The following is a 41,645-nucleotide window of genomic DNA, read 5'->3' as shown; positions in this document are numbered from 1 at the left end:
GCTGATGATCTCGGCGATCTTCTTCGAGGAGGCTTCGATGGCGGACATGGTGGTGACCACCTGGCCGACCACTTCGCCGCCCTGGGAGGCGACGCCATGGGCACCGATGGCGAGCTGGTTGGCCTGGCGGGCGTGCTCGGCATTCTGGCGCACGGTGGAGGTCAGTTCCTCCATCGAGGCGGCGGTTTCTTCCAGGTTGGCGGCCTGCTGTTCGGTACGGCGCGACAGGTCGTTGTTGCCCGAGGCGATCTCGCCGGCGGCCAGGGTGATGCTGGAGGCGCTGGCCTGGATCTGGCCAACGATGCGGGTCAGCTGGGTGACGGTGGCATTGGCATCGTCACGCATCCGTGCGAACACGCCGTTGAACTGCCCGTCCATGCGCGCGGTGAGGTCCCCGGCAGCGATCGACTGCAGCAGCTGCGAGAGCTGGCCGAGATTGCTGTCGGCGACTTCCATCATGGTGTTCAGGTGATCGATCATCACCTTGAAATCATGCTGGAAGCGCTGTGCGTCGCCGCGCTGGCTGAAGTCGCCCGCGGCGGCTGCGGCCGCGAGCTGCTGGATCTGCGTATTGATCGCCAGCAGGCTGGACTTGGCCGCATCCATCGACTCATGCAGGATGGCGCGGCTGCCGGGCAGGCGGCGCGCGTCCGGTGCGAGATTGCCGACGGCATACTGGTTGAGTACGTCGATCGCATCGCGGATCGCGTCCAGGTGCTCGAAAATGACCGTATTGATGCCGCTGGCGAGCTGGCCGTAGACACCCGGGAAGTCTTCCGGGATGCGATGGCTGATATCCGGTCCGGCATGCATCTGCGCCATCAGCTGTGTCTGCTCGGAGAAACGGCGCAGCATTGCGGTCATTTCCGCGGTGGCGGACAGCATCTGGCCGGCCTCGTCGTTGCTGGTGGCCCGTGTGCTGACGCTCAAGTCACCGCGGGCGACGGCCTGGATGGCCTGCACGGCCTTGCCGAGCGGACCGGTTACGGCCCGCGAGATGACCGTGGCCAGGGCTGCGGCCAGCAACGACAGCAGTACGATGCAGCCGATGATGGCGATCATGCTGGCGCGATGGGTGGCGTTGGCATCGGCGATCCGCGCGTCCATCAGGCCGGCGATGTGGGCACCCAGTGCCTTCAGGGCGTCGAACAGTTCACGCCGTGCCGGGCGCGACTGCTCGTCGGAAATCTGCTGCGCCATGATGCCGTCGCCGGCGGCCACTGCGTCACGCATGGCCTTGTTGGCGGCGAAGTAGCGATCCACCTGCGCCGAGGCGGCGCGATACAGTTCGCGTTCCTTGTCCTGGGCCGGCAAGGCGGCATAGGCCGCCAGTTCATCGCGTACGGCTTTGGCGGTGGCGTCCATGCGCTTGTTGTAGTCGGCCACCTTGTCCGGTTGGTCCAGCATGGTCAGCTGGGCCAGCTCGTAGGTACGGAATTCACCAAGCTGCGAGCGGGCTTCGCCCAGATGCTGCACCGACGGAATATCGTTGCTGGCCATCGCCCCCAGCTGGTCGTTGGCCTGGCTCAGGCGCAACAGTGCGAACGCACCCAGCAGCAGGGTCATCAGGGTGGTGAGGGTGAACCCCACGGCCAGCTTGCGGGCGATGGGCAGATCGTGGAACCACTTCATGCAGGTGCTCCAGGTGGGCAGAGTGGCGGGCGTGCGTGCCGGCCGGGGAGTGCAGCGTGAATCGGAGCCGATGCGAGTCCGGTCACGACTGTCACTGCGAGATAGCGGCGCACGGCCGGCGGACTTTATGGATGGGCGTCACATCCGGATGCGTAGGGACGGCGGCGCGGACGCGTTGCAGGGGCCGTGTTCCGGCCTGCACGCGGGTGGTTTCCTGTGGCGCCGTGGGCCGACGGAGTTCACGAAATGGAGCGGGAGGCGCACACTCGCCTTGCTACCGGGCTGCACACAAACGAAAGCCGCCGCCCGTGTGGGGCGGCGGCCCTGGATCACCTGTGCTCGGACTCAGGCGGCCTGCGGCACGCGCAGCGAGCGCACCAGCCCACCGATGTCGACGATCAGTGCAACGCGGCCATCGCCGAGGATGGTGGCGCCGGACACGCCGCCGATACGCCGGTAGTTGTTCTCGATGTTCTTGACCACGACCTGCTGCTGACCGACCAGTTCGTCCACTTCCAGTGCGATCTTCTGCCCGTCGCCTTCCACCACCACCACCAGCGATTCGCTGCCGGGCATGCGGGCGCCGTACCCGTAGTACTCGCTGAGGGACAGGATCGGCAGGTACTCGCCACGCACGCGCAGCACGCGCCCTTCGCCGGCCATGCTGCGGATGTCCTCCGGCTGCGGCTGCAGGGCTTCCAGCACATAGGCCAGCGGCAGGATCAACGTCTCGCCCGCCACCGCCACGGTCATGCCGTCGAGGATGGCCAGGGTCAGCGGCAGCCGGATCAGGGTACGCGTTCCAGTGCCCAGGCTGCTTTCGATCTGTACTTCACCGCCCAGCGCCTGGATGTTGCGACGGACGACGTCCATGCCCACGCCGCGCCCGGAGAGATCGGTGACGGCGTCGGCGGTGGAGAAGCCCGGCTGGAAGATCAGGTCCCAGACCTGCGAGTCGGTGGGATTGTCGGGGACGCTCAGGCCGCGTTCGGCCGCCTTGGCGAGGATCCTGGCGCGATCCAGGCCGCGTCCGTCGTCGCTGACTTCGATGACGATGTGGCCTCCCTGGTGCGACGCCGCCAGGGTGATGGTGCCGGTCTCGTCCTTGCCTGCGCCCTTGCGCACGTCCGGCATTTCCAGCCCGTGGTCGATGGAGTTGCGGACCAGGTGGACGAGCGGATCGGCGATCTTCTCGATCAGGCCCTTGTCCAGTTCGGTGCCTTCACCGATGGTGCGCAGGCGGACCTGCTTGCCGAGGCGGGTGGAGAGGTCGCGGACCAGGCGCGGGAAGCGGCGGAACACGGCGTCGACCGGCAGCATGCGCACGCCGATGACGGCTTCCTGCAGGTCGCGGGTGTTGCGTTCGAGCTGATCCAGGCCGGCGAACAGGCTCTCGGCAAGCACCGGATCCAGCGCATGCGAGACCTGCTTGAGCATGGCCTGGGTGATGACCAGTTCACCGACCAGATTGATCAGCGCGTCCACCTTGTCGACACTGACGCGGATCGAGGTTTCCGCATCCTGGCTGGTGCCAGGGGTGCCACTGGCGGCAGGGGCGGCGGCAACGGGGGGTACTGCAGCAACGGGCGTGGAAGGGGCGTTGGCTGTTGTATCGGGGGCGCGGGTGGCCAGGCTTGGCGGCGCGGCCGGACGGATGTCCAGTTCGCAGTCGTCCAGCACCCACGCAAAGGTGTCTTCGATCTTGCTGCGCGGCACCTTGCCGACCAGGCCGAGGTCCCACGCAAGATGGGCTTCGAGAGGGTCAAGCTGGGCGAAGCCGGGCAGGCGTTCGAGCCGCGCAGCGACCTGCAGCGAGCCGAGATGTTCCAGTTCGCGGATGATGCGCAGCGGGTCATTGCCGCTCATGAACAGTGAGGGCGCGGGGGTGAAGCCGATCTGCCAGGCTTCGGGCGTATCGTCCACCGGTGCTGCGGCGGCAGCCGCGGCCGGGGCGCTGGCTGCCGGCTGGCCGGACAGCACTGCCTCCAGCCGCGCCTTCACCGCGGCGACGGCCGCCGGATCGGCCGCCTGGCCGTGCTCGGCCTCGCGCAGCAGGGCGCGCAGCACATCCACGGACGACAGCATCGCATCGACCGCGTGGCCTTCCAGCGCGCGCTTGCCGGCGCGCAGCTCGTCCAGCAGCGTTTCCAGTACGTGGGTGAGCGCGGCGATGGCATCGAAGCCGAACGTACCGGCACCGCCCTTGATGGAGTGGGCGGCGCGGAACACCGAGTTGATGATCTCCGCGTCCTGCTGCCCCGACTCCAGGGCCAGCAGGCCGGCCTCCATCGCGTCGAGGCCTTCGCGGCTCTCTTCGAAGAAGGTGGCGTGGAAGCGTTGCAGGTCCATGCTCATGCAGTGGTGATCCGGAAGCGAAGAAGGGGAACGGTGCGGGGCGATCAGCCCAGCACTTTCTGCACGGTGGCGACCAGCTGTTCCGGGTTGAACGGCTTGACCAGCCAGCCGGTGGCGCCGGCGGCCTTGCCTTCGGACTTCTTGTCGGCGGCGGACTCGGTGGTCAGCATCAGCAGCGGCGTGAACTTGTAGTCCGGCAGCTGGCGCAGCTCGCGGATCAGCGCGATGCCGTCCATGTTCGGCATGTTGACGTCGGTGACCACCGCGTTGAAGCGCTGTCCCTTCGCGCGGCCGAGCGCGACCGCGCCGTCTTCAGCTTCTTCGACGGCAAAACCGGCCGAGGTGAGGGCGAAGGACACCATCTGGCGCATCGACGCCGAATCGTCCACCACCAAGATACGTGCGCTCATGCAGCGTTCTCCACAGATTTCAGGTTGTCATGGGGTACGTCCAGGCCCAGGGCCTGGGTGACGCCCAGCAGGCGCGCGGCGTCACGGAAGGTTGCAGTGCAACCGTGGAAGCCGGTGTCCAGGCCCGCCTCGCGGCGTGCCTGCACGAATGCACACAGCACCTGCACGGCGGCGGTGTGGACGCGGCCGACCTGGCTTGCATCCAGGGTCAGCTCGCCAACCTGCGCTACCAGCGGGGCGAGGCGGTTCTTGAGCTCGGTGCTGGTCTCGATGCCGAGATCCTCACCCAGTTCGACAGTGCTCATCGTTGCTCCGGACAAACGGTTCCGTCATCCATATCGGCACCCGCCAGGGGTTCTTTAGGGGGGCGGTGAGGCCCTGCGTGCCCGTTCCGACAGGCCCGGGCCACGCGTGGACCCCGCCTCAGTTGAGCAGGCGGGTGGCGTCGAGCAGGATCATCGGCCGTTGGCTGACGCGGGCCACACCACGGAAGAGGTCGTTGGAGATCTGGCAGATGCGGGCGGTATCCGGTGGCTCGATCTGCGAATCAGTGAGATTGGCGACGTCTTCCACGGCCGAAACGCGCAGGCCGATGGTCTCGCCGTCTTCCTCCAGCACCACGATGCGGGTCTGTGCGTCGTCCTCGGCCGCCGCTGCGCCCAGGTGCAGCCCAAGGTCCATCACGGGCACCACCTGGCCGCGCAGGTTCATGATCCCCAGCATCGCCGGCGCAGTGCCGCGCAGCGGCAGCAGGGGCACCGGCAGTACCACTTCCTGCACTTTCAGCAGCTCCAGTGCATAGGCCTGGCTGCCACAGCGCATCCGCAGCCAGCGCGAGGTGCGCTCGTTCGCGCGGCGGTGCTGCGGATGCGGGCTGTTGGCGGGTCGATGGGCCTGCGCCTGCAGTTCCTGCCAGCTGGCAGGGCGGCTGGCGGCGGGTGCCTCGAGGGCGACACGCGGCGGTGCGGCCGCTACCGGCGGCGCAGCGGCGGGTGCCGGGGGCACGATCCTCGCGGGCGGCACCGGATCCACCCCTTCGCCGCTGGCGGCGGCCTCGAAGGCAGCCTGCAGCGCGGGGCTGTCGGTGTGGGCCAGCAACGGGCTTTCCGCGCCGTCGGTCTCGTAGATCACCTCATCGGGCAGATCGTCCCAGGTCGGCTGGCGTTCGGCAGATGCCGGTGCATAGGACTGGCTGGCGGCCTCGAAGGCGGCCGCCAGAGCGGCGTCATCCACGGGCACCACGTCGCTGCTGCCGGTTTCGTAGATGACCTCTGCCGGCAGGTCGTCCCAGGTCGGCTCGCGTTCGGCGATCGCCGCCGGAAGCGCCGTGTTGCCTGCATCGGGGCTGGCCGCCACCGGGGCGATCGCTTCGCCCAGCAGCTCGTCCAGATAGTCGTCCAGCACGCCGGTGGTGTTCATGCGGCTTGCTCCAGCGCGCGCGCATCCTCGCCAAGGATCCAGTTCAGCGCGCGACGGTAGGCCGCGAGCCCGCGGCCGGGATAGTCCTCGCCGACGCTCGGCAGGGTCAGGCCGGCCGCGTTGCTGACCCGCGTGTCGATCGGAATCGCATCCTCCCAGACGCGTGCGCCGTGACGGTCCTGCATGCTGCGCAGTGATTCGTTGCCGGTGCGGGTGCGGCGGTCGAACAGGGTGGGCAGGATCGAGATCGGCAGCGGGCGCCGGCGCGAGCGCTCGACCATCTCACCGGTGCGCACCATGCCGTCCAGCCCGTGCAGTGCCAGCGGCTCGGCCTGCGTCGGAATGATCAGGCGGTCCGCTGCCGCGAGCGCATTGATCATCAGCAGGCCGAGTGTGGGCGCGCAGTCCAGTAGGATGTAGTCGTGCTGGCCCTGGTGCCGTGCCAGCGCGTTCTGCAGCGCCAGGCCAAGGCCCGGCTGGTTGGCGCTGCGGCGCTCCAGCGTGGCCAGTGCCGGCTGTGCACAGACGTAGTCCAGGCCGCTGACGCTGCTGGTGTGGCAAAGGCTGGACAGCTCGGCCGGAGGTGCGCCGAACAGCTCAAGTACGCCGGTCGGTGGCGGGTCCACCGGCACGCCGAAGGCGCGGCTGAGCGAGGCGTGGGGATCAAGATCGATCAGCAGCACGCGATGGCCCTGCGTGGCCAGGTTGCGACCGAGGGCCAGGGTGGTCGTCGTCTTGCCGACTCCGCCCTTCTGGTTGGCGACTGCCCAGATGCGCATGGGTTTACTCCTTCATTGCCGGGGGAGCGGCGGCGCCGACACGGCTGCCAGCCGGCACCGGTGGCAACTGCACCGGTGCGATGGGGGACGGGGAGGGCACTGTGGCGGGTGTTGCCGCAGGCCCGGCGGACGGGTCGGCCGCGCCGTTGGCGGCGTTCAGGCGCTGGCCCAGCGGGTCGACCGAGTGCGAGGTGTCGGCCAGGATGATGACCATCACCCTCCGGTTGCGGTTGCGACCCTGCGCACTGTCGTTGTCCTCGCGCGGGCGGAACTGGCCGTAGCCGACCATGGCCAGACGCGAAGGCTGCAGGCCCTGGTCGGCGAACAGGTGGACCACGCTGGCGGCCCGCGCGGCCGACAGTTCCCAGTTGGAGGGGAAGGTGGCGGTGGCGATCGGCACGTTGTCGGTGTGGCCTTCCACCCGCACGCTGTTGGGTACGTCGCGCAGCACACCGGCCAGGCTGGACAGCGTCCCGCGCGCGTGCACGTCCAGCGCCGCCGAGCCGGTCGGGAACAGGATGTCGCTGTTGATCTCCACTTCGATCCACAGCTCGGTGCGGCGCACGCTGATCATGCCGCGCTCGATCAGCGGCGACAGCGCGGCGGTCAACCGGTCGGCGATGCTGCTGAGCTGGCGCTCGGCACGGGCGATCTGCTGCTGGTCGTGCACCGAGACCGGCATGCGCATCTGCGAGGCCATGGCCGGCAGCAGGGTAGGGTCGTGCGAGGGTGCCGGTGCGGACGGGCCGATCTTGGTGCCGGACTTGATCACCGAAGGACTGTCCCAGCCGCCCCCCTGCACCTGCTTGTTGCCGACCTGCACCGGATTGATGGTGCGCGGCGCGCCACCAAAGGCATCGGTGAGCGCATCGGCCATGATCCGGTACTTGCCTTCGTTGATCGAGGAGATCGCATACATCACCACGAAGAAGGCCAGCAGCAGCGTCATCAGATCGGCATAGGGGATCGCCCATGCTTCATGGTTGGCGTGCTCTTCGTGGTGTCTGCGGCGGGCCATGTCAGTGCAGGAAGCCGGACAGGTTGGTTTCGATGTTGCGCGGGTTCTCGCCCTGCGCGATCGAGATCAGGCCTTCGATGACCATCTCGCGGTCGCGGCTGTTGTGGGCGATCACTCCCTTCAGCTTGGCGGCGATCGGCAGGAACAGCAGGTTGGCCGACGCGATGCCGTAGATGGTGGCGGTGAAGGCGGCGGCGATGCCATGCCCCAGCTTGCTGGGGTCGGCCAGGTTCTTCATGACGGCGATCAGGCCCAGCACCGCACCGATGATGCCCAGCGTCGGCGCATAGATGCCCATGCCCTCGAAGACCTTGGCAGCGGCCTGGTCACGGTGTTCCTGGCTGCCCAGCTCGATCTCCAGCATGTGCCGGATCGATTCGGGCTCGACGCCGTCGACCAGCAGCTGCAGGCCTTTGCGCAGGAACGGATCCTGCTGCGCTTCCACCTGCGCTTCCAGGCCCAGCAGGCCCTGGCGGCGGGCGATGTTGCTCCACTCGACGATCTGCTGGATCAGCTCGCGACGATCGCTGTGCGGCGGGCGCACGACCCAGCGCACGATCCGGAAGGCATGCCTGAATACGGCGGGTGCGGTGTGCAGCAGGATCGCGGCGATGGTGCCGACGATGACGATCACGAACGCCGCAGGCGACCACAGGGACGCCAGTCCGGCGCCCTTGAGGATGCTGCCGCCGACCAGCGAGGCCAGGGCGAGAAAGAGTCCGATGAGGCTGAGTCTATCCATGGGTCCGGTATCGGCGTGTGTGAATGGGACTTGAGACACCGGTCGATCGCGTACAGACGGTAGTCACAGTTTCTGGTTCGCCAGGCATGGCCCGGCGAGCGTCATCGCAGGCCATCCACGTCGAGGATGAGGGCCATCCGGCCATCACCGATCAGCGTCGCACCGGCGTAGCCGCGCAGGCCGCGCAGGGCCTTCGGCAATGGCTTGATGACCACTTCCTCGCGCCCACGGACCTGGTCCACGACCAGGCCGAAGCGCGCCTCGCCGGCCTGCAGCACCACGATGGTGAGCAGCGCCGAGGCGGCCGGCGTCACATCCAGCCACTGGCGCAGATCGACCAGCGGCAGGGTGTGCGAGCGACGATCCAGCACCGCCCGGCCATCGAACCAGCCCAGCGAGGTGCGCGGTGCATGCAGCACTTCCATCACGCGCGCCAGCGGCAGCGCATAGACGTCCTCGCCGGCCTGCACCAGCAGGGTTGGCAGGATCGCCAGGGTCAGCGGCACGCGGATCAGGAAGCGGCTGCCCCGACCCAGTTCCGACTGGATCTGGATCTGCCCACTGAGCTCGCGGATGCGCGACTGCACCACATCCATGCCGACGCCGCGGCCGGAGATGTCGGTCACCTGCTGCTTGGTGGAGAAGCCGGGCAGGAACACCAGGTGCAGGCATTCCTCGCTGCTCAGCCGGGCCGCCGCCTCCGGGTCGATCAAGCCCTTTTCGCGTGCTTTCGCGCGCAGTTTTTCCGGATCGATGCCGGCGCCATCGTCCTGCACCTCGATGCTGACGTAGTCGCCTTCCTGCTGGGCCGACAGACGCACGTGGCCCATGCGTGGTTTGCCCTGTGCTTCGCGCAGATCGGGCATCTCCACACCATGGTCGATGGCGTTGCGGACCAGGTGCACCAGCGGGTCGGCCAGGGCCTCGACCAGGTTGCGGTCAAGCTCGGTTTCGGCGCCGACCAGCTCCAGGTCCACTTCCTTCTTCAGCGAGCGGGCAACATCGCGGGCGACCTTGGGGAAGCGCGAGAACACCTTGCCGACCGGTTGCATGCGCGTGCGCATCACTGCCGACTGCAGGCGCGCGGTGGCGATGTCCAGGGTCGACACGGCGCGGTCCAGTTCCTCGTCGCGCAGGCGCGCACGCAGGGTCTTGAGCCGGTTGCGCGACAGCACCAGTTCGCCGATCAGGTTGACGATCGCATCCAGCCGCTTGGTATCCACGCGCACGGTGTGCTCGGCCTCGGCCACCGGCTTGTTGGCCGCGGGCTTGGCAGCGGCGGCCGCGGGGCGCGGTGCGGGCAGTGCAGGCGCAGGCGCCGGCGGAGCAGCCACGGGTTTCGCGCCGGGGGCGGCGCCGCCGTGCAGCTGGTCCAGCAGGGCTTCGAACTCATCCTCGCTGATCAGGCCATCGTCGGCCTTGACCGGCGTCGCCACTGCGGTGGGGGCGTTGCTGCCGTGCAGCTGATCGAGCAGGGCCTCGAACTCGTCGTCGGTGATCAGGTCACCGGCAGCGGGCGCGGCTGCTGTGGGGGCGACAGCAGCCGGCGCAGCAGTGCCGTGCACGTCGAACTGGGCGATCAGGTCCGGCGGGGCATAGCCGGGTTCGTTGCCGGAAGACACGGCATCCAGCATCGATTGCAGGTAGTCCAGAGACTGCTGTGCGGCATCGAAGTGATGCGGCTGCAGCACCGCCTGGCCAGCGCGGGCGGCGCCCAGTGCCTCTTCGGCGGCATGGCACAGCTCGACCATGGCGGTGATGCCGAGGAAGCCGGCGCCGCCCTTGAGCGTGTGATAGCCACGGAACACGGCGTTGAGCTGGTCGGCGTCCTGCGGCGCCTGTTCCAGCGACACCAGCTGTTCGCCGAGGCGATCCAGGATTTCCTGTGCCTCGATGATGAAATCGGCGGTGATGTCGTCGGATACCGCGCTCATGCTTACAGTCCCAGGTCCGACAACAGGTCGTCGGCGTCGTTCTGAGAGACCGCGTGGCGGTCCAGTCCCTTCAGTGCCGGTCCGGCCAGCGCCGGATCGGTGCGATGCTGCTCCGGTGGCAGGCCCAGCGCGCCAAAGCCTTCGTGCACGCGGCGGACGATGCCGACCACGCGACGGATGATCTGTCCGGTCAGGTCCTGATAGCTCTGGGTCAGGGCAATCTCGGTCAGGTTGTGGCGGATGCGTTCCAGCTGCGCATCCTGCCCCGGCTGCAGGCCTTCGGCGCGCAGCTGTTCGGTGAGGCTGCGGCACTCTTCGGCCAGGTCCAGGGTGCGGTGCGTGGCCTGTTCGGTCATCGCCACCACATGGTCCAGGCGCGCGCAGGCGTCGTCCAGCTCGCCCGCCTCGCTGGGGACGGTCGGCAGTTCGCCCAGGGCCTGGCCCAGTTCGCGGGCCAGCCGTGACAGGCCGCTCATCATCGGCTGCGTGCGTGCGGCCACCAGGGCGTCGATGCGCTGGCGCCAGGCGCTCTCGTCGCCGGATTCGAGCGCGTCGAGGGCTTCCTGCAGGCGCAGGACGAGGGCGTTCTTGTCGACCGTGGCGTCCATCAGGCGCTGGCCGCCAGGCGTTCGAAGATCTTGCCCAGTTTCTCTTCCAGCGTCTGCGCGGTGAACGGCTTGATGATGTAGCCGTTCACGCCGCTCTGCGCCGCTTCGATGATCTGCTCGCGCTTGGCCTCGGCGGTGACCATCAGCACCGGCAGGGTCTTGAGCTTGGCATCGGCGCGGATCGCCTTGAGCAGTTCGATGCCGGTCATCACCGGCATGTTCCAGTCGGTGACCACGAAGTCGAACGGCTGGCTCTGCAGCATCGACAGTGCGGCATGCCCGTCCTCGGCTTCGGCGGTGTTGGTGAAGCCCAGATCGCCCAGCAGATTCTTGACGATGCGGCGCATGGTCGAGAAGTCGTCGACGATCAGGATGCGCATGTTCTTGTTCAAAGCGGAGTTCCTTTGTTGTTCAGTCGCCCGCGGTGGCCGTGGCCGCCGCGGGCATGTTCATTCTTCAAGCCCGGCATCCGCGGCCTCGAAGATCTTCAGCCGGCCGCGCAGGCGCAGCACGGCCTGGCCGTGGATCTGGCAGACGCGCGATTCGCTCACGCCGAGCACCGCGCCGATCTCCTTCAGGTTCAGCTCCTGCTCGTAGTACAGCGAGAGCACCAGCTGTTCGCGTTCGGGCAGATGGCCGATGGCCTTGCCCAGTTCGCGGCCGAATTCGCCACGTTCCAGGACCTGCTGCGGTGTGGGTCCGCCCTGGGCGACGGTGTCCAGTTCGCCCTGGTCTTCGATGCGCGATTCCAGGCTCAGCACCTGGCCGCGCGAGGCGTCCTCCATCAGCCGCAGGTACTCGGGCAGTGGCATGTCCATGGCCGCCGCCACCTCGGTGGCACTGGCTGCACGGCCCGTGGTCTGCTCCAGGCGGCGGATGGTGGCGGCCGCATCGCGGGCGCGCCGATGCACCGAGCGCGGTACCCAGTCGCCACGGCGGATCTCGTCGATCATCGAGCCGCGGATGCGGATCGAGGCATAGGTCTCGAACGAGGCACCCTGGTCGGCGTCGTAGCTGCGCGAGGCTTCGATCAGGCCCATCATGCCGGCCTGGATCAGGTCGTCCACTTCGACGCTGGCCGGCAGGCGTGCGGCCAGGTGATGGGCGATGCGCCGCACCAGGTCCGAGTGCTGGGCGATGACCTCGGTCGCCGCCGAGCGCTGGACTTCCCTGTACTGGGCCGCGCCTTTCATGCTGCCACCCCGCGTTGCTTGAGGATGCGCTCGAGGAAGAATTCAACGCCACCGCGTGGCTCGGTGGGGGCCTGCCAGCGGGCGGTGCGACGGGCGATCTCGGTGATCGCCAGCGCCGCCGGGCTGGATGGATAGGCCTTCACCACCGGCTGCTGGCGCTGCACCGACAGGCGCAGCCAGTCATCCTGCGGCACGCAGCCCAGGTAGTTCAGCGAGACATCGGCAAGGAACTTCTCGCAGACCCGGGTCAGCTTTTCATACAGCACGCGGCCCTCGTTGGGGTCGCGCACCATGTTGGCCACCACCTGGATGCGGTCCACGCCGCGCTCGCGCGACAGCACCTTGATCAGTGCGTAGGCGTCTGTGATCGAGGCCGGTTCGTCGCAGACCACGACAACCGTGTCCTGTGCGGCCTGGCAGAAGGTCAGCACGCCGTCGGTGATGCCGGCGGCGGTGTCCACCACCATGATGTCCAGCTCGCGTTCCAGTTCGGAGAACACGTTCACCAGGCCGATGTGCTCGGCCGGGGCCAGCTCGGCCATGTGCCGCCGACCGGACGCGGCCGGCACCACCAGCACGCCGTTCGGACCTTCGACGATCACGTCTTCCAGCGAGCAGCGGCCGGCGACCAGATCCGCCAGGGTGTGGGTGGGATTCAGGCCCAGGATCACGTCGATGTTGGCCAGGCCCAGGTCGGCGTCGAGCAGCAGCGTGCGCTTGCCCATGCCGGCCAGCGCCACGGCCAGGTTGGCCGAGACGTTGGTCTTGCCGACGCCGCCCTTGCCGCCGGTCACGGCGATGGTGCGCACAGGGCCGAGCGGCTCGCTGCGGGTGGCCGACAGCGGGAAGGTCTTGGTCAGCTTGGCGTACTCACGCGACGGCATGGTTCAACTCCGGGTTGCAGGGCATATCGGCCGCTCGGCGCAAATCTTCAAGGCGAAGTACAAGATTGGCCGCGCTGGCCCGGTGCAGGTCGTCCGGAACGTCCTGGCCATCGGTCACCCAGGTGATCGGCAGCGCGTGGTCTACCGCCACTGACAGGGCGTTGCCGAAGCGGCCGGTCTCATCCAGCTTGCTCAGCACCAGGCCCTGCAGGTTGGCCGCGCCGAAGCGGCGCACCACCTCGTCCATGTCGCCAAAGCTGGTATTGGCCGGCAGCACCAGCAGGGTGCGGACCTGGCGGGCGGCACGCAGCCACTGCAGCTGCGCGGCCAGGGCGCGGTCACGCGGGCCCAGGCCAGCGGTATCGATCAGCACCAGCTTGTAGTCCTTCAGCCGCTCCAGCAGCTGGTCCAGGTCGGTACCGCTGTTGGCTTCATGTACCGCGATGCCGAGCTGGCGGCCATAGCCGTACAGCTGCTCGCGGGCACCGATGCGCAGCGTGTCGGTGGTGACCAGGGCCACATCGCGCGGCGCGTGCTTCTCGGCGAAGCGCGAGGCGAGCTTGGCGATGGTGGTGGTCTTGCCGGCCCCGGTCGGACCGACCAGAGCGATCACGCCGCCTTCTTCCAGCGGATCGACCGGCGCGATCGGCAGCCTGCGCGAGATCAGGCCCAGCATCAGCCCGCGGCCCCGGTGGGCTTCGGTATCCAGCGGTATCTGCATGGCCACATCGCGGGCCAGCCCGGCATCGAATCCGTACTCGTCCATCAGGTCCAGGGCGGTCGCCCGCACCGGGCAGCCGCGCAGGCGCTCGTCGGTGAAGCGGTTCATCTCGCGCTCGATGACCTGGCGCATGCCGGCCACTTCGTGGCGCAGCTGGCGGATCTCGGCATCGTCCTGTGCAACCACCGTCAGTACCGGCGCCGGGGCAAGGAGCGGCGCCGGGGCCGGCGCGGTCTCCGCTTCAGCGGCAGCGGCAGGGGCTGGCGTGGTCTCGGCAACGTCCTGCGCGTACGGCGGCTCGGGGTGCACGGACTCGGCCTGCGCAGTGGCCGCAGTGGTGATCGGCAGCGGCGGCGGCAGCACTGCCGGCGCGGGGGATTCGTGATGCTCGTCCTGCGGCGGGTCGATCAGGAAACGGGCGCGGTTGGCGGGCGCCGGTGCGGGAGCCACGACGGCGCTCGCGAACGGCGCGAAGATCTGCTCCGGCAGTGCCGGATCGTTGACGGTGGCACGCGCCAGGGTGGCAGCGAAGCCGGAACTGCCGCGGGTGGGCACGATCTCGTCCGCACTGTCCAGGGTGCGGCCGGTGGCACCGACGGCCGCGCGGGCGAGGGCGGCCACGGCCGATGTGGTGGCGGTCACCGGCTGCTGGGCCGGTGTCGCGGAGCGGCGGCGGGTGACTGCGGCGATCACTGCATCCGCGGCGGTGCGCGGTTTCGGCGGCGGCGGAGCCACGTCGCGCCGCGAGGCTTCCAGCGCGCGTTGCACCGCGCTCTCGTCATAGTTGGCTGCGGCGACGATCTCGACGCCTTCCTCGATCCGGCGGTTGGACAGGATCACAGCATCGGGACCATGTTCCTTGCGCACCAGGTTCATGGCCGAGCGCATGTCGGCGGCGACGAATCGTTTGATTTTCATGCTGTGGTCACGGGACGGGGACGGCGGGGTGGTGGTGGGAGAACGCGGGTGGTCGGTGGTCTGCACGGAACGGGTTCCCCTTGGCATCTGTCTGTTGCGGTGGTTCGAAGGTGGTGTCTGTTTTCTGACGCATCGGTGGGCGGCGTCAGCTGATCGTTCCGACCAGCTTCAGGCGCTTGTCCTCCGGCACTTCGCTGTACGCCAGTACCGACAGCGACGGAACGCTGTGACGGACCAGGCGTGCCAACGCGGCACGTACCGGGCCGGGAACCAGCACGACCGCGGGCTCGTTGCGGGCTTCCTGCTTGCTGACACATTCGGCCAGACTCTGATGCAGTCGCTCGGCAAGCCCGGGTTCCAGCGCGGCGCCGTTGCCCTGCGTGGACTCCTGCAAGACGCGTTCCAATTGCGGGTTGAGGGTGAACACCGGCAGCTCCACCGACATTCCGGCGATCTCCTGCACGATGAAGCGGCCGAGCGCGGTGCGCACTGCGGCGGTGAGCGTGGCCGGGTCCTGGCTGGACGGCGCGTGCTCCACCAGTGCTTCGGCGATCTTGCGCAGCTGGCGGATCGGAATGCGTTCCACCAGCAGGTTCTGCAGCACCCGCACCACGGCCGACAACGGCAGCGCCTTGGGCGTCAGATCTTCGACGAGCTTGGGTGCGCTCTTGGCGAGGTTGGCCAGCAGGTGCTGCACCTCTTCGTGGCCCAGCAGCTCCGGCGCATGCTCGCGGATGAGGTGGGAAAGATGGGTGGCGACCACGGTGGCCGGGTCGACCACGGTGTAGCCCATGGTTTCGGCCTGGGCGCGCTGGTGCGGCTGGATCCAGGTAGCGTCCAGGCCGAAGGCGGGATCCTTGCCGGCGATGCCGTCCAGCGGGCCGAGCGCACTGCCGGGGTCCAGCGCCAGTTCGCGGTCGGGATGGATCTCGGCGGTTGCCACCGGCACGCCATGCACCAGCACGCGGTAGCCGTTGGCCGGCAGTTCCAGGTTGTCGCGGATGTGCACGGATGGAATCAGGAATCCCACGTCCTGGGTCAGCTTGCGCCGCACGCCCTTGATGCGTGCCATGAGTTCGCCGCCCTGATTGCTGTCCACCAGCGGAATCAGCCGGTAACCGACCTCCAGCCCCAGCGGGTCGACCGGGCGCAGTTCGTCCCAGCTCAGTTCCGCGGTGGGGGCCGGCGCCGCCGGTCGGCCCAGCGCACTGACCGCGCCGGGGTCGCTGCCGGCAGCGTCGCTCGGGGCCGGGGCCTGTCCCTTCCGGTACAGCTTCCAGGCGATGAAGCCGAGAATGGAGGCAAGCGTCAGGAAAGCGACGTTGGGCATGCCGGGCACCAGGCCGACCAGGCCGATGATGCCGGCCGTGATGGCCAGGGCACGGTACTGGCCGAACACCTGGCCGGTCATCGCCTGTGCCATGTCCTGCGAGCGCGAGGCACGGGTGACCAGCATCGCCACTGCGCTGGAAACCAGCAGGGCCGGCAGCTGCGCCACCAGACCGTCACCGATGGACAGCAGGGTGTAGGTCGCAGCGGCATCGCCGAACGGCATGCCATGCTGCAGCACGCCCACGGCGAGGCCACCGAGCATGTTGATGAACAGGATCAGGATGCCGGCAATCGCATCACCCCGGATGAACTTGCTGGCGCCGTCCATCGCGCCATAGAAGTCGGCTTCCTCGCGGACCTCCTCGCGGCGCAGCTTGGCTTCTTCGCGCGTCAGCAGGCCGGCGTTGAGATCGGCATCGATGGCCATCTGCTTGCCGGGCATGGCGTCGAGGATGAAGCGCGCGGTCACTTCCGAGACACGGCCGGCGCCCTTGGTGATGACCACGAAGTTGATGATGGTCAGGATGGCGAACACCACGATGCCGACCGCATAGTTGCCGCCGATCACGAATTCACCGAACGCGGCGATGACCTTGCCGGCCGCGTCGTGGCCGTTCTGGCCATTGAGCAGGATGACGCGGGTGGAGGCCACGTTCAGTGCCAGCCGCAGCATGGTGGTGACCAGCAGCACGATCGGGAAGATGGTGAAATCCAGCGGGCGCTTCACGTACACCACCGCCAGCAGCACCATCAGCGAGATGGCGATGTTGAAGGTGAACAGCGCATCGAGCACGGGCGCCGCCAGCGGCACCACCACCATCGCCAGCAGCGCCAGCACGATCAGCGGTGCGCCGAGGCCTTGGCGGATCATCTCCAGCAGCCGGCGGGTGTTGAATCCGGACGAGGCCTGCGCGCTCATGCCCGGCCTCCCTTGCCGAATTCATCCACCTCGATGTGCGGGGCGCCCGGCATCGGGCCGGTGCGCCAGGCGCGCAGCTGGTAGACGTAGGACAGGACCTGGGCCACGGCCGAATACAGTCTCACGGGGATTTCCTTTCCGAGTTGGCCTTCCCGATACAAGGCGCGTGCCAAAGGCGGGGCGGAGACGATGGCGACCTTGTTGCCATCGGCGACTTCACGGATGCGCAGGGCGGTCTCGTCCACGCCCAGCGCCACCACGGTGGGCGCGTTCATGGCGCCGCCCTCGTACTTCAGGGCCACGGCGTAGTGGGTCGGGTTGACCACCACCACGTCCGCGGTGGGCACCGCTTCCATCATCCGGCGGTTGGCCATCTGCTGCTGCAGCTGGCGGATGCGGCCCTTCACCTCCGGGCTGCCTTCGCTTTCCTTCATTTCCCGCCGCAGTTCCTCGCGGGTCATCTTCAGCTTGCGCATCCAGTTCCAGCGCTGGTACGGCGCGTCGATCGCCGCCAGCACCAGCATTGCCCCGGCGGTGGCCAGCAGCAGTCGCAGGGTGAAGCCCAGGCCATCGGTGATGGCGGTTTCCAGTGGGTGGTGGATCAACCCGCGCAGGGTGTCGAAGCCGCTCCACACCACCAGTCCGGCGGCGACGCCCACGAACGCCACGCGCAGCAGTGACTTGGTGAATTCAGCGATGGCTTCCGGCCCGTACAGACGTTTGAGGCCGGTCAGCGGGTTCAGCCGATTGATGTCGGGCATCATCGCTTTGGCCGACCAGCGCAATCCGCCCATCACCAGCGGGGCGACGAAGCTGGCCAGCAGGCAGACCAGCACCAGCGGGGTGATCACCAGCATGAACTGCAGCAGCAGGTCGCCAAAGTGGCCGAACAGTTCCTTCGGGTTCTGCCGCAGCCCCTGCTCCGGACTCAACGCCTGTTTCATCCATTGCGTGGCACCACGGCCGATCGAGCCGCCCATGGCCATCACCGCCAGCACGCCGCCACCGAACACCGCGGCGGTTCCCAGTTCGCGGGAACGCGGCAGGTTGCCCTGTTCCCGGGCCTCGCGCAGGCGTTTTTCGGTGGGTTGTTCGGTCTTTTCGCCGGCGGATTCGTTCTCGGACATCACGGGCACTGCGGCAGGGGATGCCGGGCTGCCTGCAAGAACTGTTCCGCGGCGCGTGGTTCACCGCCGGGGCAACGCCCGACGCTAGCCGGGCAGGGCCGGCCGCAGCGGGATGCTCAGCGTGCTGTCGCTGTGCCAGTCCACCTGCAGGGGCTCACCGGCATCGGCGGCTGACTCGTCGCTGACATCGCGTCCGGTGCCGTGGTTCACCTGGTGCATGGCGTCCTTGAGCACGTCCACCTTCACCAGCAGCCGGCTGCCCGCGCCCACACGGCGGGCGACCATGCGGGTGCGATCGAAGGGCAGGTCGGTCCATCGCCCCGGCACCAGCAGCTGCCGCGTGGTCGGGTCGCGTACGTGGCTGGCCCGGCCGACGTAGTAGGACAGCTGCATCCGGCGCCCATCGGGCAGCAGCTCGTACAGGGTGACCGTGAAGTCCATGTCGTGCTTGTTGATGCGGACCTTCAGATCGCCCGAGAAGCGTCCGATCAGGTCCATCGGTGCTGGGAAGGGCTCGGAGAGGAAGGTCAGTGCCGTGTCCGGCTCGTCCCCGGCGGCCACGATCGGGAACGGATAGTAGCCATGCCGGACCTCCGTGCGGTCAGCGAGGTCCACCGTCTGCCGCAGTGTTCCCGGCGTTGGCCGCTGTTCCTGCAGCGGGTGATGGTCGCCCTCAGCGGCTGCCGACAGGTAGTACGTGCGGTGGCCGCCCGCAGCGGCATCAAGGGTGGCTGCATGCCCCCAGGTGTTGCTGCCCATCAGCTGGAAGTTGACCTGGTCGGCCAGAAGCGCCGGGCGCGGGGCACCGCGAAGTACGTGGTCCAGCCACTGGAAGGTCAGCGCGGGCGTATCGAACTGCGCGACCGGGTCCACCGCGTAGCCGCGCAGCTGCATCGGCTTGCTGGCGGCCTGCGCACCGCCGTGGTCATACGGCCCGATCAGCAGGACATGATCGGCGTCCGGCCGGTAGCGCATGTGATCGGTGAAGTACTGCAACGCGGAAATCTGGCCGTCGTCGTAGTAGCCGGTAATGGTCAGCACCGGAATGCGGATGTCCCTGAAGTGTTCGGCGTACGGCACCATGGCCTGCCAGTAACCATCATAGGCCGGGTGGGCGAGCCAGCGCTGCAGCCAGGGATTGGGGGTGCCATCGATCTGGTCGATCTGCCGGTACGGCCGGCCGGAGGCATACCAGCGGCCGGGCAGCTGTGACCACCGGTCCTGCTGCCCATAGGTGTCGGTATCCAGCATCGGGCCATTGGCCACGTAGAAGGCCCAGCCGTAGTTGGCGCTGAGGAATACGTTGTTCTCCATCGGCAGGCCCTGGCCCGGAATGGCAGCCACGTAGGGCACGATGGTCTTCAGTGCCGGATGGTGATGGCGCGCTGCCGCCCATGCGGTGAATCCTTCATAGCTGCCGCCATACATGGCGACCCGACCGTCGCTCCAGGGCTGGCGGCTGACCCAGTCGATCGCGGCATTGGCGTCCACCCCGTCGTGTTCGTAGGGGGCGATGGTGCCGGTACCCTGACCTTTTCCGCGTGCGTCGACCACGATGCCGGCGTAGCCGTGGGCTGCGGCCAGCAGCATCTTCAGACGGTTCTTGGGCGGGTCGGTGTAGATGGTGAACAGCATGGCCGTCGGCAGCGGCGCGGACGCGCTGCGGGGCCGTGCCAGCTGTGCGGACAGCACCACCCCTTCGGCCACGGGGATACGCACTCCGCTGTCGATCACGAAGCGGCGTTGCTGTTCTGCGTCAAGCAGTGCAGGGGCGAGTGCCGCAGCCAGGGTCTGCGCGCGCAACACAGCCTGCAGGCGCACCAGCTCCAGCGCGGCTGACTGCGGCACGGTGGCGGCATCGGCCTGTGCCGCAAGCGCCTGCGTCAGCTGCGCCTGTACCGCAGCGGGAGGCAAGGCAAGCGCTGCATCGGCCTGCACGGCGGCAACATCATCCAGGCCAGCAAAGGCCGAATGGAAGGCGCGCGAATACGCTTCCGCATCCCGCGCGCCAGTGCTTGCCAGCAGCATCGGCATCCAGCGCTGGGCCGCCGCGCCATCGCCGGCAGCGGCCAGCGTCGCGCGCAGCTTCTCGATCATGGCGCGTGCCTCGGCGTAGCGACCCGTGGCCAGCAGCGCATGGCAGCGCTGTGCATCGGTCAGCGTTGCCGACTGCAACAGCTTCGTACCCAGCGCCTGCAGTGCCGTATCCACCTGTGCTGGCGGCGCATCGCGGGGCAGCGACCACCGCAGATCGCTGGCGGCCACGCCGGTGCAGGTGAGCGCCAGCAGCAGGCCAGCAAGAAGAGCGCGTAAGGTCACGGGGTGTTCCTTGCAATGGCGGGCGCGTGGCCATCATACGGTGGGTGGCCGCCCGCCGCGGAGAGTCCGACGTTACCCCGGCGGGGCCGGTGGGGGCGGGGTCTGCGCCAGCTCCACCCGTGGCCGCGGCAGGTCGTGCAGTTGCATGAAACGGCCCGCATCGACCGGGCGGCCGAGCAGGTAGCCCTGCAGGTAATCGCACCCCAGCCGCTCAAGGTAGGCACGCTGGGCAGCCGTTTCCACGCCCTCGGCAACAATGTCCATGTCCAGTGCATGGCCCAGCGCCACGATCGCCGATACGATCACCACGTCCTCCGCGCTGTGTTCGAGATCGCGCACGAAGGCGTGGTCGATCTTGATCTCGGTGGCCGGCAGGCGCTTGAGGTACAGCAGACTGGAATAGCCGGTGCCGAAATCGTCGATGGAGATGCCAACCCCCAGCACCGACAACGCCTGCAGCAGCCGCAAACTCGTGTCGGTGTCGCGCATCACGGTGCTTTCGGTGATCTCCAGCACCAGGTTGCGCGGCGTGATGCGATGCCGCTCGATCACGTCGCGCACATCGCGCAGCAGGTGCGGCGAGCTGAACTGGACCGGCGACAGGTTGACCGATATCGACCAGCCCTCGTGGCCGGCGTCGTGCCAGTGCCGCAGTTGCAGGCACGCCTGGTCCAGCGCCCAGCGGCCGATCTCGTTGATCGCGCCGCTGCGCTCGGCCAGGCGGATGAAGCGATCCGGTGGAATCAGGCCCTGTTCCGGATGACGCCAGCGGATCAGCGCCTCGGCGCCGGCGACCTTCTGGGTGGCCACGCGGATCTTCGGCTGGTAGTGCAGGAACAGCTGTTCGCTGCCGATCGCCCGGCGCAGGTCGGCCAGCAGGCGGAACTGCTGTTCGGCGCTGTCGTTCATCCAATCCGCGAACAGGACAAAGGAGTTTCGGCCGGATTCCTTGGCCTGGTACATCGCAGCGTCGGCGAAGGCCATCAGCTGGCGTTCGCTGGCGGCGTGGTCGGGGCAGATGGCGATGCCGATGCTGGCAGTCACCTGCAGTTCGTTGTCGGGCAGCAGCGGGCCGCTTCCCACCGCCTGCAGGATGCGCCGGGCCAGGGTCGGCAGGTCCTCGTCATGGTCGATGCGCACCACCAGCACGAACTCGTCGCCGCCCAGCCGCGCCAGCAGGTCGTTCGGCCGCAGCAGCTGGCGGGTGCGCTCGGCGACGGCCACCAGCAGGGCATCGCCGGCCTGGTGGCCATAGGCATCGTTGACCTGCTTGAAGCCATCCAGGTCCATGAACATCACCGCGAAGCGGCTGCCGCCCTGTTCGGCTTCGGCCAGTGACTGCACGATGCGCCGTTGCAGCAGCAGCCGGTTCGGAAGGCGGGTCAAGGGGTCGTGCAGCGCGGCCTGGGTCAATTCCTCCTGCGCATCCGTCAGCGAGGTGCTCAGCATCGCGTTGCGAAGGCGCAGCAGCTGCGCTTCCACCCGCTGGTCCAGCCAGGACACCACCAGCACCACCGCCAGGATCGCGACGGTCAGCACCACCACCAGCATCGCCAGCCAGGTGCTCTGCAGGCCATCGCCCACCGCAGCGCCGCAGATGCTGCCCTGTGGAAAGCGTGCGGCGGCCATGCCGGTGTAGTGCATGCCCACGATGGCCAGACCGAGCAGGCCGGCGGCGGCCAGCCGGTCACCGACCCGGGTGCGCTGCGCGCGCAGGCGGAAGGCGACGTAGAGGGCGGTCCAGGATGCAGCGACCGCAACCAGCAGCGACAGCAGCAGCCAGCCCGTGTGGTAGTCGATGCCGGGTTGCATGCGCATTGCGGCCATGCCGACGTAATGCATGCCGGCGATGCCGGTGCCCATCAGCAAGGCGCCCCCTGCCAGGCGGGGATGTGGCAGGGTGGGCAGCGAGACCAGCCAGAGCGCGAACACCGACGAGGCGATGGCCAGGGCGAGCGACAGCAGGGTGATCGGCAGGTCGTAGCCCAGCGGAATGGGCAGGTCGAAGGCCAGCATGCCAATGAAGTGCATCGACCAGATGCCCAGGCCCATCGCGAAGCCGCCACCGAGCCGCCACCACCAGGTCGCGCCCCTGCCGGGTGCCGTGACCGTGCGTCCGGCCATCGCCAATGCCGTGTAGGAAGCCATCACGGCCACCAACAGCGAGACTGCCACCAGCCATGCGTTGTACGTGCCTACCAGCATTCGTCAGTCTCCCGGACCTGCCTGTCGACGGAAACTACGGTGGGGCATGCATGTGGCAGGCAGCCAGAAGCGGCCGCCAGGTGCGGCATCCCCCCGGTTGCCGCGTATTCACTCTAACGCGCGTCCCCGGGGGGACGGCAAGCAGCAAAGCGTGATGGAAGCGTCAGTGTGTGACCGCGTCCGCAGCCTGGAACGCCGCATCGAACAGTCGTTGCACCGGGGGCCCCATTTCGCCGGCCAGCAGGACCAGCAGGAACAGGCCCAGCAGCAGCGACACCGGCAGGCCGAGCTGGATCGGATTGAGCGCAGGTGCCGCACGGGCGAGCACGCCGAACGCCAGGTTCACCGCCAGCATCGCCACCGTCAACGGAATGGCCAGTGTCAACGCACCGCGCAGTACGGTCAGCAGGAACGTCGGGGCGATGCTGAAGAACGCGTGCGGATCGGGCAGCGGCGCACCGATCGGCAGTGCCCGGTAGCTGTCCACGACCAGCGAGATCAGCGCGAGGTGGCCGTTCGCGGTGAAGAACAGCAGGCCGAACAACAGGTAGAACCACTGCCCGATCACGCCGGAGGTGCCGCCGCGCAGGGGGTCGCTCATCTGCGCGAACGCCAGGCCGGTGCCCTGTGCCACCAGTTCGCCGGCCATCGCGCCAGCTTCGAACACCAGCCGCAGCAGGAAGCCGATGGCCACGCCGATGGCCAGCTCACGGGCGATGGTCAGCACGGTGGCCGCATCGAAGCCGGTCCACTCCGGCACGGGCGGCAGCAGCGGGGCGAGCGCGATGGCGAGGGTACCGGCCAGTACCACGCGGATCCGCGCCGGCACCGCACGGGTGCCGACCATGGGCATGGCCATGGCTACCGCGCCGATGCGCAGCATCGTCCACAGCACGGTGCCGATCATGCCGAAGGCCTGCAGGCCGTCGGCAGCCATCTGGGTGGCGGCATCCATTGCGGTGCGCGTCCTAGCCGATCAGGTGCGGAATGCGCTGGAACAGCAGCGTGGTGTATTCGACCAGATGGCCAATCAGCAGGCTGCCCAGGGCGAACAGCACGGCGGTCAACGCTGCCGCCTTGGCGACGAAGGCGATGGTGGGCTCATTGAGCTGGGTCGCGGCCTGCACGACACCGACCACCACACCTACCACCAGTACGGTCAGCAGCAGCGGGCCAGCCACCCACAGTACGGCAATCAGGCCGCCACGCAGTTCGGTCAGGGCAAGTTCGGGAGACATCGTCTTTCCATCGGTAGCGCCGGGTCCTGCCCGGCGGTGGTCAATGCGGCCGCCGGCAATGGCTGGCGGCCCCTGCAATCACGCCGGTCCGGGTCACGCCGGATTGAAGCTGGCCGCCAGCGTTCCCACCGTCAGCACCCAGCCGTCGACGAGCACGAACAGCAGGATCTTGAAGGGTGCCGAGACCAGCATCGGCGACAGCATCATCATGCCCATCGACATCAGCACGCTGGCCACGACCAGATCGATGATCACGAACGGGATGAAGATCAGGAAACCGATCTCGAAGGCGGTCTTCAGTTCGCTGGTCACGAACGAGGCGACCAGGACCGGGAACGGGATCGCATCCGGGCTGGCGTAGGTGCCGTGCCCTGCGATGCCGGCGAAGGTCATCAGGTCGGTCTCGCGGATCTGCGCCAGCATGAAGCCGCGCAGCGGCTGGGTGGTCAGTGTCCACGCGGTCTGGAAGTCGATCTGGCCGTTGAGGTAGGGCGCCATTCCGCTGCTCCACGCCTTGTCCCAGGTCGGCATCATCACCATCGCGGTGAGGAACAGGGCCAGGCCCAGCAGCACCTGGTTGGACGGGGTCTGGCCGGTGCCCAGTGCCTGCCGCAGCAGGCCCAGCACGATGATGATGCGGGTGAACGAGGTCAGCACCAGCAGCATCGACGGGATCAGGGTGATCGCCGTCATCAGCAGCAGTGTCTGCAGCGGCAGGCTGACCGGCTGGCCACCGATCCTGCCCACGTTGACATCCGGCAGTGGCGTGGTCGGAGCAGCGCCCGGCGCGGCAAAGGCGAGCGCGGGCAGCAGGCACAGGGCAATCAGCAGCAGCCACGCGATCAGGGTAGCTGGACGGGTACGGATGACACGCATGTCAGGGGTCCTTGCGCAGCCGCTGCTGCAGCAGCTGGGCGAAATTCGGCAGGTTCTTCAGGTCCGGCACGCGCACCGGCGCGGGCGGCGGCAGCGGTTCGGAAAGGGTGTGCAGGGCGTTGATGCTGCCGGCGGTGACGCCCAGCAGCAGTTGTTGGCCATTGACCTCCACCACCACGACGCGCTCCTTGGCGCCGACGCTGAGGCTGGCCACCAGCTTCATGCCGTCGGCCGGGCGGAAGCCGCTGCCGGGCAGGCGCTTGAGCAGCCAGCCCAGGCCGACCACCAGGGCCAGCACGGCCAGCAGCGCCAGCACCGCGCCGAACAGGCCCGGTGCCGAGGCCGCGTGCTGGCCGACCGGGGCGGCGGCCTTGCCGACGCCCAGCAGGGTGGACGCCAGCAGGCTCAACGCAGTCTCCGGATGCGTTCGCTCGGGCTGACCACATCGGTCAGGCGCACGCCGAAGCGGTCATTGATCACCACGACCTCGCCATGCGCGATCAGGGTGCCGTTGACGAATACGTCGAGCGATTCACCGGCGCCACGCTCCAGCTCCACCACCGAGCCCTGGTTGAGCTGCAGCAGGTTGCGGATCGGCAGGCGGGCGCGGCCGACTTCCAGCGACAGGGTCACCGGCACGTCGAGGATCACGTCCAGATTCAGATCGACCCCGGAGGCCTCGTCGGCGTGCAGGGTGCCGAACTGGGCCGGAGTCGGTTCGAGGGCGTCGGTATCGTTCATTGCGGGTCTTCCTGGATGACGGGTACGCGCGGGCGGGTGCCCGGCGGATGGGTAGCAGTGATCTTCACGGCATTCATGCCGTTGGCGATGCCGAATTCGCCGGTGAACACCGGGATGTTCTCCACGCACAGCGGCACCTGCGGGCTCAGCTCGATCGGCAGGATGTCGCCGACCTTCAACCGGGTCAGGTCACGCAGGGTCATGCGCTTGCTGGCCAGCACGCTGGACAGGGTCACTTCGGCGATGTTGAGCTGCTCGCGCAGGGTCTGGCCCCAGCTTTCGTCGCGGTCGTTGCGATCGCTCTGGATGCCGGCATCGAGCAGCTCCCGGATCGGTTCGAGCATCGAGTACGGCAGGGTGACGTGGATGTCGCCGCCACCGCCGTCGAGCTCGACATGCAGGCGGCACACCACCACGTATTCGCGCGGGGTCACGATGTTCGCGAAGTGCGGGTTGATCTCCGAGTTGATGTACTCGAATTCCACGTCCATCACCGGTGCCCACGCTTCGCGCAGGTCGGCGAAGGTCTGCTTCAGCAGCAGATGGATCACGCGCATCTCGGTGGCGGTGAACTCGCGGCCTTCGATCCGGGTGGGGTAGCGCCCGTCGCCGCCGAAGAAGTTGTCGACGATGGCGAACACCAGGGTCGGCTCGAACACGATCAGGCCGGTGCCGCGCAGTGGCTTGAAACGGATCAGGTTCAGGTTGGTCGGCACATACAGCGAATGCATGTAGTCGTTGAACTTGATCAGCTCGATGCCGCGCACCGACAGTTCGGCCGAGCGCCGGATCAGGTTGAACAGGCCGATGCGCCACAGGCGCGCAAAGCGCTCGTGGACCATTTCCAGCGTCGGCATACGGCCGCGGATGATGCGGTCCTGGCTGGCGAAGTCGTATGAACGCGCTTCGCCGGAGGGCGGCTCCGGGTCGGTCTCGACCGCGCCGCTGTCCACGCCGTGGAGCAGGGCATCGATCTCGTCCTGGGACAGCAGATCATTCATCGGTGGGCCCTTACTGGGTCACGAAGCTGGTGAACAGCAGATCGTCGGCACCATTGCTGCCGGTCTCGGCCTTGAGCACCTTCTGCACCTCGGCCAGCGAATCGGCCTGCAGCTTCTTCTTGCCGGCGATATCGGCGATCTGTGCCGGCTCGACCTGCGAGAACAGCATCAGCAGTCGTGCACGCAGGGCCGGGGCGTGGGTCTTGATCGCCTCCAGCGCGGCCGGATCACGGGTCATCAGCTGCACTTCCAGCTGCAGGTAGCGCGGGCCGTCGATGGGACCATTGAGGTTGACCACGAACGCGGGCTCCAGCGCGAAGTACTGCGCCGGTGCCGGCGTGGCGTTCTTCTTCTTCGGCGCCTGGCTGGTCTTTTCTTCCTGCGTGGACTGGGTGAAGAACCACACGCCGCCACCGGCGGCAGCGGCAGCCAGTACGGCCACCAGCGCGGTGATCAGGATCGGACTGCGCGGCGTGCGGGCCTTGTCCTTTTCGACGTTCTTCTTGGTTTTGTCAGCGGCTGCGGCCACGAGGTGAAGCTCCTGAGGGTTGCTTCACCGGGATATGCAAGGGGTGTGCCGATGCACCGGGAACAGGGCGCGACGGAATTCCGTCGGGGTGCCGGTGGGGCCATGCGGAGCAAGCTCCGCACCCACCAACGCGATGCTGGCAGGTGCCAACCACATCGCTCTGGTGGGTGCCAACCTTGGTTGGCACACCTGTCAGGCGTAGGCGTCCAGCAGGCCACGCTGGCGGATCAACGGGGTGGCCGGCAGGCTGGCATCACCCCGCGTCGGTTCTCCGTCACCCCGACCTGCCTCCTGCCCGGCCTGGCCGGCAGGTGCGCCACCGCCGCCCGGCTGATGGCCGACATCGGCGTGGGCCAGCTGGAAGCCTTGTTCGCCCAGCAGTTCACGCAGGCGTGGCAGGCTGCTTTCCAGCGCCTGGCGGACATCCACGTGCGGGCTGCTGAAACTGGCGTGGACCTTGTCACCGTTGAGCTGCAGGCGTACGTCCACCGGCCCCAGATCGTCCGGGCTCAGTCGGATGTGGGCGTGGCCGATCTTCTGGTCGGCCAGCCAGCCCAGGCGGGCGCCAATGGCCTGGTCGAATCCATCGTCGCCAAGCACCGGCTTCGGCGTCGGTTCACCGTTGAAGACCGCGTTGCTGGACAGCGCCGCCTTCAGATCCTGCAGTGCGGCGGGCAGGGGCGCCTGCAGGGGTGCAGGCGGGGCACGATCACCCTGCAACGTGCTGTCGGTGTCACCGCTGCGCTCCAGCGCGGCGTCGCCCGTCGGCAGCACAGGCAGGGACAGTGCGCCGTCCTCGCCATCGACGCCCGTGGCGGGTGACTGCACCACGGCGGCAGGCGACGCGGCAACCGGCGATGGGGGGGCGGTGGTCGCCGCCAGGGCCGGAGGCGCTGTGCCCGTTGCGGACGGTGGGACGCTGGCCGCAGGGTCGGCGGGCAGTGGGGTGGCCAGCACCAGCCCGGCCAGTCCAAATGGAGGCCAGGGCGCTTCGTCGGTTTCCGTCGTCGCGTCCTGGTCGGTCGCAGCCTTGCCGGCCGGTGGCGCAGCGGCCTCGCCCGTAGCCTGCTCGCTGGCGGGGGGCCGCACGCTGGCGGCGTCATCGCCGCCGGTGGCCGCAACGCCGGTCGGCGCGGGGCTGTCCGTGGGCGGGACGGGCGCGCCGCCCTGCAGCAGCTGACCGAAGTCCTTGCCGCCTTCGCTGCGTGCCGTGCGCGACGGGCTGCTGCCCACGCCGGGCGGAGTGGCCGTCGTGCTGCTGCCGGAAAGCGCGGCGGGCGTCACGAACGGCCTCCGGTGTCTGCGCCGTCCTGGTCCTCGGCCTGCGCCAGGCGGGAGCGGCGCGCGCCGATGTCATCCATCTCGCGCTGGTCACGGCGGTCTGTCACCACCTTTTCCTGTGCGCGATAGCTGGCGGCCAGCTGCTCCAGCACCGCCTTGTCGCGGCTGGCCAGGATCAGGCGCGCGCGTTCGGCTTCGACCTTCTCGCGGTTGCCGTCGACGGTGCGCTGCTGTTGCTCCACCGCACTGTCGAGGCGGTCAAGGAACGCACGCCGGTTCAACAGCTGGGCGGGACTGGTCGCGGCCATCTGTGCGTTGGCGTACTCCTCGGCATAACGTCGCAGTTCGTCCAGACGCGACAGGTGAGTGTCGAGAAGGCGCTGGCGCTCGGCCAGGTCGCGGGCGACCGCATCTTCATGTTCCTGTGCCCGCCTCAGCAGAGGGTCGATACGCTTGGACTGGTTCATCGCTTACACCTCGTTTTCCACCAGGCGCTGCAGCGCCGCCTGGCTGTGCGGGAGATCCGCGGCCTTGGCCACGTCCTGTCCCAGGAATTCCATGATTTCCGGCCAGCGTTCCAGGGCTTCGTCGGTGGCCGCGTCGTTGCCGCGCTGGTAGGCGCCGATGGCGATCAGGTCGCGGTTGGCCGAGTAGGCCGACACCAGCCGCTTGAGCTTGCGGATGCGCAGGCGCCACGGCTCGTCGGCGATTTCCGTGACCACGCGGCTGACGGACGATTCCACGTCGATGGCCGGGTACAGGCCGCTGTCCGCGACCCGGCGCGACAGCAGGATGTGGCCGTCGAGGATCGCGCGTGCGGCGTCTGCGATCGGATCCTGCGGATCGTCGCCTTCGGTCAGTACGGTGTAGAACGCGGTGATGGAGCCGCGCCCCTTGGCGCCGTTGCCGGCGCGCTCGACCAGCGCGGGCAGCTTGGCGAACACCGACGGCGGGTAGCCGCGCGTGGTCGGCGGTTCGCCCACCGACAGGCCGATCTCGCGTTGTGCCTGCGCGAAGCGGGTCAGCGAGTCCATCAGCAGCAGGACGTTCAGGCCCTGGTCGCGGAACCATTCGGCAATGGCGGTTGCACGGTAGGCGCCATGCAGGCGCGCCAGCGGTGGCCGGTCGGCCGGGCTGGCGACCACCACCGCGCGGCGCAGGCCTTCCTCGCCCAGCGTGGTTTCGACGAAATCGCGCACTTCGCGGCCGCGTTCGCCGATCAGCCCGACCACGATGACGTCGGCAGCGGTGTAGCGGGTCATCATGCCTAGCAGTGTCGATTTGCCGACGCCGGAGCCGGCGAACAGGCCGACACGCTGGCCACGGCCGATCGGCAGCAGTGCGTTGATGGCGCGCACGCCCACATCCAGTGGCTGGGTGATCGGCTCGCGCGCGAGTGGATTGATCGACACACCGGCCATGCCGACGTGGCCTTCGGCACGGATCGGGCCCTTGCCGTCCAGCGGCACGCCATCGCTGTCGATCACCCGGCCGAGCAGGCCTTCGCCCACTTCCACGCCGCCGCGCCGTGCCGACGGCACGACCCGCGCGTTGGGCAACAGGCCATGCAGTTCGGCGCTGGGCATCAGGTACGTGCGCTCACCGGCGAAGCCGACCACTTCGGCATCCACCCAGCCACCGTCGACCACTTCGACCTTGCAGCTGGCCCCCAGCGGTGCTTCGCAGCCGACCGCTTCCAGGGTCAGCCCGACCGCGCGGCGCAGCACGCCTTCGCGGATCAGGCCACGGCCGTGCGCGGTGTCCACGCGCAGCCCGTCCAGGCGACGGGCCAACCGTAGATTGCGGGCCAGGGCCCAGTCGGCCGCAGGCGGCGGCAGTGGCGTTTCGGCCGTCATGCGTTCGCTCCGGTCTGGCGGATCACTGCGTCCAGCGCGCCACGCAGGCGGGCTTCGAGAGTGCCGTCGATGCGCACGGCCTCGGCATGCACGCGCAGGTCGCCGCGGCTGAGGCTGGTGTCGGCAACCAGCCGCTGCTGCGGTGGCAGGGTGAGCAAGGGGGCGAGGGCAGCGATGTCGTCCGGGTGCAGGCGCACTTCCACTTCGCGCGTGCTGCCGCCGACCGCATCGATGGCTTCGCCGACCAGCTGTGCCAGCAGCGCCGGTTCGGCCTCGTAGGCGCGACCGACCAGGGCACCGGCGATGCGGACCGCCAGCTCTCCCAGCGCACCGACCACCTCGTTCTCCAGGCGGACCAGCGGGCGGCTGAAGTTGTCCAGGATGCCCTCGATCTGCGCGGCAAGCCGGCGCACCTCGGCCTGGCCCTGGCCATAGCCCTCCGCATGGCCGTGCTGGAAGCCTTCCTTCTCGGCACTGTCCTGGATGGCCTGTATCTCTTCCAGGGTCGGCAACTGCAGCGGCGGTTCCGGCTCGTGCTCCGGATCCGGCCCGGCGTGCCCGGACGCGTCCTCCTGTTCCAGCACGGGTTCCGGCTGGGCCAGCAGGTCAGGGGCGAGCCAGCGCACGACCGTGCTCACAGCATGGCCTCCGCGCTGCCGCCGATGGTGATGGTGCCTTCGTCGGCCATGCGCTTGACGATGGCCAGGATCTCGCGCTGCGCGCCTTCCACGTCGGACAGACGCACCGGCCCACGGGCCTCCATGTCCTCCAGCAGGATCTCGGCGGCACGCTGGGACATGTTGCGGGTGATCTTGTCGCGGACCTTGATGTCGGCGCCGCGCAGGGCCAGTCCCAGCCGCTCGCCGCTGACTTCGCGCAGCACCAGCTGCATCTCGCGGTCGTCCAGATCCACCAGGTCGTCGAACACGAACATCAGGTCCTGGATGCGGCCACTCAAGGGCGCGTCGATGCGTGCGATCTCGCCCAGGATCGCCTGGTCCTGGCCGCTGTCCATGAAGTTGAGGATGTTGGCCGCGCACTGCACGCCGCCGATGTTGGATGACTTCAGGTTCTGGTTGCCGGCGAACTGGCGCTCCATGATCTCGTTGAGTTCATTGAGTGCGTTCGGCGGAATGCCATCGAGGGTGGCGATGCGCAGCAGCACGTCCACGCGGGTGCGGTCGGGCAGCAGTTTCAGCGCATCGGCGGCCTGGTCGGTTTCCAGGTGGGCCATGACGATGGCGATGATCTGCGGGTGCTCGTTGCGGACCAGGTCGGCGACCGCACGCGGATCCATCCACTTCAGCGCATCCAGGCCGGTGGTGTTGCGGCCCAGCAGGATGCGATCGATCAGGTTGCCGGCCTTCTCGCTGCCCAGTGCCTGCACCAGCATGTTGCGGATGTAGTCGTCCGACCCCACGCCCAGCGAGGTCTTGGAGCCCAGCTCCTGGCCGAACTGGTCCATCACCCGTTCCACCTGTTCGCGGGTGATGTCGGACATGGTGGCCATCGCGATGCCGATCTTCTGGACTTCCTTGGGTTCCATGTGGCGCAGCACTTCGGCCGCGTCCAGTTCACCCAGCGACAGCAGCAGCACGGCGGCGCGCTGCACTCCGGTCAGCGGTACCTCAGTCATTGGCCACCCAACCCTTGACCACCTGGGCCACGCGCTTGGAGTCGGTCTTCACGGCTTCACGGGCCATCCGCAGTCGTTCCTCGTAGGAGTCCACCGGCAGGGCCAGCGCCTCCGGTCCACCCAGGCCAGCGCGCTCGGCACCCAGGGCCGGCAGCGGGCTGCCATCGTCATCGACCAGCTGTACGTCAGCGGTATGCGGTTCCAGTGCCAGCGGGTCGTGCTTCTTCGCCTGGCCGGTGATGGCACGCAGCGCCGGACGCAGTACGCCGAACAGCAGCGCCAGCACCACAATGGCCCCCAGCAGCATGCGGCCGGCATCGTGCACCCACGGCAGCTCCCACCAAGCCGGGCCTTCCACCGGTGTGGTCTCGCGCACGAACGGGGCATTCATCACCGAGACCGTATCGCCCCGCTCGGCGCTGAAGCCGACGGCCTGCTTGACCAGCGCCTCGACGCGGGTCAGTTCGGCAGCCGACAGCGGCTGCGGGGTAAGTGCACCATTGGCGCCGGGGCGCGGCACGTTGTCCACCAGCACCGCCACCGACACGCGCTTGATGCGGCCGGCCGGCTGGCGGGTGTGCTGCAGCGTGCGGTCCAGCTCGTAGTTGCGCGTGGCGTTCTTGCTGCTTTCGCTCGGCGTCTGCGCGGTCTGTGGCGGCGCAGCCTGGCCCGGCGGCGTGTTGCTGGTTGCGCCAGGCACACCCTGCGGTCCGGGCGTGCTGGTGGTGTTCTCGCTCATCTGTTCGCTGCGCAGCTTGGCCGGCTCGCCGTTGTACAGCTCACGCGCTTCCTCGGTGACCGAGAAGTCCATGTCCACGCTGACTTCCGGATTGACGCGGCCCGGGCCGGTCATCGGTTCCAGCAACTCGCGGATGCGCTGGTTGAAGGAGGTCTCCTGCCTGCGGACCTGCTCGAACTGGGCGGCGTTGACCGCCGCTTCGCTGTTCGGGTCGCTGATGCTGAGCATGCGCCCGCTCTGGTCGACCACGGTCACCCGTTCCGGCGACAGGTCCGGAATGCTGGCGGCGACCATGTGCACGATCGCATCTACCTGGCTGCGTTCCAGCTGCTGGCCACCGCGCAGTTCCAGGGTTACCGAAGCACTGGCGACGTCGCGCTGGCGGGTGAAGGCGCTGGGCTTGGGGATGGCGAGATGTACGCGTGAGTCACGCACCGGTCGCAGCGTATTGATGGTGCGCGACAGTTCGGTCTCCAGCGCGTGCTGGTAGCGCGCGCTTTCCACGAACTGGCTGACACCGAAGCCCGGGTCGCGCTCCATCAGCTCGAAACCCAGCTTGCCGCTGTCGGTCAGGCCGGAGCCGGCCAGCTTCAGGCGGGCGTCATGCAGGTTCTTCTCCGGCACGGTGATGCCACCGGTTGCCGGGTCCAGGGCAAACGGGATCTGCGCTGCACGCAGCAGGTCGGTCGCTTCAGCGGTGGCCTTCTGGTCCAGGCCGGTATACAGCGGAACCATGCCGGGCTTCTGCGACCAGAAGAACACGAACAGGCCCGCCGCCACCGCCACTGCGATCATCGCCATCAGCCCCAGCCGACGGGTGATCTGCAGGCTCTGCAGGCGGTCGAACCATTGCCCCGCCTTCTCGGCGTTCAGGCTGTCCTTGGAAAGCGTCAGTGCCATGCGTCAAGTTCCTTACAGCGGCATGTTCATCACGTCCTGGTAGGCCTGGACGAGACGGTTGCGGACTTCCACGGTGGCGCGGAAGGCGATCTGGGATTGCTGCGAGGCGACCATCACCTTGGCCAGGTCGGCGCCGGGTTCGCCCATCTCGAACGCCTTGGCCAGCGCGCCGGACGTCTGCTGCGCATTGTTGACGCCGGCAATCGCACCGCGCAGGGTCTCGGTGAAGCTGGCCGGCTGCACCTGCGGCGCATCCAGCACCGCACCAGGAAGGGCATTGCTGCGCGGCGCTTCAGCCAGCGGATTGAGCACCGGCTGTCCCATCTGGGACTGGTAGGTGCGGATCTGCGAAAGGATCGAAGTGACGGAGTGGGACATCTGCAACGGTTCCAGGAACAGGGATGGGGAATCTGCAGGGATCACTGCAAGTGCCGTGCCGGAACGCCTGAGTGGTTCAGAAACGTGACGGAAGTTTGCGTTCGGCGGAGGAAGGGCGAGCTGGCGTGCCGATACGCTGTCGTCATCTGCCGGTGTCAGTGAACCGGCGTCGGTTTTTTGGCCTTGCCGGCGGCCGCCGGATACACGAACGCCCGGGCAAGCCCAGGCGTCCGTGCCCCCTTCATGCTGGCGATCACGCTCAGCTGGCCAGTTCGGCCTGCTCGCGTTCGATGCCGTATTTGCGCAGTTTTTCCACCAAAGTGGTGCGGCGCAGGCCCAGCAGCTGCGCGGCGTGGGCGACCACCCCCTGCGTCCGCTCCAGCGCTTCATTGATCAGGCCCAGCTCGATGCTGGCCATGTGGTTGCGCAGGTCCAGGCCGTCGTCGGGCAGGGCCGTGGCAGCCGCAGCGCGGTTGACCGCGATGCCGTGCTCCAGCGACGGCTGGCCGCCGCTGCCGGGGGTGTGGAAGGAGAAGCTGCGCAGGTCCAATCGCTCTTCGCTGGGTGCTGCCGGTACCGCGGCCGGGGTGCTGACGGGGGCCAGCAGGGCGTCGCCCCGGTAGCGCGCGGGAAGGTCCTGCACGCGGACCGAACCACCCGGATGCAGCACCGCCAGGCGTTCGACCAGATTGGTCAGCTCGCGTACGTTGCCTGGCCATTCGTAGCCCGCCAGCGCCTGCAGGGCTTCGGCAGTGAAACGGACTTCGCCGCGGCCGGTGCGCGCCAGCTGCGCGGCAATGGTTTCCACCAGTGCCGGCAGATCCTCGCGCCGTTCGCGCAGGGCCGGCACGTCGATCGGGAACACATTGAGGCGGTAGAACAGGTCTTCGCGGAACTTGCCGTCGGCGATCCGGCTCTCCAGATCGCGGTGGGTCGCTGCGATCACCCGCACGTTGCAGCGGATGGTCTGGTTGCCGCCGACACGCTCGAAGCTGCGCTCCTGCAGCACGCGCAGCAGCTTGACCTGCATCGGCAGGCTCATGTCGCCGATCTCATCCAGCAGCAGGGTGCCGCCCTCCGCCATTTCGAAGCGGCCCTTGCGCGCGGTCAGCGCGCCGGTGAAGGCACCCTTCTCGTGGCCGAACAGTTCGCTCTCGAGCAGGTCGGCTGGAATGGCGCCACAGTTGATCGCCACGAATGGCCCGTCGCGGCGCGGCGAGCGCTGGTGGATGGCGCGCGAGACCACTTCCTTGCCGGTGCCCGACTCGCCCAGCACCAAAACGGTGGTATCAAATGCCGCGACCTGGTCGATCATCGTGCGCAGCGCGCTCACAGCGGCACCATTGCCGGTGGGTCCCTGCTCCTGCACGGCGCCCGCCTGGTGCTCGGCATCCAGGCGCTTGAGGCTGGCACGGCGCAGCAGGGCTTCCATCTGCGCATGGCGCAGCGGCGTCTCCAGCGGCCAGATGTTGGCTTCATGCAGGCCGTGGCGGTGGGCGAAGGCACTGGCCTGGCCATCGGCCAGCAGCACCGGCGGCGGCAGGCTGCTGCCGCCCAGCCATGCGTAGAGGGCGGTGCTGGCGGCGCTGTCGTCGAGGCTGCCGACGATCACCGCCATCCAGTCGCTCTGGCGCTGCCGCCCCAGGTCGAAGTCTGCCGCGTCGGAAACCCAGCGCGGATTGAAGTCCATGAATTCCAGCAGGGCAACGGTGCGTTCGGCACGCACGGCGTCGTTGTCCAGCACCAGGATGCGCGACTCGCTCACGATCGATCCTCCCTGAGGCCTTCCAGGATCGGCATCACTTCCTGGATGTAGGACAGCTTGCTGACGAAATTGTCGGCGCCGGCACGCAGTGCATGCTCGCGGTGCTCGGCGTCATCGAAGTGGCTGGCGATGACGATGTACGGGGCGTCATCCTGCGACTTGATCAGGCGGGTCGCCTGCAGGCCGCCCATTTCCGGCATCGCCAGGTCCATCAGCACCACCTGCGGGCGCAGGGTCTCCGAGCGCTCGATCGCTTCCAGGCCGTTGCCGGCACTGCCGACGATCTGCAGCCAGTCGATCTTGCGGAAATGGCGCATCGCTGCGTTGATGAAACCTTCGTGGTCGTCGACCAGCAGGACCGTGAGCGTGTTCATGTCCAACATCCTTTTCAGCCCACCCGGGCCAGCTGCGGTTGCCTGGCGCTGAGCCGGCGCCGTTCGCGGGCCGGGGCGATATCCAGTTGTTCTCGGTATTTTGCGACGGTTCGGCGGGCAATGTTCACCCCCTGGCGCGAAAGCAGGGCGGCGATGGCCTCATCGGCCAGCGGCCGACCGGCCGGCTCGGCATCGATCAGGCGGCGCACCATGGCCTTCACCGCCTGGCCGGAGACGCTGGCGCCTTCCAGGCGCACCGCGAAGAAGTGCTTCAGCTCGAAGGTGCCACGCGGGGTCTGCAGGTACTTGCCGGTGGTGATGCGCGAGACGGTGGACTCGTGCATGCCGATCTCCTCGGCCACTTCCTTCAGGGTCAGCGGCGCCATCGCTTCCTCGCCCCGGACCAGGAACGCAGCCTGGCGCTCGACGATCACCCGCGCGGTACGCAGCAGGGTGTCATAGCGCATCGACAGGCCACGGCTGAACCAGCGCGCTTCCTGCAGCATCTCGCGCAGCGCCGGTGCAGCCTCGTTGCTGTCGGCCAGCGCCTGTTCGTACTGCGTGTTGATCGATACGCGGCGGCTGGTCGCCGGATTGAGGGCCACTTTCCACTGGCCGTCGGCGTGCCAGGCGACCACGTCCGGTACCACCACGGCATTGCGTTCCGGCAGCAGGTTGTCACCCGGGCGGGGTTGCAGCGAGAGGATCAGTCGCACTGCTTCGCGCACGTCACCGATCTCGGCGTCATGCAGGCGGGCGAGGGCGGGGTAGTCGTGCGCGGCCAGCGGCTCGAGCGCGCCGGCAAGGATGCGGGTAGCCAGATGCCGCGCAGGAACCACGCCGTCCAGGCTGCGCAGCTGGGCCTGCAGGCTTTCGCGAAGGTCCCGCGCGGCCATGCCGGCGGGCTCGCCATGCAGCAGGCGCTGGCGGACCGCTTCGACACCATCGGCGGCGATGTCGAACTGGGCGCTGGCCAGCAGTTGCAGCTGTGCCAGCGGTGCCTGCAGATAGCCGGCGTCATCGCAATGCTCGAGCCAGAAGGCGGCGACCGCCAGCTCGCGGTCGTCCAGGTCCAGTGCCAGCCGCTGCAGCACGCGCAGCTGCGGATCACTCGATTCGCCCGCCGCGATGCGTGCCATCCGGTCGTCGTCGCCGTCCTGCCAGCTGGCGCCGGCAACGTCCCACATCGAGGATTCCGGCAGCTCGTCGAACGCCGCGGTTTCCAGCGTGGTGGCGCCGGCGTCGCCGGGTTCGGGTGCAGGTGCTTCGGCATCCTCGATCTCCAGCATCGGGTTGGAGTCGAGCAGGCGCTGGATTTCCTGTTCCAGATGCAGTCCGTCCAGCTGCAGCAGCCGGATCGACTGCAGCAGCTGCGGGGTGAGGTGAAGTTGTTGGCCCAGCTGGGCCGAGAGTGCAGCCTTCATCGTGGTTCCCCGGCGCCGCTCCCCGACGCCTTGTGGAACGCATCTTGCTTCTGATCCGGCGGGTGCGGAATCAGGGGGTTCCTGAGGTGGTTGGTGAATTACCCGACAGCGTGTAGGGGTTTTCCTGACATGGGCGCGGGATGTTGACGTTCCCCGGTCGCAAGTCCTTGATTTCCTGTTGCGTACGCGGTCGGGGCGTCGTGCCGGCGTGTACGGGATTCCGTCAGTGCCTGTGGGGGTGACGGGAACCCGTCATCCGGGTCGCGCGGTCACTCCAGCTCGTGCTGGTGGCGGGCGGCGAGCAGCAGCAGGTCGTTGGCGCGGCGGCACCCCAGCGATTCCATCATGCGCGCGCGGTGGGTTTCCACGGTCTTGACGCTGATGCCGAGATCGGCGGCGATTTCCTTGTTGCTTTCGCCTTTGCCGATGCGGCGCAGGATCTCGCGCTGGCGGGGTGACAGCGCGGCGATGCCGGTGGGCTTCTCGCGGCCGAGCATGGGCGCCAGCATCTTCGCCGAGATCTGCGGGCTCAGGAACACCTGGCCGGCGTGTGCGGCGCGCAGCGCCAGTTCCAGTTCCTGCGGCGCGGCATCCTTGACCACGAAGCCGACGGCACCGCGATCCAGTGCGTCGCGCACGTGGGCGGCATCATCGTGCATGGTCATCATCACCACCCGGGTGCCGGGTGCGCGCATGCGGATGTCGCTGAGTGCTTCCAGGCCGGTGCGTCCGGGCAGGGACAGATCCATCAGCACCACGTCCGGAGCGTGCTGCAGGGCCAGTTGCAGCGCCTGCTCGGCGTTGCTGGCCTCGGCCACGAGCTGCACGTCGGCAAACCCCTGCAGCAGCCGCGCCAGGCCGGCGCGGACCAGGGTGTGATCGTCGACGATGAGAACTCGCACAGGCACGCTGGAGGTCCGGGAGGGGAGTCCACCTTAACTTAGCTGAACGGGCGAGCCAAGCGTCGTCCGTTGCGGGCGGGCGTGCCAGGGTTCAGCGCGCCCGCCTTGCTTCGGCCACCTGACGTCTGTGCAGGCGGAACAGATGCCGCTCCATGGCCATTTCCAGCCCGTCGCCGAGGCGATGGAAACGCAGCCAGAGATAGTGGCCTCCACTGCCGTCGGCGGCCTCGGCAACCACTTCCACCGGCAGATCGATATGGTCGGGCAGCCAGTCGCTGGGCTGCACGCGGACCACGCCGGCCTGGCCCGGGGCCGCGCCACTGCGGGGGCCCAACTGCAGGCGGATGCCGCGCCGGGACCAGCGCACCGGGCGCAGGGTCAATGCCGGGCCCTGCTGACGCACGAGCCGGCCCAGCAGCACCATGGCCAGATCCAGCTTGGCTTCCAGCCGCTGCAGCGGAAGGCTGGCCTCGCTGCGCTCGTCGTGTTCATCGACACGGCTGTCCTCGACCAACGCCAGGCTGCGCAGCAGGCCTTCGGCGCTGCTGGTACGTCCCGCCGCATTGCCGGCCTGGAACTCGACCGGCAGCGCCAGTTCGCAGCTGAGCGTCTCGTCGAACAGCTCGCTTTCGGCCGGGTGATGCAGCGACGTGGTCGGCAGGAGGGTCATGCCAGCGATTCTGCCTGCAGGTAGGCGTGCGCGGCGCGAAGGGAGCGCCGTCCATCGTGCAGCTGCACGGCCACCGCGTCGCGGCGATGGCGCAGCAGGGTCAGCAGGCTCTGCTGGCGTTCGAACAGCGCGGTCAGGGGCCCATGGTCGGCGGCCGCCAGCGGTTGGCTCAACAGCGCGTGCAGCTTGCTGTCATGGCCTTCGAGCAGGCTGTCGGCGGTGTCGAAGGCATCTTCACCCAGCGCCTTCTCGAAAGCATCCAGCTGCGCATGCAGTGCCTGCAGGCTCATGGTGCCACCGCTGCCGTACGGCGCTGCTCGTGCGGAATTGCGTTCCAGGCGCTGTCGATCTCGCCCAGCAGCTGCAGCGATTCGTCCAGGGCGGCGCGGTCGTTGTGCAGGTTGGCCTCGGTCAGGCGCTGCAGCACGTAGTCGTAGAGGGACGAAAGATTGCCGGCAATTTCGCCGCCGGCCTCATGGTCCAGCGAGCCGTTGAGGTGGCCGACGATGGCGCAGACCTCGCCGATCGCCTTGCCCTTGCCGGCATGGTCGCCGCGCTCGAGGCTGGCCAGTGCGCGCCGCACGCGCTCCAGCGCGCCCGCCAGCAACAGGGCCACCAGCTTGTGCGGATCGGCATCGGTGACCGCACTGGTCACACCCACTTGGCGGTACTGCTCGGCGTACTGACGGCTGGAACCGTACATTCGTGATTCTCCTTGCGCTGGGTGCTGCAGCAGGATCGTGACGATCGCTGCCGGCAGTACCGCGATGATTGCTGTTGCGTCCGTTATCGGTGCGTTCGGCACCAAACTTGAGTGCCGCGCGCGTCCGTCAACCGTTCAACTGCGCCAGCTGCTGCTGCAGCGCCGAACTGCTCTGCTGCAGCTTGCCCATCAGGCTGTCCAGTGCGAGGAACTGCTTCTTGTACCGTGCCTCCACGCCGACCATGCGTGTATCCAGGTCCTTGCGGCGCTTGTCGATGCTGTCCAGGGTGTTGTTCAGGCCCTTGGTGCGGGCAACGAACGCACCCTCCTTGCCGACCGTCGTGCTCACGTAGCCGTCGACCAGCGAGTACAGCTGGCCCGCACCGCCGGCATCGCCGGTGATCGCCTGGCGGATCTTCTCCGGCTGGCTGGCAAGCGCGGCAGCGAACTTGGTGGTATCAAGCACCAGGCTGCCATCGGCATTGGGGTAGCCGCGGGTCTGCAGGCCGATGGCCTTGGCGTCCAGGCCATCGCCGGACAACGACTTGAGCACGCCCGACATCACCGAGCGCAGCTGGCTGGCGGCGCCGCGCATCTGTGCGTCGCCGGTGAGGGCTGCCGCTTCCTTGGTCTTGGCGTCGTACTTGGTTTCGGTGTTGATGGCGGCGATGGCCGCGTTGTACGCGGTCACGAAATCCTGCATCACCTTGGTCGCCGCGGCCGTGTCGGTGCTGATCGTGACCGTGCTCTGTCCTTCCTTCTTCAGGTTCAGGGTCAGGCCCGGCACGGCGTCGGCCACGGTGTTGCTGGCGCTCACCACTTCAACGCCGTCGATGGTCAGTTTGGCATCGGCGGCCGCGGTGTTCTGCTTCAGGCTGCCGACCAGCGCTCCCAACTTCGGGTCGCTGCCGGCGTATTCGAGCTTGATCGCGTTTGCCGCGCCGGTCTTTTCCTGTGCGATCGACAGGTACTGGTTGTCGCCGGAGCTGATCAGGGTGGCCTGCACGCCTTCCTTGCGGCCGGCGGCGTCGATCTTGTTGCGGATCGTGGTCAGCGTGTCGCCTTCCTCGACCTCCACGTTCATGGTCTTGGCCTTGTCGCCGACGCCGACGGTCAACGTCAAGGTTCCGGCGGCGAACGTATCGGTCTTGGGCACGGAGGTGTCGGCGATCAGCTTGTGTGCGGTCGCCAGCGACTTGACGTCGATGATGTGCGTGCCGTTGGACGCGGCCGCCTTGGTGGTGCCGACGTCATACAGCGCCACGCTGGCCGTCAGGATCTCGTCGGTACCGCCGCTGCCGCCCTTGCTGGCGGTGACCGTGCGGGTGTCGAAGGCCGTGGTGGCCTTCAGTGCCGTGAGTGCGGTCTTCAGCTTGTCGAAGGCCGCGGTGACGGTGCCGATCGACGACAGCTGCATCTTGGTCTTGGACTGCTGCAGGTTCAGCGCATTGTCGGCGGGCTTGCGGTCGGCCGCGACCAGCTGGCTGACGATGCTGGAGATGTCCAGGCCCGAGCCGATGCCACCGTATCCAAAGTCTGCCACGTCGTTTCTCCTGGTAATCCGGGCGCCGCGCTGCGGCCGCCCGTCGTCAACGAAAATAGCGGCCTGCGCCGCTGGGTCTTGAGGACTTCGTTGATGCATGCGCCGTGCCAGTGCCGGACGGCAGGTTTGGCATGCAGGTTGCAGGAGTGACAGGGCAGGGTGCGGTCGGGACGACGCAGGCTGCCGGGAGTCTGCAAAAAACCCTCCCCCAAAGCAGGGGAGGGATCAGGCTACTGACAATCGGGGGGAGACGAAGCCGCCCGGTGCGTACAGTCAAAGGTACAGCGCTGAAACAGAGGTCCGCAGGGGCGGGCGATGCCAAGCCGGTTCCGGAAGCGTCCCGGGCCGGGCATGGCCCGCGCCTGCGTGCGCCGTGGCTGTCGGGTTGCCGCTGCCGCCGGTTCGACCGGCGGCAGCGGTACCTTCTTGCCGTGGATCAGCGCAGCAGGCTGAGCACGCCCTGCGGTACCTGGTTGGCCTGGGCCAGCATGGCCGTACCGGCCTGCTGCAGGATCTGGGTACGGGTCAGTTCAGCGGTTTCCTTGGCGAAGTCGGTGTCCTTGATGCGGCTGCG

41 protein-coding genes are annotated in these 41,645 nt (G+C 68.1%); all 41 read right to left on the bottom strand.

The genetic code is table 11. From position 1 onward, the window contains the following. On the bottom strand, window positions 1-1,632 hold a 1,632-nt coding region (locus tag AC5P76_RS18495; protein ID WP_495222805.1), incomplete at its 3' end, for a HAMP domain-containing methyl-accepting chemotaxis protein. A 345-nt stretch (window positions 1,633-1,977) separates the two neighbouring features. Continuing rightward, window positions 1,978-3,987 (bottom strand): chemotaxis protein CheA, encoded by a 2,010-nt coding sequence (locus AC5P76_RS18490; RefSeq protein ID WP_053520424.1) that lies wholly within the window; start codon window positions 3,985-3,987, stop codon window positions 1,978-1,980. A 44-nt stretch (window positions 3,988-4,031) separates the two neighbouring features. Continuing rightward, window positions 4,032-4,397, bottom strand: coding sequence for a response regulator (locus AC5P76_RS18485; RefSeq protein WP_005409521.1), 366 nt, complete (start codon window positions 4,395-4,397; stop codon window positions 4,032-4,034). Beyond that, window positions 4,394-4,702 carry an STAS domain-containing protein gene (locus AC5P76_RS18480; RefSeq protein ID WP_053520056.1) on the bottom strand — a complete coding sequence of 103 codons (309 nt, stop codon included), beginning with the start codon at window positions 4,700-4,702 and terminating at the stop codon, window positions 4,394-4,396. The genes AC5P76_RS18485 and AC5P76_RS18480 overlap by 4 nt, the downstream gene beginning before the upstream one ends. A gap of 118 nt (window positions 4,703-4,820) precedes the next feature. Then, on the bottom strand, window positions 4,821-5,816 hold the full coding sequence (locus AC5P76_RS18475) for a chemotaxis protein CheW (protein WP_197601447.1): 996 nt from the start codon (window positions 5,814-5,816) through the stop codon (window positions 4,821-4,823). Beyond that, window positions 5,813-6,595 (bottom strand): ParA family protein, encoded by a 783-nt coding sequence (locus tag AC5P76_RS18470; protein WP_065176153.1) that lies wholly within the window; start codon window positions 6,593-6,595, stop codon window positions 5,813-5,815. The genes AC5P76_RS18475 and AC5P76_RS18470 overlap by 4 nt, the downstream gene beginning before the upstream one ends. A gap of 4 nt (window positions 6,596-6,599) precedes the next feature. Next, entirely contained in the window at window positions 6,600-7,613 is a 1,014-nt protein-coding gene (motD, locus tag AC5P76_RS18465; RefSeq protein ID WP_053520059.1) for a flagellar motor protein MotD, read from the bottom strand. Between the two features lies 1 nt (window position 7,614). Next, window positions 7,615-8,355 carry a flagellar motor protein gene (locus tag AC5P76_RS18460; protein WP_053520060.1) on the bottom strand — a complete coding sequence of 247 codons (741 nt, stop codon included), beginning with the start codon at window positions 8,353-8,355 and terminating at the stop codon, window positions 7,615-7,617. Window positions 8,356-8,456: 101 nt separating this feature from the next. Beyond that, complete coding sequence (locus tag AC5P76_RS18455) at window positions 8,457-10,289, bottom strand: chemotaxis protein CheA (RefSeq protein ID WP_253118434.1); 1,833 nt, start codon at window positions 10,287-10,289, stop codon at window positions 8,457-8,459. Between the two features lie 2 nt (window positions 10,290-10,291). Next, window positions 10,292-10,897: a protein phosphatase CheZ gene (locus tag AC5P76_RS18450; RefSeq protein WP_197571592.1), complete on the bottom strand. Its 606-nt coding sequence runs from the start codon at window positions 10,895-10,897 to the stop codon at window positions 10,292-10,294. Further along, window positions 10,897-11,289, bottom strand: coding sequence for a chemotaxis response regulator CheY (gene cheY, locus AC5P76_RS18445; RefSeq protein ID WP_053520063.1), 393 nt, complete (start codon window positions 11,287-11,289; stop codon window positions 10,897-10,899). Before cheY ends, AC5P76_RS18450 begins: the two co-directional genes overlap by 1 nt. 57 nt (window positions 11,290-11,346) lie before the next feature. Beyond that, entirely contained in the window at window positions 11,347-12,090 is a 744-nt protein-coding gene (locus tag AC5P76_RS18440) for an RNA polymerase sigma factor FliA (protein WP_053520064.1), read from the bottom strand. Beyond that, a complete protein-coding gene (locus AC5P76_RS18435; RefSeq protein ID WP_053520065.1) occupies window positions 12,087-12,974 on the bottom strand; it encodes a MinD/ParA family ATP-binding protein in 888 nt (295 codons plus the stop codon). The genes AC5P76_RS18440 and AC5P76_RS18435 overlap by 4 nt, the downstream gene beginning before the upstream one ends. Next, window positions 12,961-14,613, bottom strand: coding sequence for a flagellar biosynthesis GTPase FlhF (gene flhF / locus AC5P76_RS18430; protein ID WP_253118435.1), 1,653 nt, complete (start codon window positions 14,611-14,613; stop codon window positions 12,961-12,963). Before flhF ends, AC5P76_RS18435 begins: the two co-directional genes overlap by 14 nt. Before the next feature lie 145 nt (window positions 14,614-14,758). Continuing rightward, window positions 14,759-16,864: a flagellar biosynthesis protein FlhA gene (gene flhA, locus AC5P76_RS18425; protein WP_253118436.1), complete on the bottom strand. Its 2,106-nt coding sequence runs from the start codon at window positions 16,862-16,864 to the stop codon at window positions 14,759-14,761. Next, complete coding sequence (gene flhB, locus AC5P76_RS18420) at window positions 16,861-17,991, bottom strand: flagellar biosynthesis protein FlhB (protein WP_053520068.1); 1,131 nt, start codon at window positions 17,989-17,991, stop codon at window positions 16,861-16,863. Before flhB ends, flhA begins: the two co-directional genes overlap by 4 nt. An 84-nt stretch (window positions 17,992-18,075) precedes the next feature. Further along, window positions 18,076-20,310, bottom strand: coding sequence for a CocE/NonD family hydrolase (locus tag AC5P76_RS18415; protein WP_253118437.1), 2,235 nt, complete (start codon window positions 20,308-20,310; stop codon window positions 18,076-18,078). A gap of 72 nt (window positions 20,311-20,382) precedes the next feature. Then, window positions 20,383-22,515 (bottom strand): putative bifunctional diguanylate cyclase/phosphodiesterase, encoded by a 2,133-nt coding sequence (locus AC5P76_RS18410; protein ID WP_065176159.1) that lies wholly within the window; start codon window positions 22,513-22,515, stop codon window positions 20,383-20,385. 163 nt (window positions 22,516-22,678) lie between these two features. Further along, the gene (gene fliR / locus AC5P76_RS18405) at window positions 22,679-23,470 is read right to left on the bottom strand and encodes a flagellar biosynthetic protein FliR (RefSeq protein ID WP_053519606.1); all 792 of its coding nucleotides are present in this window, start codon (window positions 23,468-23,470) and stop codon (window positions 22,679-22,681) included. Window positions 23,471-23,483: 13 nt separating this feature from the next. Beyond that, entirely contained in the window at window positions 23,484-23,753 is a 270-nt protein-coding gene (locus AC5P76_RS18400) for a flagellar biosynthetic protein FliQ (protein WP_053519605.1), read from the bottom strand. A gap of 93 nt (window positions 23,754-23,846) precedes the next feature. After that, window positions 23,847-24,629, bottom strand: coding sequence for a flagellar type III secretion system pore protein FliP (gene fliP, locus AC5P76_RS18395; protein WP_053519604.1), 783 nt, complete (start codon window positions 24,627-24,629; stop codon window positions 23,847-23,849). Window position 24,630: 1 nt separating this feature from the next. Continuing rightward, window positions 24,631-25,038, bottom strand: a complete 408-nt coding sequence (gene fliO, locus AC5P76_RS18390) for a flagellar biosynthetic protein FliO (protein ID WP_053519603.1) — start codon at window positions 25,036-25,038, stop codon at window positions 24,631-24,633. Beyond that, window positions 25,035-25,370 (bottom strand): flagellar motor switch protein FliN, encoded by a 336-nt coding sequence (gene fliN / locus AC5P76_RS18385; protein ID WP_053519602.1) that lies wholly within the window; start codon window positions 25,368-25,370, stop codon window positions 25,035-25,037. The genes fliO and fliN overlap by 4 nt, the downstream gene beginning before the upstream one ends. Next, window positions 25,367-26,371: a flagellar motor switch protein FliM gene (gene fliM, locus AC5P76_RS18380; protein WP_065176161.1), complete on the bottom strand. Its 1,005-nt coding sequence runs from the start codon at window positions 26,369-26,371 to the stop codon at window positions 25,367-25,369. Before fliM ends, fliN begins: the two co-directional genes overlap by 4 nt. 10 nt (window positions 26,372-26,381) lie before the next feature. Next, on the bottom strand, window positions 26,382-26,900 hold the full coding sequence (locus AC5P76_RS18375) for a flagellar basal body-associated FliL family protein (protein WP_053519600.1): 519 nt from the start codon (window positions 26,898-26,900) through the stop codon (window positions 26,382-26,384). A gap of 192 nt (window positions 26,901-27,092) precedes the next feature. Further along, window positions 27,093-28,184: a flagellar hook-length control protein FliK gene (locus AC5P76_RS18370; protein WP_253118438.1), complete on the bottom strand. Its 1,092-nt coding sequence runs from the start codon at window positions 28,182-28,184 to the stop codon at window positions 27,093-27,095. Then, the gene (fliJ, locus tag AC5P76_RS18365) at window positions 28,181-28,648 is read right to left on the bottom strand and encodes a flagellar export protein FliJ (RefSeq protein WP_065183030.1); all 468 of its coding nucleotides are present in this window, start codon (window positions 28,646-28,648) and stop codon (window positions 28,181-28,183) included. The genes AC5P76_RS18370 and fliJ overlap by 4 nt, the downstream gene beginning before the upstream one ends. Window positions 28,649-28,651: 3 nt before the next feature. After that, window positions 28,652-30,037, bottom strand: coding sequence for a FliI/YscN family ATPase (locus AC5P76_RS18360; protein WP_053519597.1), 1,386 nt, complete (start codon window positions 30,035-30,037; stop codon window positions 28,652-28,654). Further along, the gene (locus tag AC5P76_RS18355; protein ID WP_053519596.1) at window positions 30,034-30,675 is read right to left on the bottom strand and encodes a FliH/SctL family protein; all 642 of its coding nucleotides are present in this window, start codon (window positions 30,673-30,675) and stop codon (window positions 30,034-30,036) included. Before AC5P76_RS18355 ends, AC5P76_RS18360 begins: the two co-directional genes overlap by 4 nt. Continuing rightward, window positions 30,672-31,658 (bottom strand): flagellar motor switch protein FliG, encoded by a 987-nt coding sequence (gene fliG, locus AC5P76_RS18350; RefSeq protein WP_053519595.1) that lies wholly within the window; start codon window positions 31,656-31,658, stop codon window positions 30,672-30,674. Before fliG ends, AC5P76_RS18355 begins: the two co-directional genes overlap by 4 nt. Window positions 31,659-31,665: 7 nt before the next feature. Then, window positions 31,666-33,312: a flagellar basal-body MS-ring/collar protein FliF gene (gene fliF / locus AC5P76_RS18345; RefSeq protein WP_065176166.1), complete on the bottom strand. Its 1,647-nt coding sequence runs from the start codon at window positions 33,310-33,312 to the stop codon at window positions 31,666-31,668. A 12-nt stretch (window positions 33,313-33,324) separates the two neighbouring features. Beyond that, window positions 33,325-33,690 carry a flagellar hook-basal body complex protein FliE gene (gene fliE, locus AC5P76_RS18340; RefSeq protein ID WP_053519593.1) on the bottom strand — a complete coding sequence of 122 codons (366 nt, stop codon included), beginning with the start codon at window positions 33,688-33,690 and terminating at the stop codon, window positions 33,325-33,327. 259 nt (window positions 33,691-33,949) lie between these two features. Further along, window positions 33,950-35,455, bottom strand: a complete 1,506-nt coding sequence (locus tag AC5P76_RS18335) for a sigma-54 dependent transcriptional regulator (RefSeq protein WP_253118439.1) — start codon at window positions 35,453-35,455, stop codon at window positions 33,950-33,952. Further along, window positions 35,452-35,829 (bottom strand): response regulator, encoded by a 378-nt coding sequence (locus AC5P76_RS18330; RefSeq protein WP_053519591.1) that lies wholly within the window; start codon window positions 35,827-35,829, stop codon window positions 35,452-35,454. Before AC5P76_RS18330 ends, AC5P76_RS18335 begins: the two co-directional genes overlap by 4 nt. A gap of 14 nt (window positions 35,830-35,843) precedes the next feature. After that, window positions 35,844-37,253, bottom strand: coding sequence for an RNA polymerase factor sigma-54 (gene rpoN, locus AC5P76_RS18325; RefSeq protein WP_053519590.1), 1,410 nt, complete (start codon window positions 37,251-37,253; stop codon window positions 35,844-35,846). Window positions 37,254-37,522: 269 nt separating this feature from the next. Beyond that, the gene (locus AC5P76_RS18320) at window positions 37,523-38,155 is read right to left on the bottom strand and encodes a response regulator (RefSeq protein WP_053519589.1); all 633 of its coding nucleotides are present in this window, start codon (window positions 38,153-38,155) and stop codon (window positions 37,523-37,525) included. 91 nt (window positions 38,156-38,246) lie between these two features. Next, window positions 38,247-38,825, bottom strand: coding sequence for a PilZ domain-containing protein (locus tag AC5P76_RS18315; RefSeq protein WP_053519588.1), 579 nt, complete (start codon window positions 38,823-38,825; stop codon window positions 38,247-38,249). Further along, window positions 38,822-39,115: a hypothetical protein gene (locus AC5P76_RS18310; RefSeq protein WP_193396550.1), complete on the bottom strand. Its 294-nt coding sequence runs from the start codon at window positions 39,113-39,115 to the stop codon at window positions 38,822-38,824. Before AC5P76_RS18310 ends, AC5P76_RS18315 begins: the two co-directional genes overlap by 4 nt. Continuing rightward, entirely contained in the window at window positions 39,112-39,528 is a 417-nt protein-coding gene (fliS, locus tag AC5P76_RS18305) for a flagellar export chaperone FliS (RefSeq protein WP_053519586.1), read from the bottom strand. Before fliS ends, AC5P76_RS18310 begins: the two co-directional genes overlap by 4 nt. Before the next feature lie 127 nt (window positions 39,529-39,655). Next, window positions 39,656-41,071 carry a flagellar filament capping protein FliD gene (gene fliD / locus AC5P76_RS18300; protein ID WP_053519585.1) on the bottom strand — a complete coding sequence of 472 codons (1,416 nt, stop codon included), beginning with the start codon at window positions 41,069-41,071 and terminating at the stop codon, window positions 39,656-39,658. A gap of 436 nt (window positions 41,072-41,507) precedes the next feature. Continuing rightward, window positions 41,508-41,645, bottom strand: a 138-nt coding sequence (locus tag AC5P76_RS18295) for a flagellin (RefSeq protein WP_279923195.1), incomplete at its 5' end; no start/stop codon positions are given.

It is taken from the genome of Stenotrophomonas sp. YJH_SMC_36 (assembly GCF_059369935.1).
The sequence above is the reverse complement of the archived record's forward strand: the minus strand, read 5'-3'. Positions and strand labels throughout refer to the sequence as shown.

Bases quoted from the DNA above. Each gene is read 5' to 3' on its own strand.
- AC5P76_RS18490 (WP_053520424.1), bottom strand. From the start codon at position 3,987: ATGAGCATGGACCTGCAACGCTTCCACGCCACCTTCTTCGAAGAGAGC.
- AC5P76_RS18485 (WP_005409521.1), bottom strand. From the start codon at position 4,397: ATGAGCGCACGTATCTTGGTGGTGGACGATTCGGCGTCGATGCGCCAG.
- AC5P76_RS18480 (WP_053520056.1), bottom strand. From the start codon at position 4,702: ATGAGCACTGTCGAACTGGGTGAGGATCTCGGCATCGAGACCAGCACC.
- AC5P76_RS18475 (WP_197601447.1), bottom strand. From the start codon at position 5,816: ATGAACACCACCGGCGTGCTGGACGACTATCTGGACGAGCTGCTGGGC.
- AC5P76_RS18470 (WP_065176153.1), bottom strand. From the start codon at position 6,595: ATGCGCATCTGGGCAGTCGCCAACCAGAAGGGCGGAGTCGGCAAGACG.
- motD (WP_053520059.1), bottom strand. From the start codon at position 7,613: ATGGCCCGCCGCAGACACCACGAAGAGCACGCCAACCATGAAGCATGG.
- AC5P76_RS18460 (WP_053520060.1), bottom strand. From the start codon at position 8,355: ATGGATAGACTCAGCCTCATCGGACTCTTTCTCGCCCTGGCCTCGCTG.
- AC5P76_RS18455 (WP_253118434.1), bottom strand. From the start codon at position 10,289: ATGAGCGCGGTATCCGACGACATCACCGCCGATTTCATCATCGAGGCA.
- AC5P76_RS18450 (WP_197571592.1), bottom strand. From the start codon at position 10,897: ATGGACGCCACGGTCGACAAGAACGCCCTCGTCCTGCGCCTGCAGGAA.
- AC5P76_RS18440 (WP_053520064.1), bottom strand. From the start codon at position 12,090: ATGAAAGGCGCGGCCCAGTACAGGGAAGTCCAGCGCTCGGCGGCGACC.
- AC5P76_RS18435 (WP_053520065.1), bottom strand. From the start codon at position 12,974: ATGCCGTCGCGTGAGTACGCCAAGCTGACCAAGACCTTCCCGCTGTCG.
- flhF (WP_253118435.1), bottom strand. From the start codon at position 14,613: ATGAAAATCAAACGATTCGTCGCCGCCGACATGCGCTCGGCCATGAAC.
- flhA (WP_253118436.1), bottom strand. From the start codon at position 16,864: ATGAGCGCGCAGGCCTCGTCCGGATTCAACACCCGCCGGCTGCTGGAG.
- flhB (WP_053520068.1), bottom strand. From the start codon at position 17,991: ATGTCCGAGAACGAATCCGCCGGCGAAAAGACCGAACAACCCACCGAA.
- AC5P76_RS18410 (WP_065176159.1), bottom strand. From the start codon at position 22,515: ATGCTGGTAGGCACGTACAACGCATGGCTGGTGGCAGTCTCGCTGTTG.
- fliR (WP_053519606.1), bottom strand. From the start codon at position 23,470: ATGGATGCCGCCACCCAGATGGCTGCCGACGGCCTGCAGGCCTTCGGC.
- AC5P76_RS18400 (WP_053519605.1), bottom strand. From the start codon at position 23,753: ATGTCTCCCGAACTTGCCCTGACCGAACTGCGTGGCGGCCTGATTGCC.
- fliP (WP_053519604.1), bottom strand. From the start codon at position 24,629: ATGCGTGTCATCCGTACCCGTCCAGCTACCCTGATCGCGTGGCTGCTG.
- fliN (WP_053519602.1), bottom strand. From the start codon at position 25,370: ATGAACGATACCGACGCCCTCGAACCGACTCCGGCCCAGTTCGGCACC.
- fliM (WP_065176161.1), bottom strand. From the start codon at position 26,371: ATGAATGATCTGCTGTCCCAGGACGAGATCGATGCCCTGCTCCACGGC.
- fliJ (WP_065183030.1), bottom strand. From the start codon at position 28,648: ATGAACCAGTCCAAGCGTATCGACCCTCTGCTGAGGCGGGCACAGGAA.
- AC5P76_RS18360 (WP_053519597.1), bottom strand. From the start codon at position 30,037: ATGACGGCCGAAACGCCACTGCCGCCGCCTGCGGCCGACTGGGCCCTG.
- fliF (WP_065176166.1), bottom strand. From the start codon at position 33,312: ATGGCACTGACGCTTTCCAAGGACAGCCTGAACGCCGAGAAGGCGGGG.
- fliE (WP_053519593.1), bottom strand. From the start codon at position 33,690: ATGTCCCACTCCGTCACTTCGATCCTTTCGCAGATCCGCACCTACCAG.
- AC5P76_RS18330 (WP_053519591.1), bottom strand. From the start codon at position 35,829: ATGAACACGCTCACGGTCCTGCTGGTCGACGACCACGAAGGTTTCATC.
- rpoN (WP_053519590.1), bottom strand. From the start codon at position 37,253: ATGAAGGCTGCACTCTCGGCCCAGCTGGGCCAACAACTTCACCTCACC.
- AC5P76_RS18315 (WP_053519588.1), bottom strand. From the start codon at position 38,825: ATGACCCTCCTGCCGACCACGTCGCTGCATCACCCGGCCGAAAGCGAG.
- AC5P76_RS18310 (WP_193396550.1), bottom strand. From the start codon at position 39,115: ATGAGCCTGCAGGCACTGCATGCGCAGCTGGATGCTTTCGAGAAGGCG.
- fliS (WP_053519586.1), bottom strand. From the start codon at position 39,528: ATGTACGGTTCCAGCCGTCAGTACGCCGAGCAGTACCGCCAAGTGGGT.